Consider the following 57,671-nt stretch of genomic DNA (forward strand, 5'->3'; position numbering starts at 1 on the left):
GTCGCACCCGTGCCGTCCGCCGCGGGACCGAAGAGGGCGTCGATGCACGCGGGGAAGAACACCGCGACGGCGTCGTCGGGCCGGTCGGGCGCCGGGCGGCGCGGCCCCGGCCCGGGGAGGTCCGACCCGAGGGCAGGTATCCACTCGTCGCCCAGGACCGCACGCGCCGCGCGCGAGCCCGTCCCGAGGACCGCGTCGGGCAGGGCTGCGGCGACGCCCAGACCCGAGCGCAGCCCGGTCACCGTGGGCCCCCAGTGGTCGGCCACGAACCGCCCTGCACGCTGGGACGCGGGCCCACGCCGCGCGGCCCGGTGGCCCTTCATGACGGCGCCCGTGTCGATCCCGACGGGGCACGCGAGGGTGCACAGCGAGTCCGCGGCGCACGTGTCGACGGCGTCGTGCCCGAACCGCCCGCGCAGCGCGGCCGACCGCACCGCGTCACCAGCGGCGTCCGCCCCGGCGATCTCCCGCATGAGCACGATCCGCTGGCGGGGCGTCGTGGTGACGTCCCGCGACGGGCACACGGGCTCGCAGTAGCCGCACTCGACGCACGCGTCGACCGCAGGGTCGACCGACACCGACGGCTTGAGGTGGCGCAGGTGCGCGTCCGGGTCGTCCTCGAGGAGGACCCCGGGGGCCAGCACGCCGTGCGGGTCGCACAGGTCCTTGACGGTGCGCATGACCGCGTGGAGGGCGTCGCCGAACTGGCGGCGGACGTAGGGCGCCATGATCCGGCCGGTGCCGTGCTCGGCCTTGAGCGAGCCGTCGGCCGCCAGGACGAGGTCGACGAGGTCCTCCGTGAACGCCGCGTACCGGGCGACCTCTGCGGCGTCGTCGAGCCGCGGAGTGATCATGAAGTGGAGGTTGCCGTGCAGCGCGTGACCGAAGATCACCGCGTCGGCGTAGCCGTGCCGCTCGAGCGTCTCCACGAGTCGCCGCGTCGTGGTCGTGAGTGCCGCCGGGGGGACGACGACGTCCTCGAGGAGCGCGGTCGAGCCCTCGGGCCGCGTGCCCGCCACCGCCGTGTACAGGCCCTTGCGCAGGCGCCACAGGGCCGCGCGCTCGACCGGGTCGCTCGTGAACGCGGCGGGCACCGTCAGCGCGAGCGCCCCGAGGGCCGTCGACGCCCGGGCCCGGAGCTCCTCGAGCCCGGACGCCGTCGCCGACTGGAGCTCGACGAGGAGCGCGGTGTGCTGGTCGACCTCGAGGCGCGCGAGCTCGGGCAGGTCGTGCGCGAGGCCCTGGATGGTCCGCAGCGACGCCGGGTCCATGAGCTCGACGGTCTCCGCGCCAGCCGCCCGGAGGGGCTCGACGGCCGCGGTCGCCTCGGGCAGCGACCCGAGGACGAGGAGGGCCGTGGCGACGTGGGGCTGCACCGCCACGGTGCGCAGGACGACGTCGCCGACGAACGCGAGGGTGCCCTCGGACCCGACGAGCAGGTGGCTCAGGATCTCGACCGGCGTGTCGTGGTCGAGGAACGCGTTGAGGCCGTAGCCCATCGTGTTCTTCATCGAGTACTGGTGCCGGATGCGCTCGACGGCCTCGGCGTCGGCGCGCAGCGAGTCGCGCAGCTCGCCGAGCCCTGCCCACAGGCGTGGCTCGAGCGCGGCGAGGCGCGCGTCGGCGTCCGGCTCGGCCGTGTCGACGACCGTGCCCGACGGCAGGACGAACGTCAGCGACTCGAGCGTCCGGTACGCGTTGCGCTCGGTCCCGCACGTCATCCCGGACGAGTTGTTCGCGACGACGCCGCCCACGGTGCACGCGGCCTCGCTCGCCGGGTCCGGGCCCAGCCGGGTCCCGTGACGCCGCAGCGCCGCGTTGACGTGCCTGACGGTCGCCCCGGGCCCGGACCGCACCCTGGCGCCCCCGTCGAGGACCCGCACGTCCCGGAACGCGCGTCGGGTGTCGACGAGGAGACCCTCGCCGCCGGCCTGCCCCGACAGGCTCGTCCCGCCCGACCGGAAGGTCACGGGCACGCCGCGCCGGTGGGCGACCTGGAGGAGCCGGGCGACGTGCGCGGTGTCGCGTGCGACGACGCGCGCGGACGGCTGAAGCAGGTAGTGCGACGCGTCGTGCGCGATCGCCGCGAGGTCCCAGGGGTGGGTGCTCAGCTCGCCGTCGCGGCACTCGGCCTCGAACGCCGCGAGCGCGTCGGGAGGCAGCAGGGCGGTGACGGTTCCGGGGTTCGGCTGCATGGGTCTCCTGACGGGAGCGAGGTGCCGGGACGTCGGCGCGCTGCCCGGGCCTCCAGGTGCGGCGCGACGGCCTCGTCGGTCCGTGCGATTGAACCCGGCGAGCCGGCCGCAGTCCAGCCGTGCGCCACGCAGGTGCCCGACGTCGACCGCACCCTCCCGCCTGCCCGACGTCGACCGCCCCCTCCCGCCCGCCCCACGGTGCCCGCCGAGCCCGAGCCCGAGCCCGAGCCCGAGCCCGAGCCCGAGCCCGAGGCCGGTCGCGTGGCACGATCGCGGCATGAGCCACGAGACCAGCCGCCCGCAGCCGCCGGCCCAGGAAGATGCCGGGGCGCCGCCCGCACCCCGGCCCGACACGCGCCGGTCCGTCGAGATCGACCGGCTCGAGACGGGCGTGTACCTCGCCCGCAACGAGCGTGGGGGCGAGCTGCGGCTCGGGAGCGACGACGGCGACAGCTTCACGCCCGTCGAGCTGCTGCTCGTCGCGATCGCCGGCTGCACCGCGGTCGACGTCGACACGGTCACGGCGCGCCGCGCGGAGCCCACGCGGTTCACCGTCCGCGCCGAGGCGGACAAGGTGCGCGAGGCGGACGGCTCGATCCTGCGGGACATCGCCGTGACGTTCACCCTCCGGTTCGACGACGGTCCGCAGGGCGACGCGGCCCGGGCGATCCTGCCTCGCGCCGTGCAGGTCTCGCACGACCGCACGTGCACGGTGTCGCGAACGGTCGAGGGCGGGGTCGGCGTCGAGGTCCGTCTCGCGTAGGCGGCGTGCCCGCGCGAGCCGCGAGGTCGGCGAGCGGGACGTGGACCGGGAAAAGGGGTGTGCCCGACCAGGCCAGGGAGAGGACCATGGCTCGGTGACGACGTCCACCCCCCACCCCGCCTCTGACCGCCTCGAGCACCACGACGACGGCGGTGACGACGGCGCCGGCGGCGACGGCACGACCTCGCCGCAGCCGGACGGCGTCGAGGCGCGTCCGGGCTGGCGTCGGGACACGACGATCTTCCTCACGGGTCAGACGGTCTCGCTCTTCGGCTCCTCGCTCGTGCAGTACGCGATCATGTGGCACCTCACCCTCGAGACGAAGTCCGGCTCCGTCATGGCGCTCGCGGCGGTGTTCGGGTTCTTGCCGCAGGCGGTCGTCTCGGTGTTCGGCGGGGTGTGGGCCGACAGGCTCGACCGCAAGCGGCTGATCATCGGCGCGGACGCCGTCATCGCCCTCGTGACCCTGGCGCTCGCGCTCCTCATGCTCGCCGGCTCAGACGACCTGTGGCTCATCTACGGCGCGCTCGCGATCCGCTCGACCGGGGCGGGCATCCAGATGCCCGCCGTCAGCGCGCTCCTCCCGCAGATCGTCCCGACCGACCGGCTCATGCGGGTCAACGGGATCAACGCGACCATCCAGTCGGCGATGATGCTGGTCGCGCCGGCAGCTGCTGCCGCGGTGTACGCGAGCGCCACGATCGTCGCGGTCTTCTTCGTCGACGTGGTCACCGCGGTCATCGGCATCGCCATGATGCTCCTGCTCTCGGTGCCGCGGATCGTGCGCGAGCACACGGGGGACGGCGAGCGCCCCGGCTACCTCGACGACCTCGTCGGCGGCATCCGCTACGCCGCGACGCACACGTTCGTCCGGTGGGTCCTCGCGCTCTACGCCGTCGTCTTCGTGCTCGTCGTCGCGCCCTCGTACCTCACGCCCCTCATGGTCGTGCGCACGTTCGGCGACGAGGTGTGGAAGCTCACCGCCAACGAGATCTCGTTCAGCGTGGGCATGCTGCTGGGCGGCGCGCTCCTGGCGGCCTGGGGCGGTCTGCGCAACCGGGTCGCGATGATCGTCGGCTCCGCGGCGCTCTTCGGCGCCCTCTCCGTCGGGCTCGGCCTGTCGACGAACCTGTGGGTCTTCTTCGGCTTCATGTTCGTGCTCGGTCTCGCGGTGCCGTTCTTCTCGACGACGTCGATGACAGTGCTCCAGGAGACCGTGGAGCCGCAGATGCAGGGGCGCGTGTTCGGGTTCGTCGGCATCGTCATGGCGGTGGCGATGCCGCTCGGCATGGTCGCCTTCGGCCCGCTCGCCGACCGTTTCACGGTCGAGTCCCTGCTGGTGGTCTCAGGGGTCCTCATGTTCGCCGTCGTCGCGGTCGCGCTCGCGACGCCGTCGGGCCGCCGCGCGCTCACGACGGCGCACGGCCCGGCCGGGGGCTGACCCGGCCGAGCGCGCCTCCTGCTCAGCCCACGCGGATGAAGACCGGGTTCGACTGGTAGATCTCACGGATCTGGACGGTGCCGCCCGGCTGGGGCGAGTCGACCTGGAGGTTGCCCCCCGCGTAGATCGCGACGTGCCCGGGCGACCACACGAGGTCGCCCGGCAGCGCCTGGTCCGCGGGGACCTCGGTGCCCGCGTAGCGCTGGTCCGCCGACGTGCGGGGGAGCGTGATCCCTGCCTGGGCGAACACGTACGAGGTGAAGCCCGAGCAGTCGAACCCGTCCGGCGTGGTGCCGCCCCAGAGGTACGGGACACCCACGTAGCGCGAGGCGATCTCGACGATCGCGTTGCCGTCGGCGCTCGCGGGGGCCGCCGCGCCGATCGGTGCGCGCGCGGCGCTGCGCGACGACGAGGAGGGCGCGGGCGCGGGCGCGGGCGGCGGCGGGGGCGGGTCGGCGACGACCGTGATCGCGGGGACGTCGAACGCCCAGGTCGCCTCGGTCGGCACCGACACCACGGGAGAGACCGCCAACGCGTCACGCGCCGATGCGGCGAGGGCCGCCGTGTCCACGGTGGGCAGGGACGGGTGCTCCCCGGGCGCCGCGGACGCGGGCACGGCCAGCATCGACACGACGAGCCCCGAGGCGCCCGCGGCGACGGCCGTGCGCCGGCCGAGCGAGCCGAGCCCGTCGGTCGCCGCTGTGACGGCGTCGCTCAACGGGGTGCGGGCCGCACGGGGGGCGCGGTGACGTGGGGGAGCAGAACCTGCGGGCATGGCAACCTCTCCGGTCGCCTACGAGGTGAGCTGTCGGGTTCGGGCGGGAGTGCGCCCGGCCGGACGAGTCCGGCTTCACCCCGAGGACTCCTGGCGCTCTTCGGCGCCCGGTGCCCGTGGTCGTGGTTCCCCCGCTCCTGCCAGCGAGCTCTGCACGGACCCACGGCGGTGACAGGACTCGGCGTCCGCCTCGGGCCGCCCCAGGGGTACCGGGGCGGGCACATGGTAGGCAGACGGGAGCGGGAATGTCACGAACAGGTCACGACGTCTGCTCGTGGGACGCGTCGCGCGCCACCCCCGTGCCGGGACGGCGACCCGGTAGCCTCGGGCCATGTCCCCGGAGGAGCCCGGGTGGCCGGGCTGGGCGCCGGTGCGGGGGACGGCTGCGCGCCTGGCGACGGTGCCCCGTCGTCTCGAGCGGCTCGAGCCGCTCACGTGCCTCGCGCTGGCCGGCCACGGCCTCGCCGTCCAGCTCGTCGCCGCGGACCGGACCGCACCGCTCACGTGGGTGGTGCTCGGGCTCATCGCGGCGCTCGGCCTGGCCGGGATGCTCGGCGTCGGCGGCCAGGCGGGCGTGACGGCCCGGGTCGCCGCACTCGTCGTCTCCGGAGCCGTTCTGATGGCCCGGGGTCAGGACGGCAGCGGCTACTACCTCCTGTGGTCGTTCGTGGTCGTGGCCGTGTACCCGCTCGTGCTGACCCGGGCCGTGAGCCGGGTCGTCGTCCCCGGTGTGCCGCTCGCCTACCTCATGCTCGTCCCGCTCGACGCCGCGGACGGCCCGCTGCCCATCGCCCTGCTCAGGGCCGTGTGCCTGCTGCTGATCGGCGGCGTCGTGCACCTGGCCGCGACCTCGTACCGCGAGGCGGTCGCCGACCGCGACGCGGCCCTCGGGCTCCTCGACACCTTCGTCGACTCGACACCCGTCGGGCTCGGCTACTGGGACACCGGGCTGCGCTACCGGCGCCTCAACGCGGCGCTCGCCGAGCTGGGCGGCGTCGCCGTCGACGAGCACCTCGGCAGGGTCGTCGACGACCTCGCGGGCCTGTCCCCGGCGGTCGCGCTCAACGTCCGGCGGGTGCTCGCGCACGGCGTCGCGATCGAGGGCGTCGACCTCGTCGCGGGTGAACGCGTGTGGTCCACGAGCTTCTTCCCGGTCCGCGTCGGCGGCCGCCTCCTGGGCGTGGGCGGCGTCGCCGTCGAGGTGACCGAGCAGCGCGAGGCGACGCGGGCGCTGGCGCACTCCGCGATGCACGACGCGCTCACGGGCCTGCCCAACCGGGTCCTGTTCGCGGACCGCCTCGAGGTCGCCCTCGCGCAGGCCGTCCGCGCGGGCGAGACCGTCGCGGTGCTGTTCTGCGACGTCGACCGGTTCAAGCTCGTCAACGACTCGCTCGGCCATGCCGCGGGGGACGACGTCCTGCGTGAGGCGGCGCTGCGCCTCGCGGGCGTGGTCCGCACGGGTGACACGGTCGCGCGCCTGGGTGGCGACGAGTTCGGCGTGCTGTGCGTCGTGACCGGGGCCGAGGAGGCTCGCGCCCTCGGCGAGCGGCTGTGCGCGGTCGTGCGGCAGCCCATGCGGGTCGCCGGTCGCCTCGTGACCTCGACGGTCTCCGTCGGCGTGCGGGTCCAGTCGCACCGGTACGACGACGCCTCGGGCCTGCTGCGGGACGCCGACGTCGCGATGTACCAGGCGAAGGAGGGCGGGCGCGACCAGGTCGCCGTCTTCGACGCGCACGCCCGTTCAGGTGCACGCAGACGCCTCGAGCTCCACGGCGCGCTGCGGCGAGCCGTCGAGGCGGGGGAGATCGGTGTCGCGTACCAGCCCGTCCTGTCCCTGGCGCGCCTGACGCCGGCACCGGGACCGCACGCCCGGGGCGCGGAGGTGTCGGCCGGCCCGTCGGACGACGGGACGGCGCTCATGGGTGGTGCAGGCGCCGTGGACGGTTTCGAGGCGCTCGCGCGGTGGGCCCCACGGGGCCACGGACCCGTCTCGCCCGACGTGTTCATCGCCATCGCGGAGGACCTCGGACTCATCCACGCGCTCGGCGAGCAGGTGCTGCGCACCGCGTGCGCCGCGACACGTGAGTGGCGCCGGGAGACGGGCGCGCCGCTGTCGGTCGCCGTCAACCTCTCCGCCCGGCAGCTCGCCGACGCCGGCTGCGTGGACCTCGTGGCCCGCGCGCTCGCCGACGCAGACCTGCCCGCGCAGGCCCTGCAGCTGGAGATCACGGAGAGCGTCCTGATGCTCGACGTCGCGCACAGCGTGGTGCGCCTGCGTGAGCTGCGCGAGCTCGGCGTCAGCCTCGCCATCGACGACTTCGGCACCGGGTACAGCTCGCTCGCGTACCTGCGCGACCTGCCCGTCGACGTGCTGAAGATCGACCGGTCGTTCACGAGCCGCCTGCCCGAGGACGCGGCGCTCTTCGGGTTCGTGGTCGACCTCGCGCGGGCCATCGGTGCGACGACGGTCGCCGAGGGCATCGAGACCGCCGAGATCCTCGGGCACGTGGCGCGCGCAGGTTGCGACCGCGGCCAGGGCTTCTATCTGGCGCGGCCGATGACCGCCGACGCGGCGGCAGGCTACCTCGCCGAGGTGCCCGCCGCCCATCCGTGACGCGGGTGCCGCGGATGGCACGTGACGTGCACGTGACGTGCACGGACGGCCGCGAACGGGCGCGCACGGACGGGTGAGATCCCCGGCGCGCCCGCTGTGATGCGCTTAGGGTGGGCGGGCGAGAGGCAGGGTGGTCCGGTGAGCAGACGGCCGACGGTGTACGACGTGGCACAGGCCGCAGGGGTGTCGATCGCGACGGTGTCGTTCGCGTTCCGGCAGCCTGAGCGCGTCCGGGCCAGCACCCGTGAGGCGGTCCTCGAGGCGGCCCGACGCCTGAACTACGTGCCGAGCGCGAGCGCGCGCGGCCTCGCGGACGGTCGCACGGGAGCCCTGGGCCTGTACTCGTTCGACATGCTCCTCGAGGTCGTGGGCGCGGGTGGCACCCGTCGGGTGCGCGAGGACCCGGGCGCGTTCTTCGAGGACGACGTGCTCGAGCGTGCGTTCGCCGACGACGCCGACGCCGAGGACTTCCGTGCGTTCCCGCTCTACGTCGACGAGGTCCAGCGCGGCGTCGAGCTCGAGTGCGCGCGCAGGGGCCGCGCGCTCCTGATCGGGAAGGGGCCCGGCGGCGACGGTGCGGGGGTCATCGACATCGCGAGCAGGGTCGACGGCCTCGCCGTGTTCCCCGGCGACCGCTCGGCGGAGATCCTCGACCACCTGTCGCACCGGCTGCCGGTCGTCGCGTTCGCCATGCCGTTCGGCGAGGGCGCGCTGCACCACGTGCGGGTGGACAACCGGGCGGGCGTGCGGGCGCTCGTCGAGCACCTCGTGCAGGTGCACGGGCTGCGGGACCTCGCCTTCGTCGGGGCGACCGAGATCACCGACTACGCGGAGCGCTTCGAGGGCTTCCGGGATGCGCTCGGCGACCTGGGTCTGACCGTCCCTGAGGCCGTGCTGGACCCCACGGCGCTGACGGACGAGGACCCGTACCCGGTGGTCCGCGAGCTCGTCGAGCGCGGGGGCCTCCCCCCTGCCCTCGTGTGCGCGAGCGACCAGCACGCGCTCGCGCTCCTGGACGTGCTGGCCGCGGCCGGCGTCGACGTGCCGGGTGACGTGGTCGTCACGGGGTTCGACGGCGTGGCCGCGGGCCGGATCGCGACGCCGTCGCTCACGACGGTGCGCCAGCCGATGGAGGCGATGGGCCGGCTCGCCGTCGACATCCTCATGGCGTCGTTGGCCGATCCCGGCGCGCCGCCGGTGGACCGGACGCTGCCCGTCCGTGCCGTCTTCCGCCGCAGCTGCGGCTGCCCGCAGGCCTGACGGCACGCTCGCGTCGGGCCGTGGGTCCGTCGGGCCGGCCCGAGCGCCTGCACGGGCCGGCGCCGGCGCCGAGCCGGCTCGAGCCTTCGTGTTGCGCGGAAGCGTCTATGCGCTTAAGGTCGCCTCATTGCGGACGTTAAGCGCATAGATGCGCGCGCAGGGTGGCGGCGTCGCGGTACTCAACGAGGAGGACAGCTCACATGAACAGAACGGTGCGCGGGACCGTCGGGGTGGTGGCGCTCGTCACGCTCGGGCTGACGGGGTGCGGACGCGGCGACGCGGCCGACGGTGGGTCGGACGAGGCCGAGGCCGTCGCCGAGGGCGAGGCGAGCGGCTCCATCGAGGTCTGGGCGATGGGCACCGAGGGGGAGAAGCTCGGCGACTTCGCGGAGGCCTTCACGCAGGAGAACCCCGACGTCGAGGTCAACGTGACAGCGATCCCGTGGGACGCGGCGCACGACAAGATCGCGACGGCGATCGCGGGCGGCCAGACGCCCGACGTGTCGATGATCGGCACCACGTGGATGGGCGAGTTCGCCGCGACCGGCGCGCTCGACCCCACGCCCGACCTCATCGACTCCGCAAGCTTCTTCCCGGGCGCGTGGGAGACCACCGACGTCGGCGGCACCAACTACGGCATCCCCTGGTACGTCGAGACACGCGTCCTGTACTACCGCAGCGACCTCGTTCCCCAGGCGCCCACGGACTGGGCCGGGCTCACCGCGATGGCCCAGCAGGCGCAGGCCGGCGGCGCCGAGTGGGGCGTCAACCTCCAGCCCGGCCAGACCGGTGCCTGGCAGACCTTCATGCCGTTCGCCTGGCAGGCCGGCGCCGAGCTGGTCAACGAGGACAGCACCGAGTTCACGCTCGACTCGCCCGAGCTGGTCGAGGCGCTCACCTACTACCAGTCGGTCTTCACCGACGGGCTCGCCCCCACCGACCTCCCGCAGGGTTCGCTCGAGCCCGACTTCATGGCCGGCGACATCGCGTCGTTCGTCTCGGGCCCGTGGCACGTCGGGATCCTCGAGGAGCTCGACGCCGCGGGCATGGCTGACGTCGCCCTCGCACCGCTCCCGGCGGGCGAGAAGCAGGCGTCGTTCATCGGCGGTGCCAACCTCGCCGTGTTCAAGGACTCCGAGAACCGCGACGCCGCCTGGAAGTTCGTCGAGTGGCTGAGCCGCCCCGAGGTCCAGGTCGAGTGGTACGGCGCCGTCACGGACCTCCCGTCGGTCGCCAGCGCCTGGGAGGACCCCGCCATCGCGGACGACCCGTACCTCACGGTGTTCGGCGAGCAGCTCGAGACCGCCGTCGCGCCGCCGTCGATCCCCACGTGGGAAGAGGTCGCGAGCGTCATCGACACCGAGCTCGAGCGGCTCTGCAAGTCCGGCGCCGACCCCCAGGAGGTCGCGACAGCCATCCAGGAGCAGGCGGCCGCGATCGGCACCGGTCTCTGAGATGTCCACCGACACCGAGGCCCGACCCGGCGCGCAGGCGCCGGGTCGGGCGGGGACGCTGCGCAAGCACCCGCCGCTCTACCGCCGCCGCACGCGCGCAGCATGGGGCTTCGCGCTGCCGTTCGTCATCCTCTTCGTGACCTTCACGGCGGGGCCGGTGCTCATGTCGCTCGCCATGGCCGTGACGGACATCCGCAGCCGGGACCTGCGCAACCCGTTCGCCGTCGAGTTCATCGGGCTCGACAACTTCGTGGCGGTGCTCCAGGACCCGATGTTCCGCAAGGCCGCCGGCAACACCGCGTACTTCGTGCTCGTCGGCGTGCCGCTGACCCTCGCCGTCTCGCTCGGCATCGCGGTGCTGCTCAACGCCGGGATCACGCGCCTCAAGACGTTCTTCCGCGTCGGCTACTACATGCCGGTGGTCACGAGCATCGTCGCCGTCGCCGTCGTGTGGCGGTTCCTGCTCCACCCCGAGCAGGGCCTCATCAACGAGGTGCTCGGCTGGGTCGGCATCGAGGGCCCCAACTGGCTCGCGAGCACCACCTGGGCGATGCCCTCGATGATCGCGATGGCCACGTGGCGGTCCATGGGCACGCTCATCATCATCTTCCTGGCGGGCCTCCAGGGCGTGCCGACCGCGCTGCACGAGGCGGCCGCGCTCGACGGTGCCGGCGCCTGGCAGCGGTTCCGGCACATCACGGTGCCGACCATGCGCCCGACCCTCCTCTTCGGTGCGGTGATCACCGGCATCGGCTACGTCCAGTTCTTCGAGGAGCCGTTCGTCATGACCCAGGGCGGGCCCCTCAACAGCACGCTCTCCGTCGCGTTCCACACGTACAACCAGTTCGGGTTCGGCAACTACGGGTACGCGGCGGCGATGAGCTACGTGCTCTTCCTCGCCGTCGTGCTCCTCACGCTCGTCCAGTTCCGCCTCCTCGGTGAGCGGGACACCCCACGGCGTCGTCGCCGCAAGGCCGTCCCCGTCGCGAACAAGGAGGTCGGCCGATGAGCGCCGCGACCGATCGCAGACCGTCGCCCGTCGAGCCGTCCCCGGGCTCACCGGTCCTCCGGCGCACCCGTGAGCGCCCCATCGGCACGGCCCGGCCCAACGCCGTCGCCTACGCCGTGCTCGGCCTCGGCCTCGTCGTGGTCATGAGCCCGTTCCTGTGGATGGCCCTGAGCTCGATCAAGAGCGAGGGCGAGATCCGCCGCGTGCCCCCGACGTGGTGGCCGGAGGCGCCGACGCTCGACAACTTCCGCGAGCTGTTCGAGCGGCTCGACTTCCCGCAGTTCTTCACGAACTCCGCGCTCGTCGCGACGGCCGTGACCCTCGGGAACCTGCTGTTCTGCTCGATGCTCGGGTACGTCCTGGCCAAGTCCGACTTCGCGGGCAAGAAGCTCCTGTTCCGGGTCGTGCTGGGCACGCTGATGATCCCCGGCATGGTCACGCTCGTCCCGCTGTTCGTCCTCGTCGCCAACATGGGCCTCGTCAACACCTACGGCGGCCTGATCCTGCCGTTCCTCGCGGCGCCCTTCGGCGTCTTCCTCATGCGGCAGTTCTTCCTCGGGATCCCCGACGAGCTCATCGACGCGGCGCGCGTGGACGGCGCGAGCGAGGCGAGGATCTTCGTGCAGATCGTCATGCCGCTGGCCAAGCCCGCGCTCGCGACGCTCGCGATCCTCACGTTCCTGGGCTCGTGGAACAACTTCCTGTGGCCCCTCGTCGTCGCGACCACCGAGGACAAGTACACGCTGCCCGTCGCGCTCGCCCTGTACAGCACGGGCCAGAACCAGACCGACTACGGCCTCCTCCTCGCGGGTGCCGTCGTGGTCGTGGTCCCTGTCCTCGTGGTCTTCCTGCTGCTGCAGCGGTACTTCGTCCAGGGCGTCGCCATGACGGGGATCAAGTGACCGCCGCGCCCTGGGAGATCGTGTCCGACGGCGGGCTGCGCGCACTCGTCGCCGACGGCGGGGGACCGGCGTCGCTCGGCACCGCCGACCTCGAGCTCGTGCAGCACGCCGCCTCGGCGTTCGAGGCCGGGCTGCTGCAGATCTGGGTCCGTGACCGGGGGGCACGCACGACGACGGCGCTGCTCGGGGCGGGCTCGGCCGCTCACGTCGCCACGGCGGACGACGTCCTGACGCTGACCGGGCGCGTCGCCGGCCACGGCGGCACCGAGGGCCTCGGCTGGCAGGCGACCCTCGCGCTCGACCCGGCGACGACCGCCTGGGCCTGGCACGTCGAGGTCGAGAACCTCGGGCAGGGCGTCCGTGAGGTCGACCTCGTCCACACGCACGACGTGGCGCTCGCCGCACCGGGGGCGCTGCGCAGCAACGAGCTCTACGTGAGCCAGTACCTGGACGTCACACCCGTGCACGGCGAGCCCTTCGGGACCGCGCTCGCCGTCCGGCAGAACCTGCCGCAGGGTGGGCGCAGCCCGTGGTGCGTCCTGGCCGCGAGCCGGGCGGTCGTCGGCTGGGGGACCGACGCGCTCGACCTGCACGGCCGCACCGCACGCGTGCCCGCGGGGGGTCCGCTGGGCATCCCGTGGGACCTGCCCTCCCGGAGGCTCCAGCACGAGCACACCCTCGTGGCGCTCCAGGTCGCCCCGGCGGTCCTCGAACCTGGTGACCGCCTGCGCGTCTCGTTCGTGGGGCTGCTGCTGGCGCACCACCCGGGCGCGACCGGCCCGGACGACCTGGCCCACGTGGAGGCGGCGCTCGCGAGCGGCCGCCGCAGCGCCCCCTGGTCCGGCGGACCCGTGGGCGAGGACGGGCCGCGCGCCGCGGGTCCTGCGACGGACGCCGTAGCGCCGGCGCACGCCCGACCGGCTCGCCCGGCCCCCGCCGTGCCCGCGGGGACCACGCCCGCGCCGACCGGCCTGTACGAGCCCGGACGAGAGCTCGCCGCGCTCCCGCTCGACGAGGACCGCCTGCACGCGGAGTGGCCAGGGCCGTGGCGCGTCGTCGAGCGCGGCGGTGACGGCGCCGTCCACTCGTTCTTCACCGCCGGGGCCGAGCACGTCGTGACGCAGGCCAAGGAGCTCGCGGTGCTGCGGCCGCACGGCACGATCCTGCGCACCGGCGCGACCGCCGAGCCCGACCCGGCGTCGCTGACGGTCACCGCGTGGATGACCGGGTCGCCGCTGTCCTACCTGACGCGCGGGCACGCCACGACCGGCCGCGTCCTGACGACCGTGCGCGGCTACCTCAACCTGCACCGCGCGTACGGCCTGCGGCTGTTCGTCGAGGTCGGCGGACGCTGGCGGCTCCTCGACACACCCTCGGTGTTCGCGACGACGCCCGAGGGGGCGCGCTGGCTCTACGCGTTCGCCGATGCCGATGCCGATGCCGATGCCGAGCGCCCGGTGGGCGTCGTCGAGGTCACGACCGTCGCCCCGCCCGAGGAGCACCGCGTCGCGCTCACCGCCAGGGTGCTCGACGGTCCGCCGCGGCGGATCCTCGCCGCGCTGCACCTCGCGCTGCCCGGGGAGCCGCTGCCACCCGCAGCCGGGGCGTCGGGCATCGACGTCACCGTCCGGGGCGGCGACGGTGATGCCGCCGGACGCAGGATCGTGGTGAGCGGCGTGGGCCCGGACCGGGACGCCGCGCTGCACGTCGACACCGCCGGGCCGGTCACGGTCGGCGACGACGCCGTCCTGTTCGACGACGGGCGTGCACGCGTCCCCGGCGTCGTCACCCTGGTGACACCGCGCGTGCCGGCCGTCGGGTCACCGACGCCCACGGCGCTCGACCTGCGGGTGAGCGTCGCCCGGACCGAGGCCCCCGAGCACCCGCGTGCGTCGGCGCCCGAGCAGCAGCCGGACGCGGCCGACGCCCCGGCGTCGGTGGGCACGTGGTGGACCGACGTGACCCCCGTGCGTGTGGAGCACCCGTCAGCCGACGTCGAGGCGCTCGACGCCGCGCTCCCGTGGCTCGTGCGCGACGCGCTCGTGCACTTCCTCGCGCCCCGCGGCCTCGAGCAGTACACGGGCGGTGCCTGGGGCACGCGCGACGTGACGCAGGGGCCGCTCGAGCTGCTGCTCGCGCTCGACCGGCTCGACGACGCGCGGGCCCTCGTCCTGCGGGTCTTCGCGGCCCAGAACCCCGACGGGTCCTGGCCGCAGGCCTTCGGGTTCCTGCCCGGGGACGAGCACTTCCGCCACGAGCCGCCGCACGGCGACGTCGTGCACTGGCCCGTGCTCGCCCTCGGCCGGTACCTGCAGGCGTCGGGCGACCACGGCGTGCTGGACGAGGTCGTGCCCTGGTACGCGGCGCCGGGCCGCGACGCGCCCGCGCAGGCGCCGGTGCAGGCCCACGTCGACCGCGCGCTGGCGCTCGCCCGCGCCGGGTACCTGCCCGGCACCCACCTCGTCGCGTACGGCCACGGCGACTGGAACGACTCGCTTCAGCCTGCCGACCCCGCGATGGCCCGCACGATGGCCAGCGCGTGGACCGCGACGCTGCACCACGACGCGCTCCGCGCGCTCGCGGACGGCCTCGACCCCGAGCGGGGCGACGAGCTCGAGCCCGGCGCGGCGGCCCGGGTGGCCACGCTCGGCGGTGACGCGGCCACGCTCCGTGCGGACACGACCGCGCTCCGCGCCGGAGCGACCGCGCTCCGCGCCGGAGCGACCGCGCTCCGCGCGGAGGCCGACGCCGTCGCGGCCGACCTGCGCCGGCACCTGCTGGTCGACGGCGAGCTCGCCGGGTACGCGCTGCTCCAGCCGCCCGCCGGCTCAGCGGACGGCCGCGCGCACGTCGGCGGTCTGCTCGTGCACCCGCGTGACACCGAGAGCGGCCTGAGCCACGGGGCGCTCCAGATGATCCACGCCCTGGGCGGCGACCTCTTCACGCCCGACGAGGCCGCGCACCACGTGGCGCTCGTCCGCGAACACCTCATGGGCGTCGACGGCGTGCGCCTGTTCGACCGCCCACCGGGCTACCACGGCGGCGAGATGCGCCACTTCCAGCGCGCGGAGACCGCGACGTTCGTGGGCCGCGAGATCGGGCTCATGTACGTCCACGCCCACCTGCGGTGGTGCGAGGCGATGGCCCGCTGGGGAGACGCCGAGGCCCTGTGGGCGGGGCTCCGCCAGGTGCTGCCCACGACGTCGGCCGGGGTGCCCGGTGCGCGCCCGCGCCAGTCGAGCACGTACAGCTCGAGCTCGGACGCGGCGTGCCTGGACCGCGCCGACTTCGCCGCCCGGTACGCCGACGTGCTCTGCGGCGCGACAGGCCTCGAGGGCGGGTGGCGCATCTACTCCTCCGGGCCGGGGGTGCTGCTCCGCGTCCTGACGCAGTCCCTGCTCGGCGTGCGACGCCGCGCCGGGCACGTGGAGATCGACCCCGTGCTGCCCGCCGCGCTCGACGGGCTGCGTGCGGCGGTGCCGCTCGGCGACGGCCTCCTGCGCCTGCACGTCAGCGTCGGTCCGCAGGGCGCGGGCCCCGACGCCGTGGTCCTCGCCGGTCGGGAGCTCCCGACGACCCGCACACCCAACCCCTACCGACGCGGCGGGCTGCTGGTCCGCCTGGCCGACCTTGCGGGCGCGCTGCGCCCGGGTGGCCCCGAGCTGGAGGTCCGCCTGCCATGACCCGACCCTGGACCGACGCCGCCCGGCCGGTGGAGGACCGCGTGCGCGACCTCCTCGCGGCGATGACCCTCGAGGAGAAGGTCGGCCAGCTCGCGCAGGTGGCGAACCCCGAGCCGGAGCGGGACGCCGCCGCGCTCGCCGCGGGCGCATTCGGGACGTGCATCGTGGCGAGCGGCGAGCACGCGGGCAACGTGCGCGACGCGGGGACGCAGGCCGCCGCGGTCAACGCCCTCCAGCGCGCCGCCGTCGAGGGCTCGCGGCTGGGCATCCCGCTCCTCGTCGCGCGCGACGTCATCCACGGGCACCGCACCGTGTTCCCGATCCCGCTCGGCCAGGCCGCCTCGTTCGACCCCGAGCTCGTGCGGGAGTGCGCCCGCGCCGCGGCGCGTGAGGCGAGCGCCGACGGCGTCCGGTGGACGTTCGCGCCGATGCTCGACGTGTCCATGGACCCGCGGTGGGGGCGCGTCGCCGAGAGCTGGGGCGAGGACCCGTGGCTCTCCGCGGTGCTCGGCGCCGCGGCCGTCGAGGGGTTCCAGGGCGGGCCCGGCGGATCGGCCCTCGCCGACGCGGAGTCCCTCGCCGCGTGCGCCAAGCACTACGTCGGCTACGGCCTCGCGCAGGGCGGGCGGGACTACGCGGAGGTCGACGTCGGTCCCGTGACGCTCCACAACCGCCACCTGCGTCCCTTCCGTGCGGCGGTCGACGCGGGGGTCGCGACGGTCATGAGCGCCTTCCACACTCTGGACGGCCTGCCGATGACCGCGCACCGCCCGCTCGTGCGCGAGCACCTCAAGGGCGACCTGGGCTTCGCGGGGCCGGTCGTGAGCGACTGGGACGCCGTCGGCGAGCTCGTGCTCCACGGGGTCGCCGCGGACCGGCGGGACGCCGCGGCGCTCGCCCTGGGGGCCGGCGTCGACATCGACATGGTCACGGGTGCCTACGGGACGCACCTCGCAGAGCTCGTACGGGACGGACTCCTCGACCCGGCCCTCGTCGAGGACGCCGCCCGCCGCGTGCTCACGCTCAAGATGCGGCTCGGTCTCTTCGAGGCCCCGTACACGGACCCGGGACGCGCTGCCGCGGTCCAGCTCACGGCCGGTCACCGGGCGCTCGCGCGCCGGGCTGCGGCGTCGGCCGTCGTGGTGCTGCGCAACGAGGGGGCGCTGCCGCTCGACGCACCCGACCTCGGGCACGTCCACGTCACCGGACCGTTCGCGTCCGCGCGGGCCGAGCTGCTCGGCACCTGGACCCTGGACGGTCGGGCGGAGGACGTCGTGACGATCGCCGACGCCGTGCGCGAGCGCCTGGGCGGCGGCCCTGGCGGCCCTGGTGGCGCCACGGGCACCACGGTGACGGTCGACGACGCCCGGTTCCTCGACGAGACCCTGATCCAGGCGAGGGCCGCCGACGTCGTGGTCGCGTGCGTGGGGGAGCACCCGATGCGCTCGGGCGAGGCCAACTCGGTCACGTCCCTCGAGCTCCCGCCGGGGCAGACGGAGCTCCTCGAGGCGCTGGCCCGCGTGAGCCGCCGGCTCGTGGTGGTCGTCCTGACCGGGCGCCCGCTGGCGCTCGAACGCCTCGCGCACCTGGGGGACGCCGTCGTGCTCGCGTTCCACCCGGGGACCGAGGGCGGCCACGGGATCGTGGACGTGCTCACGGGCGACGTGCCGGCGAGCGGGCGGCTCCCGGTGAGCCTCCCCTGGACGACCGGCCAGGTCCCGCTGCACCACGACCACCTGCCCACGGGGCGTCCGCTGGACCCGGACGGACCGGCGGGCCGGTACCGCGACCACCGTGACACGCCGCAGCACCCGTTCGGCTTCGGCCTGGGCCACGGCGAGGTCACGTACGGCCCGCCGTCGCTCTCCGCCACGACTCTCGGCCCCGGCCAGGACGTCGAGGTCACGGCGACGGTCACGAATGCGGGCAGCCTGCCCGTCGTCGAGCGCGTCCAGCTGTACGTGCGCGTCCGGCTCGGCCGCGTGTCGCGTCCCGTGAGCGAGCTCGCCGGCGTACGGACGGTCGAGCTCGAGCCCGGTGCGTCTGCCGCGGTCACGTTCACGCTCGGGTACGCCGACCTCGGGTACCGGGACGCGCGGGGCGTGCTCGAGTGCGTGCCCGGCCCGGTCGACGTCCGCATCGCCCCCCACGCCGGGGCGGGCGCCGCGGTACGCCTCGAGCTCCTCGACGGCGACGCACCCGGTCCGTCCACGGGCACACGCCCGGCCGTGAGCGCCGGCACCGGCGCACGAGGGGGTGACGCCTGACCTCAGACCGGGTTCGACCGACGACGTTCGACGAAGGGACAGACGAGATGGGACAGCACCGCAAGCAACGCACGGTGGCAGCACTGGCGGTGGCCGCCACCACGGCCGGCGCCCTGGCGCTCACCGGTCCGGCAGCGGCCGGCACGCCCACGGCGGGCGGCGGGGTCGCCGACGCGACCGCGACCGGGCGCGGAGGTGGGCACGGGCAGGACCGCGTCCTGCGCGGCTACGCGGCGGACACGTGGGCCTCGTTCGTGGCCATGACCGACCCGGTCACGGGCCTGCCGGCGGACAACATCGAGGGTGACCTGGACCCGGCCACGCGCAGCGGCTACACGTCGCCGACCAACATCGGCGCCTATCTGTGGAGCACCGTCGTCGCGCGCGACCTCGGCCTCATCACGCGGCACGAGGCCCGCGAGCGGCTCACGACGACGCTCACGAGCGTCGCCGCGCTCGAGCGTCACGAGGACTCGGGCATGTTCTACAACTGGTACGACGAGGCGACCGGGGAGAAGCTCCGCGCGTGGCCGGGGACCGGTGACGTTGTCTACCCGTTCCTGTCGAGCGTCGACAACGCGTGGCTCGCGACCGCCCTCGTCCTCGTCAGCAACGCGGAGCCCCGGCTCCGGGCCCGGGCCGAGGCGGTCCGCTCGACCATGGACTTCGGCTTCTACTACGACCCGACGGTGCGCCAGCTGCGCGGCGGCTTCTGGGACGAGCCGCCGGCCGACCCGGCGGCGGTGCTCGACAACTACCGGGACCGTGGCCCGGACGTCTGGTACACCGGCCACCACTACGGGACGCTCAACACGGAGCCGCGCATGGCGAGCTACCTGGGCATCGCGTGGGGCCAGATCCCGCCCGAGCACTACTTCGCGATGTACCGGACGTTCCCGGACGCGTGCGACTGGAGCTGGCCCGAGCAGCGCCCCGTCGGTGAGTGGACCGAGCACCTCGGCGTGCAGGTGTTCGAGGGCGCCTACCGCTACCGCGACATGCAGATCGTGCCCACGTGGGGCGGCAGCATGTTCGAGGCGCTCATGGTCGACCTCTTCGTTCCCGAGGCGCAGTGGGGGCCGACGAGCTGGGGCGTCAACCACCCGCTGACGGTCCGCGCCCACATCGAGCACGGCATGGACGAGGCGGGCTACGGCTACTGGGGCTTCTCGCCCGCGAGCGACCCCGCGGGCGGCTACCGCGAGTACGGCGTCGACCCCATCGGGATGGAGCCGAACGGCTACACCTCGGACCAGGAGCGCACGACCGTCGACCCGGGGTGGGACGACCCGGCGTGCGCGCGCCCGGCGAGCGAGCCCGCGGCCTACGGTGACGGCGTCGTGACGCCTCACGCGTCGTTCCTCGCGCTGCCGTACGCGAAGGACGCGGCGCTCGACAACCTCGCGCGGATGCGCACCGAGCTGGGCGCGTACGGGCCCGGTGGGTTCTACGACTCCGTGGCGGTGCGCAGCGGCACGGTCGCCGAGCGGTACCTCTCGCTCGACCAGGGGATGATCATGGCCGCGCTCGGCAACGAGCTGCGCCACGACGCCGTGCAGCGCTACGTCACGCGCGGCGCCGTCGAGCGTGAGATCCGGCCGCTCCTGGGGATCGAGACGTTCAGCGCCGGAGGCTGACCGCTGACGGTACGACCGGACGGGCCGGGCACCGCGACGTGCGGCGCCCGGCCCGTCCCGCTTGCGCCCGCACCGGCCCCACGGGCGCCCGCCCGCGTGCGCACGTGGGCCCGGGCCACGCGGCTGCGTACGGTGGAAGCACGACGACGAAGGGAACCGGAACCGCATGCCTGCCCTGACCCACCACCTCGCCCTCGACCGCGTCGGGCCGGTGAGGCGGACCGCGCACGGCCTCGAGGCCGAGCTGGGCGCCGAGCGTCTGCGCGTCGACGTGGTGCGCCCCGACGTCGTGCGCGTCGCCGTGAGCAGGGGCGGGCGGTTCGAGGACGTCCCCACCCATGCGGTGTGCGTCGACCCGCTCGCGCTCGACGTGCCGTTCGAGCTCGAGGAGGCGGACGGCGTCGTGCGCCTGCGCACCGCCCAGGTGGTCGTGTCGGTGCACCTCGAGCCCTTCCGGCTCGACGTCCACCGGGGCGACGGCTCCCGCGTCGCGGAGACCTTCCAGGACGGCGACGGCCGGTGGTGGCCGTACGCGACCCTCAACGACGCGTTCGTGGTCCGCCGCCGGTGCGGCCTCCAGGACGCCATCTACGGGCTGGGGGAGAAGACCGGGCGGCAGAACCGACGCGGTCGCGACTTCACGCTGTGGAACACCGACGTCCTCGACCCCGACGCGTCGGGGGAGTTCGCGGCCCTGGCCGGCGAGGACGACCCTCGCGCGGACAACCGGAGCACCGAGTTCGACCCGTACTACGTCTCGATCCCGTTCTTCTACCACCAGGACCACGCAAGCGGGGCGATGTCCGCGTCGTTCCTGGACAACGGGTACCGCTCGCACTACGACTTCACGCCCGACGACGAGTACGTGATCCGGGCGGACGGCGGGCAGTACGTGGAGTACCTGTTCGCGGGCCCGACGATGGCGGGCATCCTCGAGGCCTACACGTGGCTGACGGGCCGCACCGGTCTGCCCCCGCTGTGGGCGCTCGGCTACCACCAGAGCAGGTGGGCGCGCTACACGCAGGCCGACGTCGAGGCCCTCGGGGCGCGCCACCGCAGCGAGCGGATCCCGTGCGACGCCCTGTGGCTCGACATCGACTACATGGACGGGTACCGCGTGTTCACGTGGGACCCCGAGCGCTACCCGGACCCCGCCGGCATGCTCGCCCGGCTCGCCGACCAGGGGCTCCGTGTCATCACCATCATCGACCCGGGGATCAAGCGGGAGCCGGGGTACCGGGTGTACGACCAGGCGGTCGAGCGCGACGTGCTGTGCCGCACCGAGGGCGGGGACACCTACGTCGGGCAGGTGTGGCCGGGGATCACGGCGTTCCCCGACTTCGCGACGCCCGAGGCCCGCGAGTGGTGGGGCGAGCTCAACGCGGCGCACGTCGCCACGGGGCTGGCGGGCATCTGGAACGACATGAACGAGCCGGCGACGGGCGTCATCGACGCCCGGGGGATGCGCTTCGGGCGCGGTGCGCTCTCGCACGAGCGCCTGCACAACCAGTACGGGCTGCTCATGGCGATGGCGACCACGCAGGGGCTCCTCGCCGCGCGGCCCGACCTGCGGCCCTTCGTGCTCACGCGGGCGGGGTTCGCGGGCATCCAGCGCTACGCGGCGAGCTGGATGGGCGACAACATGTCGCGCTGGGACCACCTGTGGATGAGCATCCCCATGGCGACGGGCTTCGGCGTCTCGGGCCAGTCGTTCGTGGGTGCCGACGTGGGCGGGTTCATGGGGCACTCGAACGCCGAGCTGTTCCTGCGCTGGCTCCAGCTCGGCGTCCTGACGCCGTTCTGCCGCAACCACTCCTCGATGGGCAACGTGGACCAGTACGCCTGGGCGTTCGGGGCCACGGTCCGCGACCTCGCGCGCGCCGCGATCGAGCTGCGCTACCGGCTGATGCCCTACCTGTACGCGGCGTTCGTCCAGGCCTCGGAGACCGGGATGCCCGTCCAGCGCCCCCTCGTGCTCGACCACCAGGACGACCCCCTGGTCCGGGACGTCGACGACGAGTACCTGCTGGGCCCCGACCTCCTGGTGGCGCCCGTGGTCGCCGCAGGGATGACGGCCCGCCAGGTCTACCTGCCCGCGGGGCGCTGGTACGACTGGTACACCGGCGAGACGCACGCGGGTGGGTCGTTCGTTCTCGTGCCGACGCCCATGGACCGGATCCCTCTCTTCGCACGCGGCGGCGCGGTCGTGCCGATGTGGCCCGTCGCGCCGCCGTCGACGGCGGGGTACCGGCCCTCGGTCGTCGACCTCCACCTCTTCGTGCCCGACGACGGGACGTCCCGCACCGCCCTGCTCCAGGAGGACGACGGCCTCACGTCCGCCGCGCTCGACGGGGCACGCGTGCGCACGACGTTCACCGTCGAGCGGTCGGGCGCCCTGGTGCGGCTGCGGGCCGACGTGGAGGGCGACGGCTTCCCCGAGTGGGCGCGGGACGCGTACCGGCTCGTGGTGCAGGGCGCCGCGCCGCGCGTCGTGCACCTCGACGGCGACGCGGTCGAGCCGACGGACGGCGCCTTCGTGCTGCCCGTCGGGGCACGAGCCTTCACGGTCGAGCTCTGCGTGTGACGGCGCGGGCTGTGCAGTCCTGCGCCGCGCCGCCGGCCGTCGGCTAGCCTCCACCGGTGCGCATCCTCCTGACCGGCTCGAACGGGTTCATCGGCGCGCGGATCGCCGCCGACGCCAAGGCGCGGGGCTGGGAGGTCGTCGGGCTCGGACGTTCCGCGGCGCCGGCGCGTCCCGCGGGGTCCGCGGGGCCCGACGCCTACGTGCGGCACGACCTCGGCGAGCGTCTCCCGGACGGCGCGGTGCCGGGGCCCGTCGACGCGGTGGTGCACTGCGCGGCCCTGGCCTCGCCGTGGGCGCCACCGTCGGCGTTCGTGCGGGCCAACGTCGAGGGCACCAGGACGGTCCTGCGGTGGGCCGCGGACCACGGCGCGCCCCCCGTGGTCTACGTGTCCAGCTCGAGCGTCCTCTACCGGGACGAGCACCAGCTCGGTCTCACGGAGGACTCACCCGTCCCGCCCGACGACGAGCAGATCAACGTGTACTCCCGCACCAAGCGGATCGGTGAGCGCATGGTCGCCCGGTACCCGGGCCCGTGGTCGGTCGTCCGGCCCCGTGCCGTGTTCGGCGCGGGCGACACGGTGCTGCTGCCCCGCATCGTCCGCGCGGCGCGGCGTGGGGTCCTGCCCGTCCTCGAGAGCGCCGACGGGCCGCGCATCGTGTGCGACCTCACCGAGGTCGACACGGTCGCGCACTACGTGACGCAGGCGCTCGAGCGTCGGGTGCAGGGCGTGTACAACGTGACCAACGCGGACCCCGTCGAGCTCTACCCGTTCCTGCTGACCCTCCTGAGCCGGCTCGGGGTGCGGCCCACGGTCCGGCGCGTGCCCCCGGCCGTCGCCCTCGCCCTCGCCGGTGCCGCGGAGCGGGTCTCGGCCGTCGCGCTCGGGTACGCCGAGCCGCCCGTGACGCGCTTCGGCGTGTCGGTCCTCGCACGGTCCAAGACGTTCGACGTCACGCGTGCCCTGCGTGACCTCGGCGAACCCGCGGTGAGCCTCGACGAGGGCGTGGAGCGCCTGGTTGCCACGCATGGCTGAGGCGGCGCTCGTGCTCGCCGGCGTGCTGGCCGTGCTGACCGCCGCGCGCGTGGGCCTCGCCGCCGCCGCGCTCCGGCGCGGGCCCGTCGTGCGCAGGCCCGGTGGGGCGCCGGGCGCGGCTGGCACCGGGCGCGCTGCGGCCGCCGCTGCCGGCCAGGGGCCGTCAGATGGTGCGGCCCCGGTGACCGTCCTGGTCGCGGTCCGCTCGGGGGACCCGCTCATGCCCGCGATGCTGCGCGAGAACGTCGCGAGCATCGGGCGGACGCCACACGCACGCCTCGTGCTCCTGGTCGACGAGGACGACGCCCCCGGGCGGGACGCGGCAGCGCAGGCGCTGGCGGTCGCGCCGGACCTCGTGACCGTGGTGCCGTGCGCCCCGCCCGAGCCGGGCCGCAACCCGAAGGTCGTCAAGCTCGTGGTGGGGCTCGAGCGGGCCGACGCGCTCGTCGCGGTCCTCGACGACGACACCGTGCTGCCCGACGGTGCCCTGGGGGTCGCTCGGGACGCGCTCGCCGCGGGCCACCTCGTCACCGGGCTGCCCGTGTACCGGGAGCAGGGCTCGCTCTGGTCGCGCCTCGTCGCGGCCTTCGTCAACGGCAGCGCCCTCGTGACGTACCTGCCGCTCGCGCGCGTGGCACCGCCCGTCACCGTCAACGGGATGTTCGTCCTCACGCGTCGGGACGTCCTCGAGGGCCTGGGCGGCTTCGCGGCGATCAGCGGTGAGGTCTGCGACGACTACGCGCTCGCGCGCCTCTACCGCGATGCCGGCCTGACCCTGGTGCAGACGACCGTGACGCACCCGCTGGCGACGACCGTGCCCGGTCCGCGCGCGTACGCCCGCATCCTGCGCCGCTGGATGGTGTTCAGCCAGGAGGTGCTGCGTCGCGACCTCACGCCCGCCATGGTCGCGCTCGTCGTCCTGCCTGCCGTCCTTCCCCTGCTCGCCCTCGCGCTCGCCGTCGCCTCGGGCCGACCGGCCGTCGTCGCGGCCGTCGTCGCCGTGCTCGTCTCGAAGGTGCTTGCCGTCGCGGCGCTGCGACGGCGCGTCCCGGGCGCACCACGGGGCGCGCTCGGCGTCGTCCTCGAGCTCGTGGCCGACCTCCTGACGCCGGTGCACGCCGTGGGCGCGCTCGTCGGGCCGCGCCGGGTCGCCTGGCGGGACCGGCAGATCCGCACCGGACCGGCGGGTCCCGTCATGGCCGGGGACGCGCCGTGACCCGCTGGTTCGCCGGCTACGACGTCGCCGACCACCTCACCGCGTCGTCCGTGCCCTCCACCCTGGCGGGCGGGGCCGGCACCGCCGGCGAAGAGGTGCCGTCCGGCCGGTGCGGCGCGCGTGCGGCGTGGCTCACGGGGCAGAGCTCCTGGCGCCACAGCCGGCTCTCGCCCGCGCAGGAGGACGTGCTCGCGGACCTCGCCGGGCTCGGGTACGTCCCCGTCCCCGGTGGCTTCCCGTACAACCGTGCGGCGATGCGCCTGCCGTACCGGCCCGAGCCGGTGCTCGCGGCCTCGGTGCGCAACACCGCCCAGTACGTCGCGGCGCGGACGAGCGCGCGCTTCGCCGACGACGTGGTGCGGCACCTCCAGCCGCTGGTCGACGCGACCGAGCACCACCTGCTCCTCCTGTGCGGCAGCACGGGTGCCCAGCTCCTGGCCACCGCGGCCCCGCGGCTGCGCGTGCGCGCCGGCCTGACGGTCACCGCCGTCGCGCTCGGTCCGGTGGGCGCACGCCCCGAGGCGGCTCCCGGGCTCCAGGTGCGCGTGCTCCAGGGTGACCGCGACCTCGTGAGCCGCTGGGGCTACCGGGGGACGCCTGACCTCGTCGTCCCCGGGCGCCACCTCGGCTACGCGACCTCGGCCCAGGTGCGCGCCGAGGTCCTGCGTGTCGCACGGGAGGTGCTCGCGTGAGCGGCCCCCGCCTGCTGCTCGTCGCGCCGCCGTTCAGCGGGCACCTGAACCCGTTGATCGGCCTCGCGACGGGTCTGCGCGCCCGGGGCATGGAACCCCGCTTCGCGACCGGTGCGGCCAAGGTGGACCTCCTGCGCGGGCTCGGCTTCGCCGTGGAGCCGCTCCTCGCGGACGACCCCGGTGCGCTCGAGCGGATCTCCGACACCCCCGGCCCGGTCCGCAGCAACCCCGTCCTCCTCCTGCGGCAGCTGTCGGCGAACCTCGCGCTCCTGCCGACCGTGCGCCGCGAGCTCGACGTGCTCGTGGACCGCGACCGTCCCGACGCGGTCCTGGCGGACTTCACGGCGCCCGTCGCGGGCCTCGTCGCGCTCGACCGCGGCATCCCGTGGCTCACGACCATGCCGACGCCGTTCGCGCTCGAGACCCGGACGGGCACGCCCTCGTACTGCGGCGGCTGGGGGCCGGCGCGGCACGCCGGGCACCGGGTGCGTGACGCGGCGGGCCGGGCGGCGACCCGGGCGACCAAACGGACGATGCAGCGCGTCCTCGCGTCGCGCTTCGCCGCCGCCGGGACGGGCGTGTACCGGGCCGACGGCTCGGAGGCCGCCTACTCGCCGCAGTCGATCCTCGGCCTCGGCATGCGCGAGCTCGAGCTCCCGCGCGACTGGCCCGACCAGCTCGAGCTCGTCGGCCCCGTGACGGCGACGCCGGAGCCGTGGCCCGAGCCACCCGTCCTGCCGCCGGGGCCGCTCGTGCTCGTGACCATGGGCACCCACCTGCCGTGGGTCAAGCGCGACCTGGTCGAGCGCGTCCGGGTGCTTGCGGACTCCTTCCGTGGACACCGGTTCGTCGTGAGCCTCGGCGACGCGTCACGTGCGGCGCCGCACCCGGTCGCGCAGGACGGGGACGTGCACGTCTACAGCCACCTGCCGTACGACGACGTGCTGCCGCGGTGCGCCGCCGTCGTGCACCACGGCGGGGCCGGGATCACCTACAGCGCCGTCCGCGCGGGCGTCCCGGCGCTCGTGTGCCCGCAGGACTACGACCAGTTCGACTTCGCGGCGCGTGTCGTGGCGGCCGGAGCGGGCGCCTCGGTGCGGCGGCTCGACTCGCCCGCCGCGGTGCGGGCGATGCGTGCCCTGCTCGACGCCGACCGCGGGCCGCTCGAGCGGCTCTCGCGCGCGGCCGCGACCTACGACCCGGTCGGCGCCACCGAGCGCGCGGTCCTGAGGCTCATCGCGCGTCGGTGAGGCCCACCGCCGGGCCGCCGGGCACGGACGGGTCCCGACGCACCCGGCGCAGCTTCTCGGTCGGGCCGAGCGGCGTGAAGTCGGCCCGCTCGACCGCGGGCTCGACGAGCCCCGCGCGTCGGACGGTGGCCCGCAGCGCGCTCGCGGCGCCGTCGTGCGCGGCCGGTGGCGTCACCGCGACGGTCACCGTTGCCGCACCCGTCTGCACGACGCGGAAGTCACGGACGCCCGGTGCGCCAAGGACGGCGCCCCGCACGAAGTCCGCGAACAGCGGTCCCCGGGTGCCCGGACGTTCCGCGGATGCGAGCCACAGGACGTCGTCCGCCCGGCCTGCGACCTCGTCCACGACGAGCGTGGGTGAGCCGCAGCCGCAGGCGTCGTCGGCCGCGAGCAGCACGTCGTCGAGCCGCAGCCGCAGCACGGCCTGGCTCGTCCGCACCAGGTCGGTGATGACGGGTGTGAACCGCCGGCCCGTCCGGTCGAGCGGGATCCGCTCGACCTTCACGAGGTCCTCGTTCAGGTGCAGCGCCCCGAGCCGGCAGCTGATCCCCAGGAACCCCTCGGTGGCCTGGTAGATCTGGTCCACCCGGCACCCGAGGCCGGCCTCGATCTCCCGCTCGTCGTGCGGGTCGAGGACCTCCGCGACGGACAGCACCCGCCCGGGGCTGATCGTCGAGCGGCCCTGCACCTTGGCCTGCGCGACGAGCCGGAGGATCGAGGGCGGGGCGGCGAGCACCGTCGGTCGGAAGTCCTCGAGCGCGGTCAGCTGCGCCTCGACCGGCAGTGCGAGGTCCACGAACCGGAAGCTGACCCGCCGCGTCCCGACGGACTCGTACAGGGGCCCGCCGGCGCGGAGCACGAGGGCGACGCGCGTGCCGGTGACGAGGCCGTCAGGGAGGGCCTTCGCGAGCACCTCGCCCGCCCAGCGGGCGCGCTCGCGCGGCGTCGTCAGGAAGACGCTCTGGCGGCCCGAGGTCCCGGACGACAGGCCGATCGACACCCCGCCGAGCGATGCGGTGAAGTCGCGTTCCCGTTCCGCGGTGCGGGCGGCGGCGAGGCACGCGTCGAGCGTCAGCCCGTGTTCGTTGAGGTCGGCGAACCGCTCCACGACGGTCGCCTTGTCGATCACGGGCAGGTCGGTCAGGCGGGTCGGGGCGAGCCCGCGGTAGTACGGGTAGCGGCGGGGCGCGGTGGCGAGCACCCGACGCAGCCGTGCGTCCTGCCACGCCTGGAGAGCCGCACGGTCGGCGAACCGCCGTCGCCGCGCACGCGCGTACGCCACGCCCACCTGGAGCTGCGTGAGGCCGGGCGGGCTCATCGGCGCGAGCTCACGGGCGGGCCGCCGCGAGGGCGAGACGGGCCCGGTCGATGGCCACGGGGCAGTGCGACGGGACGACCAGCAGGCCGGGGGAGGTGCGGTGGAGCCTGTGCAGGGCGCCGAGCGTCGCACGGTAGGCGCCCCACGAGTGGGTCACGAGCCTGACGACCGGGTGCGGCAGCTCGAGGTGCGTGATGGCGCGCAGGCTCCACGCCGCGTCGCCGACGAGCAGCACGTCGCCCGCCCGGCTCGCGACGAGGAGGCCCACCTGACCGTGCGCGTGGCCCGGCAGGCGCACGACGACGACGCTCCCGTCGCCGAGCAGGTCGTGGGCGGGTCCGAGGGTCGTGACGTCGGTCCGCGCGGACTGCGGCGCCTGCGGGTCACCGGCCCCGGCGGGGTCGCGCGGGGCGTCGGGCACCCAGCGGGGCAGCGTCGCGACGTCCACGACGCGGCGCTCGAGGTCGTCTGGCAGGAGCGCGGGCAGGAACCCACGCCGCAGCCGTCCGAGCGGGCCCCGCCGCACGTGCGAGGCGAGGGCGTCCGCGTCGAGGACGACACGGGCGGCGGGCAGGTCACGCAGGCCGGCGACGTGGTCCGCGTGCAGGTGCGAGACGACGACGGTGGCGACGTCCGCCGGGTCGATCCCGAGGGCCGGGAGCTGCTCGGCGAGCGACCTGCCACGACCCAGACGCATCGGCAGGAGGCGGCCGTAGACGGCACCCGGTCCGCGGCGCGTCGCCGTCGCGTAGCGCGGCGCGTAGCCGGTGTCGAGCAGCACGACCCCGTGGTCGGGGTGCCGGATCACGGCGACGAGGCTCGGGAACTCGACAGGACGCCAGGGCGCTCCCCGGCGCGCGACGGCGCCGGGGTGCTCGCAGGAGCCGACCGTGAGGAGGTCGACCAGGACGGGGCGCACCGCCACGTCAGTACCGCAGGAGCACGGCGCCGATGGACAGGCCCGCTCCGGTCCCGAGCAGCAGCGCGGTCTGACCGCGCCCGAGCCGGCCGGAGCTGATCGCGTGGTGCAGGGCCGTCGGCAAGGACGCCGAGACCTGGTTGCCGTGGTCCCCGATGATGTCCACCACGGCCTCGGGCGGCAGGCCCGTGCGCTGACGCAGGTAGCGCAGGCCGACGCCGCTCGCCTGGTGGGGGACCACGACGTCCACCTCGTCGAGCGCGGGGCCGCTGTCCTCGCGCAGACCCTCGAGGAACGCAGGCAGATGGACCGCGACCTGGCGCAGGAGCGCGCGACCGTCCATCCGGAACAGGTAGGCGGTCGGGTCCGGGGGCGGTGTCACGGCGTTCCACCGGGTGCCGCCCGCGTCGATCCGGCAGTGGTCCGACCCCTCGGGCCACGTCGCGAACCTGAGCGCGAGGACGGACGAGGCGTCCTCGGGCGCCGACCGTCCCACGACGATCGCGGCCGCGCCGTCGCCGAAGAGCGCGCTCGACTCGACCTCGGCGTGGTTGAGGCCCTTCGACGCGAGCTCGGTCGCCGCGACGGCGACGCGGTCCCAGCGGCCGGCCGCGATCCCGACGGTCGCCACCTGGAGCGCGGTGAGGAAGCCGATGCACGACGCGTTGATGTCGAACGCCTCCGTCCGTCCGCCCGCGAGGCCGAGCTCGCGCAGCGCGAGGACGCTCGTGGTCGGCATCGGCTGCTCGGGGAGCACGCTCGAGACGATGAGGGCGTCGAGGTCGGACAGGTCGGTCCCGGCCGCCTCCGCCGCGGCGCGCAGCGCTCCCGCGGCCATCCGGCTCGAGCTCTCGTCCGGCCCGGCCCACCGACGGCTCGCGACGCCTGAGCGCGCCTGGGTGGTGCCCGCGGGGCGCTCGTACCTCTCGTCGAGCTCCGTGGACGTCATGAGCACCGAGGGCTCGTGCACCCCCGAGCCGAGGATGCGCACGGGGTAGGCCGTCGCGCGTCTGCGTGCCTGGGCGCGCTCGGGTGCGGGGGCGGTCGTCGTCATGCCCGGAAGGATCCCACGCCGTCGACCCACCACCGGCATGCGCGGCCTGCCCTGGGGACGACGGTGACGCACGCGGGCCTGTGCGTCACCCGGTCGGCCGAGCCCACGTGCTGGCGTGCCCACGTGCTGGCGTGCCGGCGTGCCGCCAGGACGCTAAGGGGCCCTTAGGGGCCCGCCCGCCGCCTGACGCGTCCAGGACTGGGCACCCGGCCGATCCGGCGGCGCGTGACTCACGCGGAGGGTGGGGGCACGACGAACCGCCCGACGCAGGAGGAGACATGATGTTCTGGGGACCCGGGCTCGACGCCGAGATCAGCTACCGCCAGGAGCGCGTCGCCGAGGTGTTCGACGCGCGGCCGCGTGCGGGTCGCACCCACGGCACGTGGTGGCCGCGGCGCGGCGAGCGCTGACCGGGGGCAACGGACCGGCACGGGCGCCGCACCCGGCGCGGCAGGCGCGGCGTGCGCCCGACACCTCGCCGGCGCCGCGCCGACGCCGTGCGTCGTGGGCCGCGCGGACGGCAGGATGGGGGATCCGCGTCGAGCAGCGTGCGGGGCGCCGAGTCAGGATCGGGTGACACATGGTCGAGCACCGCCCGCGTGGGCACACCCGCGGGGCGGTCGTCGTCGGGGTCGACGGGTCGGACGTGTCGATGCGCGCCGCCGCTTTCGCTGCCGGCACCGCGCGCCGGCAGGGCGCCCGGCTCGTCGCGGTGTACGTCCGGGAGGGCTCAGGGGCCTGGTCGCCCGGCGTCGACATGGGCGGGCATCTCGCCGCCATGGCCGTCGAGGCACAGGACGGGATCGAGGCCGAGGTGCGCCGGGAGCTCCTGGACCCCCGCTTCGCCGACGGCCTCGCCGTCGAGCTGGTCGTGCGGCGAGGGGACCCGCTGCGGGAGATCGCCGCCGTCGCGGGCGAGGCGGGTGCGGACGCGGTCGTCGTCGGCGCGTCCACGACGCTGGCGCACCGCGTCGTCGGCTCCATCGCGGTGCGCCTCGTGCGCCTGGGCCGCTGGCCGGTGACCGTCGTCCCGTAGCCGTGCGCGCCCGCCCCTGCCCGGGGCGGCGCGCGCTAGCACGGTCGGGCTCCGCGCGGCCGGGGCGACGGTCGGCGGGGTGCGGCCTCCGGGGAGCGGTCCCGGGCGCGTGGCCACGGGTGCATGATCGGAGGGACCGCCGACGAGGAGGGCCCGACGATGACGGAGCCGACCGGACCGGGCCGTGCCGCCGGGCCGGGGGAACCCACCGGGCGCAGCGGACCGGCCCTGTCCGACCCGTCCCTCCTCGACCCCGACGTGGTCGCGGAGCTCCTGGGCACGAGCACGCGCGACGGGCTGTCGACCGGCGAGGCGGCGCGCCGCCTGCGCGACGCAGGCCCCAACGAGCTCGCCGGCGAGCCCCCCGTGCCGGCGTGGCGCACGCTCGTCGCGCAGCTCCGCGACCCGCTGATCTACCTGCTCTTCGGGGCCATCGCGATCTCGCTCGTCGCGTGGCTGGTCGAGGGTCGGGCCGGTGTGCCCGTCGACGCCGTGGTCATCGCCGTGATCGTCGTGCTCAACGCGGTGCTCGGCTACGCCCAGCAGGCGAAGGCGGAGCACGCCGTCGACGCCCTGCAGCGCATGACCGCGACGACGGCGACCGTCCTGCGTGGGGGCGTGCCTGCTCGGGTGCCGACGCGCGAGGTCGTGCTCGGGGACGTCCTGCTCCTCGCCGAGGGGGACACGGTCGGGGCGGACGCCCGGCTCGTGCAGGCCGCGACGCTGCGGGTGTCGGAGGCCTCCCTCACGGGCGAGAGCGAGCCCGTGGAGAAGGACGCCCGGACACTTGCGGAGGCGGCAGCCCTCGGCGACCGCCTCGACATGGTGTTCAGCGGGACGGCTGTCACGCAGGGCAGCGGCCGCGCGATCGTGACCGCGACGGGCATGGCGAGCCAGATGGGCGAGATCGCGCGGCTCCTGCACGCGACCCGCCAGGACCCGACGCCGTTGCAGCGCGAGATCGCGCACGTCGGGAAGATGCTCGGCATCGCTGTGGTCGTCATCGCGGTGGTCGTCATGGCGACGGTGTTCCTCGTCTTCGGCGTCGACGGTGCCGACGACGTGGTGACCGCCCTGCTCCTCGGCGTGTCCCTCGCCGTCGCCGCGGTGCCCGAGGGCCTGCCGACCATCCTGTCGGTCGTGCTCGCCCTCGGCGTGCAGCGCATGGCCGAGCACCACGCGATCGTGAAGAACCTCTCGTCGGTCGAGACCCTGGGCTCGGCGTCCGTCGTGTGCTCGGACAAGACGGGGACCCTGACCAGGGGCGAGATGACCATCGGGCGCGTCGTGACGGCGTCGGGCAGCGCCGTCGTCACGGGCGCGGGGTACCGGCCGGACGGCGAGGTGCTCCTCGACGGCGTGCCCCTCGAGGTCGGCAGCGGCGCATGGCAGGAGATGGCCGTGGTCCTCAGCGGCGGGAGCCTCGCGAACGACGCGACCCTGAGCCTGGACGACGACGGCACGTGGGTGATCCAGGGCGACCCGACGGAGGCGGCGTTCAAGGTCGCCGAGGTCAAGCTGGGCACGCGTGAGGCGAGGACGGGACGGTTCCAGCGGGTCGCGGTGATCCCGTTCACGTCCGCGCGCAAGATGATGACGAGCCTCGAGGCCGACGCCGACCGCGGGGGCCGGCTCGCGGTGGTCAGCAAGGGCGCCCCGGAGGTGCTGCTCGCGCGGTGCAGCCACGTGCGGGTCGGCGGCGACGTGCTGCCCCTCGGCGACGACGACCGCCGCCGCATCCTGGACGACGTCGAGGCGCTCTCGGGGGAGGCCTTCCGCACCCTGGGGGTGGCCTACCGGCCGCTGGAGGAGACGGTGGCGCCGACGCTCGACGACGCCCTCGAGAGCGAGCTGGTGTACGCGGGCATGGTCGGGATCATCGACCCGCCGCGTCCCGAGGCCGCCGTCGCGATCGCTGACGCCCACCGTGCGGGCGTGCGGGTCATGATGATCACGGGGGACCACCCGCGGACCGCGGCGCGGATCGCGCGCGACCTCGGCGTGGTCGCGCACGAGCCGGTCGCGGTGTCGGGCGTCGAGCTCGACCGGCTCGACGCGGAGGGATTCGCGCAGACGGTCCGGACCCGGTCGGTCTACGCGCGCGTGACGCCCGAGCACAAGCTACGCATCGTCGACGCGCTGCAGGCCGACGGGATGGTCGTCGCGATGACGGGCGACGGCGTCAACGACGCGCCGGCCCTGAAGTCCGCGGACATCGGCGTGGCGATGGGGCGCACGGGCACGGAGGTCACGAAGGAGGCGGCGAAGATGATCCTCGCCGACGACAACTTCGCGACAATCGTTCGCGCGATCCGCGAGGGCCGGGGCATCTTCCTCAACATCAAGAAGTTCCTGCGCTACCTCCTGTCCTCGAACATGGGCGAGGTGCTGACCGTCTTCCTCGGCGTGGTCCTCTCGGGCGTCATCGGCCTCTCCCACGGGGACGGCACGCTCGTCCTCCCGCTCCTCGCGACGCAGATCCTGTGGATCAACCTGCTGACCGACAGCGGGCCCGCGCTCGCGATGGGCGTGGACCCGGAGACCGAGGACGTCATGAGCCGGCCTCCGCGGGCCTTGACCGAGCGGGTCATCGACGCGCGCATGTGGGCCGGCGTGCTCCTGGTGGGGGCGGTCATGGCCGCGGCGACGCTCGCCACGATCGACCTGTACCTGCCCGGCGGCCTCCTGGCGGGGCAGGAGTCCCTCGGCACGGCGCGCACGGCGGGGTTCACCGTGCTGGTCCTCGCGCAGCTCTTCAACGCGCTCAACGCGCGCTCGGGCACCGCGACGGCGTTCCACCACCTCTTCGCCAACCGGTGGCTGTGGGGCGCGCTCGGGGTGTCGGCGCTGCTCCAGGTGATGGTGGTGCACGTCCCGTTCCTCAACGACGCGTTCAGCACCGTGCCGCTCACGCCGGCCCAGTGGGGCGTGTGCGTCGTGGCGGCGAGCTCGGTCCTGTGGGTGAGCGAGCTGAGCAAGCTCGTCCAGCGGGCCCTGGACCGCCGTCGCGCGTGACCGTGTATACCCCAGGGGGTACGCGACCTTCGTCCCGTGGGCACGCCGGACCGCCGACCTAGCGTGGAAGCACCTCATCACTGCTGGAGATCGGAACCCCATGAAGCTCGTCGTCGTCGGCGGAGTCGCGGCCGGCATGTCCATCGCGGCGAGGGCGCGCCGCCTCGACGAGCTCGCCGAGATCGTGGTGTTCGAGCGGGGCCGGCACGTCTCGTTCGCCAACTGCGGGCTCCCGTACCACATCGGCGGAGCCATCAAGGAGCGCGAGCGGCTCATGCTCCAGACGCCGCAGAGCCTGCGCGAGTCGCTCGACATCGACGTCCGCAACGGCGTCGAGGTGCTCTCGATCGACCGGGCCGCGAAGACCGTGCGCGTGCGTGTCGTCGGCACGGACGAGGTGTACGACGAGGCGTACGACGCCCTCGCCCTCGCACCGGGCTCCGTCCCGGTCCGGCCGGACCTGCCCGGCGTCGACCTGCCGGCGATCCACGTCCTGCGCCGCATCGGCGACATGGACGTGATCAAGAAGGCTGTCGACGGCTCCGGTGACGCGCGACGGACCGGCGGCGCCCAGCACGCCGTCGTCATCGGCGCCGGCTACGTCGGGCTCGAGATGGCGGAGAACCTCCACGACCGCGGGGTGCGCGTCGAGGTCGTCGAGATGGCCGAGCAGGTCATGCCGCCGCTCGACCGGGAGATGACGACGGCCGTCGAGAACCACCTGCGCGCCCACGGCGTGGGCCTCCACCTGGGCACCGCGGCCGCCGCGTTCTCCCAGCGGCCCGACGGCGGCGTCCGCGTGGAGCTCAAGGACTCCACCGTGATCGACACCGACCTCGTCGTGCTCGCGGCCGGTGTGCGGCCCGACGTCGCGCTCGCGCAGGCGGCAGGGCTCGAGCTCGGGCCGCGCGGGGGCATCCGCGTGGACCGGCACATGCGCACCTCCGACCCGTCGATCTGGGCCGCAGGCGACGCCGTCGAGGTCGCCCACACGGTGCTCCCGGACAGCTGGCTGATCCCGCTCGCCGGACCCGCGAACCGCCAGGGCCGTGTCGCGGCCGAGAACATCTGCGGTCGGGACACGGTCTTCGCCTCGGCGCAGGGCACCTCCGTGGTCAAGGTCTTCGACATGGTGGCGGGCGGCACGGGCGCCTCGGAGAAGCAGCTCGTGGCAGCCGGGATCGCGTACAGCACGGTCGCGACGCACCCCCACGGGCACGCCGGCTACTACCCGGGCACGGCGATGATGCACGTCAAGCTCCTGTTCGCGCCCGACGACGGCAGGATCCTCGGCGCGCAGGTGGTCGGCTTCGACGGTGTCGACAAGCGGCTCGACGTCCTCGCGACGGCGCTCCGGGCGGGCCTGACCGTGTTCGACCTCGAGGAGCTCGAGCTCGCGTACGCGCCACCGTTCGGCTCGGCGAAGGACCCCGTGAACATGGCGGGCTTCATGGCGTCGAACGTCGTGCGCGGCGACCTCGAGCTCTGGTACGCGGGTGACTACCCCGAGGCGACCGAGGGGGCCCGCCTCATCGACGTGCGCGGGTCCGACGAGTTCGCGATCTGGCACCTGCCGGGCGCCGAGAACGTCCCGCTCAAGGACCTCCGGGTCGCGCAGGTGGGCTGGGACCGGTCCACGCCCATCCGCCTCTACTGCGCGGTGGGCTTCCGCAGCTACCTCGCCTACCGGTCGCTGGTCCAACGTGGCTTCACGGACGTGCGGACCCTGTCCGGCGGGATGACGACGTTCCGCGCGTTCCACGACGTCGCGCCCACGGAGGTCGACTCCGTCGAGCCCGTCATCTCCTACGCCGAGGCGGCGCGCGAGGTCGCCGCGCACGGCTCGGGCGTCGTCGTCGACCTGGACTGCACGGGGCTCGCGTGCCCCGGACCGATCATGAAGCTTCAGGAGACGATCGGCCGCATGGACGTCGGCGACGAGGTCCTGGCCCACGTGTCGGACGCGGGCTTCCGGCTCGACGCGCCCGCGTGGGCGGCCAAGAACGGTCACCAGGTCCTGTCGATGACGCCCGAGGGTCCCGGCTTCGCCGCCCGGATCCGCAAGGGGGGCGTGATCGCGGCGCGCCCGGCCGGCCGGACCAAGGAGAAGAAGGCGTTCGTCGTCTTCTCCGGCGACCTCGACAAGGTGCTCGCGGCGTTCATCATCGCCAACGGGGCGGTCGCCATGGGTGAGGAGGTCTCGATGTTCTTCACGTTCTGGGGCCTCAACGCGCTGCGCCGCCAGGATCCGCCGAAGGTGCGACGCACGGTCATGAACCGGATGCTCGGCGCGCTGATGCCGTCGGGGCCGGACCAGATGACGCTCTCGACGATGAACCTGCTCGGCGGCGGGACGGCCATGATGAAGAAGGTCATGCGCGACAACAAGGTGCCGAGCCTGCCGGAGCTCATCGCGTCCGCCGAGGCCGGCGGCGTGCGGCTCGTCGGCTGCACGATGACGATGGAGCTGCTCGGCATCGCGCCCGAGGACCTGATCGACGGGGTGGAGCTCGGCGGCGTCGCGACGTTCCTCGGCGAGGCGGGGGAGTCGAACGGCACGCTGTTCATCTAGCCCGCTGTGGGCGCAAGCATACCCCCGGGGGTATGCTTGCGAACGGCGCCCTGATGCACGGCGCACCGGCGTGCCCGCGAGACCGGGCGCCGGAGCTCACGACACCGAGGAGAACCACCATGTGCAGTCCCGCCCGTTGCTTCACGTGCGGCAAGGTCACCTGGTCCGGCTGCGGCATGCACGTCGACGCCGTCATGGCGAACGTCGCGCCCGCCGACCGCTGCACCTGCGCGTGATCCTGCGCCCCGCGCGCCGCTCGCGGGGGTGAGATCGACCGACGGCCCGGGGTGGGTAGCCCCGGGCCGTCGGTGTCTGCGCGCCCGGTGGCGCCGGGGTCGCCCCGCACCGCGGTGCTCGCGCACCTGTAAGGGCGACCGTCGGGCCGATCGTCCTTGCGCCCCGTTGAACGCGCGTTTAGTCTTTGAACGTGCGTTCAACCGACCGGCCGTCCGACGCCGGGACCGACCCGCTCGACGGGGCCTCCGCGACGCGCGCACGCATCCGTGACGCGGCCGTCCTGCGCTTCGCCCGCGACGGGTTCACCGTCGGGCTGCGCCAGATCGCCGAGGACGCCGGCGTCACCGCGCCGCTGATCGTCCACTACTTCGGCTCCAAGGACGGCCTGCGTGCCGCATGCGACACGCACGTCCTCGCGATGATCCGCGAGGCGAAGGGCAAGGCGCTCGTCCCCAACGACACGAACGCCCTCCTGATGTCGCTCGCCTCGGTCGAGGAGTCCGCCCCGCTCGTCGGGTACGCGCTGCGCAGCCTCCAGGCCGGCGGCCGGCTCGCACGGGACTTCGTCGACCAGTTCGCGGCCGACGCCGAGGTGTACATCGCCGAGGCCGTCGCCGCGGGGGAGATGCGGCCGAGCCGGGACGAGAAGGCCCGCGCCAGGTACCTCACCGTGCAGGGCCTCGGCGCGCTGCTGCTCGACGTGACCCTGAACCCGCCGGCCGAGCCCACCGACCTCCTGGCCATGATCGACGGGTACATGCAGCGCATGGCTCTGCCGACGGTGGAGATCTTCACCGACGGTCTGCTGACCAACCGCAGGATGCTCGACGCGTACCTGCTCTACGTGGGGGACCCGCCGCCCGGTGGCGACGGCTCCGAGACACCCCAGTCCTGATCCTCGTAGAGAAGGTGCATCCCCATGAACCCTGTCATCGACGTGCGTGCCCTGACCAAGTCGTTCGGCTCCGTGCGGGCCCTCGACGCGCTCGACCTGGTGGTCGAGCCCGGCGAGGTGCACGGCTTCCTCGGCCCCAACGGAGCCGGCAAGTCGACCGCGATCCGTGTGCTCCTCGGGCTCCTGCGTGCCGACGCAGGGCAGGTCCGCCTGTTCGGCGGTGACCCGTGGGCCGACGCGGTCGACCTGCACCACCGCCTCGCATACGTGCCGGGCGACGTGAACCTGTGGCCCAAGCTCACGGGCGGCGAGGCGATCGACCTCTTCTGCAGCCTGCGCGGCAGCGTCGACCCGCGACGCAAGGCCGATCTGCTCGAGCGGTTCGACCTCGACCCGACCAAGAAGACGCGGACGTACTCCAAGGGGAACCGGCAGAAGGTCGCTCTCGTCGCCGCCCTCGCGAGCGACGTCGAGCTGCTCGTCCTCGACGAGCCGACCTCGGGCCTGGACCCGCTCATGGAGCTCGTCTTCCAGCAGTGCGTCACGGAGGCGGTCGCGTCCGGCACGACGGTGCTGCTCTCGAGCCACATCCTCGCCGAGGTCGAGAAGCTGTGCGACCGCGTGACGATCATCCGGGCGGGCACCGCGGTGCAGAGCGGCACCCTCGCGGAGCTGCGTCACCTGACGCGCAGCACGGTCGCCGTGAGCTGCACGGCCGACCCGACGTCCGTGGCCGGGATGCCGGGCGTGCACGACGCCGTGCGTGACGGTGCCGCCCTGCGCTTCACCGTCGACGAGGAGGCGATGCCGGCCGTCATGCGCGCCCTCGCGGCGCTCGACATCGTCAGCCTCACCGTGACGCCGCCGACGCTCGAGGAGCTCTTCGTGCACCACTACGGCGACGCGCTGCCCGCCGCACCGGCCGGGGGTGCACGGTGACCGCGGCGACGGCGACCGCCCCCCGCCCCGCCCCGCCCCGGGCCCCGGGCCACGCGGACGAGGCGCCGTTCACGGGAACCGTGCGCCTGGCCAGGCACGTGCTCCGCCGCGACCGCGTGCGCATCCCGGTGTGGGCCCTGTCGATCTCGGGCCTCATCGGCTACTTCAGCGCCGTCCTGCCGATCGCCTACCCGGACCCCGCGGCGCTCCAGGCGCGCGCGGCCATCATGAAGGACCCGTCCGGGGCGTTCATGACCGGACCGGGCTACGGGCTCGACGACTACACGTTCGGCCGGCTGCTCGCCAACGAGATGGTCGGGATGCTCGCCGTCGCGACGGCACTGATGTCGATCTTCCTCGTCGTGCGGCACACGCGCGCGGAGGAGGAGACGGGCCGCGCCGAGCTCGTGCGAGCCGGTGTCGTCGGCCGGCACGCACCACTCACGGCGGCGCTGCTCGACGTGCTCGTCGCCAACGTCGTCGTGACCGCGGCGTTCGCGGCCGTGATGGTCGCGAGCGACCTCGACGCCCCGGACTCGCTCGCGGTCTCCGTCGCCATCGGGGTCGTGGGCCTCGTCTTCGGTGCCGTGGCGGCCGTGACCGCCCAGCTCGCCGAGCACTCGCGCAGCGCCTCGGGCATGGCGGGTGCGGCGCTCGGGCTCGCCTACGTGCTGCGCGGCGTCGGGGACGCCCGGCAGCTCGGGGGCTCGGCACTCTCGTGGGCATCGCCCATCGGCTGGGCGCAGCAGACGCGCGCGTTCGTCGACCTGCGCTGGTGGCCGCTGCTGCTGTGCGTGGCGCTCGCCGTCGCGCTGACGGCGCTCGCCTACGTCCTGGCCGGACGCCGGGACGTCGGCGCAGGCCTGGTTCCCGCGCGCGCCGGCCGCGCCGACGCCCGACCGGGCCTCCTGGGCGTCGCGGGCCTGTCCGCGCGCATGGAGCGCGGGTCCGTCGTCGGCTGGGCGATCGGCCTCGTCGTCTTCGCCGTGCTCACGGGCTCCATGGGGCAGGGGATCGTCGAGAGCTTCGAGGACCAGCCGCAGCTCGCCGAGATCTTCGGCGGCGCCGGCGAGGGAGACATCCTGCGCGGCACGCTCGCGTCGTTCCTGGGCTTCTTCGCGATGGCCGTCGCCGTCTACGTGGTCATCGCCGTGAACCGGCTGCGGCGTGAGGAGGACGAGGGGCGCACCGCTGCCGTCCTCGCCACCGGCGTCAGCCGGGCACGGTGGCTCGGGGGCTCCCTCCTCGTGACCGGGGCGGCCGCGACGCTCCTCCTGGCGGTGTCGGGTCTCGCTCTGGGAGCGGGCGCGGGCGCGTCGGTCGGTGACTCCTCGCTCGCAGGCCAGTTCGCCCTCGCGGCGCTCGTCTACGTGCCCGTCGTGTGGTGCTTCATGGGCCTCGCGGTCCTCGCGCTGGGAGCCCGCGTCGCCCCCGGGTGGGTGTGGCTCGTCCTCATCGCGTCGATCATCGTCGGCATGTACGGCCCGATGATGGAGCTGCCCGACGCCGTGCTCGACGCCGCACCCTTCGGCCTCGTCCCGCTGGTCCCCAGCGAGGACCCCGCCGCGCTGCCGCTCATCCTCATGGTGGGCGTCGCGGCGGCGCTCGCCGGCCTGGCTGCGGCGGCGTTCAGGCGCCGGGACCTGACTGCGTGAGCGTCCGACGAGGCTGACCAGCCGTGCCGCCCTCCCGTCCCGCGGGCACCCGCAGGACGGGAGGGCCGGCGGACGGTCGGGGCTCCTGTCGCGCTCACCCGGCGACGTCGGTCGTCACCGCGAGGGGCCGGGACGCCTCGACGTCGGCCCGCAGGGCCTCGAGGCGCCCCTCGACGAGGCTCAGGGAGTCCGAGCCGAGGAGCTGGTGGAGCGGTGCGGTGCCCGACTCGACGACCCGGATGATCGCCGTGGCGGCGCGCGCCGGGTCGCCCAGCTGCGTGCCCGGCATGGCCTGGTGGGCCACGGTCATCTCGCGGATCGACTCGTATCCCTCGACCGTCGTGCCCGGCAGGGCCAGCGACCGCGGGGTGAGGAAGTCCGTCCGCATGTACCCGGGCTCGACGAGGTTCACGCGGATCCCGAACGCGGCGACCTCGGCCGCGAGCGCCTCGGTGAAGCCCTCGAGGGCGTACTTGCCCGCGACGTAGAGCCCCCAGCCCGGGAACGCGAGGAGGCCGAGGATCGAGGACACGTGGACGATGTGGCCCGACCGGGCGCCACGCATCGACGGAAGCACGGACCGCACGACGTTCCACGCGCCGAAGACCTGCACCTCGAACATGGCGCGGACCTCGTCCGCCGTGACCTCCTCGACGGCGCCGAGGTAGCCGTAGCCGGCGTTGTTGACGACCACGTCCAACGAGCCGAACGTCTCCAGGGTGTGGTCGACGGCGCCGCGAACCTGGTCCTCGGACGCGAGGTCGATCTCGAGAGGGAGCAGCCCGGCGGTGTCCGTCCCGTCGAGGCCGGCCGCCAGGCGTTCGGCGGAGCGGGTCGTGGCGGCGACGCGGTCACCTCGCTCGAGCAGCTGGCGGACGAGCTCGAGGCCCAGGCCTCGCGAGGCTCCGGTGACGAACCAGGTGGCGGGTCGGTCGGTGGGGTACGGCATGAGAGCGCTCCTCGGTAGGTGGGTGTCCCGTGCCAGGTCGGCCGGGTCCCTCACCACTCTTGGCGTCGCGGGGGGCCCGTGGGGCGTCACACCGGGCCCTGCGGGACCGGGGTCCGCGGTGACCAGGACTCGCAGACCCAGGCGCGCGTCGGCCCGGGCGGCGATGCTGGACCCATGAGCAACCCGACCAACCGGGAGCTGGCCGACTTCCTGCGTCGCGCGCGCGCCGACGTCGACGCGGACAGTGCGGGGCTCCCCGCCGACGGCCGCATCCGCCGCGTCAAGGGCCTGCGCCGCGAGGAGGTCGCCTTCCTCGCGGGCGTGTCCACCGACTACTACACGCGGCTCGAGCAGGGCCGACGCATCGTGCCGTCGGCAGGGGTGCTCGACGCCCTCGCCCGCGCGCTCCGGCTCGACGCCGCCGGGCGCGCGCACCTGGACGACCTGGTGGGGTCGACCGCGGCGCGGCCCCGACGCACCGCCCCGGTGCAGCGCGTGCGGCCCGGCCTGCGGCAGCTCGTCGAGGCGATGGACGGGCAGCCGGCACTCGTGCTCGGGCGCCGCACCGACGTGCTGGCGACCAACAGGTTGGCGCGGGCCCTCTTCGCGGACTTCGACGCGATGCCGGCGGCGCAGCGCAGCTACGCCCGGTGGGTCCTGCTCGACGACGCCGCCCGGGAGCTGTTCGTCGACTGGGAGGTCCAGGCGCGCGCCGCCGTCGAGAGCCTGCGCCTCGAGGTGGGGCGTGCGGGGCAGGACCGGGCGACCGACGCCCTGGTCGCGGAGCTCGCCGCACGCAGCCCCGAGTTCGCGGCCTGGTGGGAGGAGCACCGGGTCTTCCAGCGCACCTCGGGCTCCAAGCGCCTGCGCCACCGGGTCGTCGGCGACCTGACGGTCGAGTACGAGACCCTGACGCTGCCCGGCGACGTCGACCAGACGCTCTTCCTCTACAGCGCAGAGCCGGGCACGTCCTCGGACGAGGCCCTGCGGATGCTCGCGAGCTGGGTCGCCCCCGAGCCCGGCCGGGTGCGCGGCTGAGGCCGCGACGGGGCGAGCCCCGGTGCGGTGGGTGCGACCGCGCTCCGCTACGGTCGACGCGAGCCCAGGGAGACACATGGAACGCACGGTCGTCCTCACCGGTGCGAGCGACGGCATCGGTGCCGCGGCCGCCCGCCTCCTGCACGCGCGCGGAGCTCGCGTCGTCGTCGTCGGCCGCTCGGCCGCGAAGACCGCCGCGCTCGCCGCAGACCTCGGGGTGCCGCACCACGTCGCGGACTACTCGCGGCTCGAGGACGTCCGGCGCCTCGCGGCCGAGCTCCTGGAGCGCTACCCCCGCATCGACGTGCTCGCGCACAACGCCGGCGGCATCATGAGCGCCAGGGAGCTGACGGCCGACGGCTTCGAGAAGACGTTCCAGGTGAACCACCTCGCGCCGTTCCTGCTCAACCACCTCCTGCTGGGTCGGCTCGTCGAGAGCCGCGCGACAGTGGTCGCGACCTCGTCCGCCGGGGCGCGGCTCTTCGGTCACCTGGACCTGACCGACCTCGACAACCACCGGTCGTACTCGCCGCGCAAGGCGTACGGCGACGCGAAGCTCGCCAACATCCTGTTCGCACGCGAGCTCCAGCGCCGTCACGGCGGCGACGGCGTCAACGCGGCGTCGTTCCACCCGGGCGTCGTCGCGACGAGCTTCGCGGGCGAGTCGAGCAGCGCGATGCGGCTGATGTACACGACACCGCTGCGGCGGTTCCTGCTGACCCCGGAGCGTGGCGCCGACACGCTCGTGTGGCTCGCCGAGGGCACACCCGGCGTGGACTGGGTCGGCGGGGAGTTCTACACGAGGCGCACCGTCTCCCGGACGAACCCGCAGGCGGCCGACGCCGAGCTGGCGCGTGGTCTCTGGGACGCGAGCGAGCAGATGCTCGGGCTGGCGACGCGGACGGCCTGACCGGCCGGCGACGGCTCCGTCGTCCGTCGCCGTCCTCGGTCACTGTCCTGGGTCGCCTTCGGGCGCTTACTGGGCCGACCAGCCGCCGTCCGACGGCAGGATCGCGCCCGTGACGTTGGTGCCGTCGTCGCTCAGCAGGAACGTGATGGACGCGGCGAGCTGCGCGGCCTCGGCGACCGGCGGCAGGAGCGTCATCGCGGCCTGGATGCGCTCCGCGGCGAGCTCAGAGGCGAACGTCGCCTGGATGTTGGTCGCGACCGGGCCGGGGGCCACGGCGTTCACGCGGATGCCCGACGGCGCGTACAGGAACGCCGAGCTGCGGGTCATGCCGATCACCGCGTGCTTCGACGCCGTGTAGGCCAGGCCGGCTGCCGAGCCGCGCAGCGCTGCCTCGGACGCCACGTTGACGATCGAGCCGCGGCCCGCCGCGAGCATCAGGGGCAGGACGGCGCGGGTGAGGCGGAAGGTCCCGTCGACGTTGACGGCGAACACGCGTTCCCAGACGGCGTCCGACACCTCGTGCAGCGGTGTCATGTCGTCCATGATCCCCGCGACGTTGGCGAGGCCGTCGACACGGCCGTCCGCGGCGGCCACGATCGCGGCTACACCGCTCGGGTCGGTGATGTCGGCGGTGACGGTCACCAGGGCTGCGCCGGGCAACTCGGCGGCGAGCTGCGCGAGGCGCTCAGCGGAGACGTCGGCGGCCACGACGCGGCCGCCCTCACGCAGGATGCGGGACGCGGTCGCGCGGCCGATGCCGGATCCCGCGCCGGTGACGATCGTGGTCGTCCCCGCGAAGCGGCCCTCGACGACGCGCTCGGTCCATGGGTCCGTGCCGGACGCCGGGCTGTCGTCCTCGGGCTCGTCCGGGACCTGTCCGCCGTTGGCGCGCCGCACCAGGTCGTCGACCGTCTCCTGCGTGAGCCTGCCCTGGCTCAGCGCCACGAGGCGCTGGAGCGCGAACAGCCGCACGGGGGCGAGTGCGGACGCGTCCTGGCCGCCCTGCGCGAGCATCTCGCGCAGCAGCTGCCCACCGACGGGGTGCGCGAGCCACGTGCCGATCGAGCTCTTGCCGGTCAGCGGCTTGTCCTTGGCCATCGTGGACCTCTTCCACCCGTGGGGACATGGCGTGCCGGCGGCCACGGATCGGGCGACAGGACGCGACGCTGCGGCTGACGACACGACGATCGTCACCCCGTCCCCTCGCAAAGTCAATATTGTTGACATCGCAGGCCGGGACTATTCGCGGGACAATTGCGGGCGTGCTGCCGCACGCTCGACCGGCTCGACGACGGGGGACGACATGGGTGGGGAACGACGCACGGCGCGGGAGTCCGTCGCGGCGGCGGCCGCCGACCTGTTCGCCGAGCAGGGCTACGCGCGCACGACGATCCGTGAGATCGCGGCCCGCGCGTCGGTGGACCCGGCGCTCGTGATCAGGTATTCGGGCTCGAAGGAGGCTCTGTTCGTCGACGCGATGACGTCGCGTGCCGGCGCGGCGCTCGACCTCGACGGGCCCCTCGACGGGCTCGGCGAGCGGATCGTGCGGTACGTGCTCGAGGCGGACGACGGCCTGCGCAGCACCTACCTCGCGCTCGTCCGCGCGAGCGATGCGGACCGCGTGGGCTCGCTGCTGCGGACCTTCCACGACGAGGCGTTCGTGAGCCCGCTGCTGGCACGCCTGACCGGCCCCGACCGCGAGGTGCGCGCGCGCCTCGTCGCTGCCATGGTCGGTGGCCTCATGTACGCGCTCTGGACCGTCGGCGACGACGCCCTGCGCGCGGTGCCGACGGCGCAGGTCGTGGACGTCTACGCGCCGGGGATCCAGCGGCTGGTCACGCGCCGGGGCGATCGGCCCTGAGCCTTGCGTCGGGGCGCACGCCCCGCGTTGGGCCGCCTCGTGACGCGGCGGCCGGGGGAGTGTCAGACGAAGGCACTAGCGTCCGACGACGATGCGTGGCCGGGCGACGTCGGAGGCGCCCGCGTCCAGCCGGACCGGCTCGCGGGCCGCGCAGCCCGTCGTCCCCACGCCCCGAGGAGCTCCCGTGTCCCGCACCGTCTACTACGTCGCCGCGAGCCTCGACGGCTTCATCGCGACACCGGACCACTCGCTCGACTGGCTCCTGACGCGGCACATCGACGAGGCAGGGATGCTCGGGCCCGCCGCGTTCGTCGAGGGCGTGGGAGCCATCGCGATGGGCGCCGCGACGTACGAGTGGATCCGGCGCCACCAGGACACGTGGGACTACACCGTGCCGACCTGGGTCTTCACGCACCGTGACCTGGCCGGGGTCGACGGTGCGGAGATCACGTTCACGAGTGCCCCCGTCGCCGACGTGCACGCGGCGATGGTCGGCGTCGCGGACGGTCGGGACGTGTGGGTCATGGGTGGCGGCGAGCTCGCGGGCGCGTTCGCCGACGAGGGGCTCCTCGACGAGGTGGCCGTGGCGTACGCCCCTGTGACGCTCGGCTCGGGTGCTCCGTTGCTCCCGCGCCGGCTCGAGCTGCGTCTGACGGAGGCGGCGCGCAACGGCGAGTTCTCCTGCGTGCGGTACGACGTGGTGCACCCGGGCTGAGGCCCGAGCGCCGGCTCGTACGGGGGAGGGGGCTACGCAGGCCCGGCGTCGACGACCTCGGACTCGCCGGGCATCCATGCGTCCCCGCGGGCCGGTCGGCGGACGCCATCGGGAGGCCACGCGCGCTCGACCACCGGGTCGTGTCCGTGACCTGCACGTGGACGTGGGGCTGGGTGCTGTTGCCCGAGTTCCCGCAGGCGCCCAGGTGGTGCCCCGCGGACACCTCGTCGCCGACGGCGACCGCGACAGTCCCGCGCCGCAGGTGGGCGAGGAGGACGTACGGGCCGCGTGGCGCGAGCGCGAGCACCACGTGGTTGCCGGCGACGGCCGGGACCCCCGACCTGACCCGAGCGGCCTGACCCAGCACGTAGGGGAGGAGCGTGAGCTGCGACCGACGCGCCGTGTGGTCGGGCTCGCCGTCGTGCACGGCGACCACCGTCCCGCTCGCGGGTGCGAGGATCGGGGCGCCGAACCCGCGGAAGGCCTCGGGACGTTCCACCCAGAGTGCCGTCCGCCACGTGCGCGGCGCGGGCAGCCCTCGCTCGTCGACGGCCACGAAGTCGATCGCGTAGGTCACGCCGAAGGCATGGGTCCCGTGGCTCGGCACCCGGCGCGCGGGGCTGTTGCGCGCGAGCCAGAGGCCACGGAAGGGCAGGTCGAGCAGCACGGGCTCGGGTGCCATGGGGATCCCTCGGGTCGGTGGGTGGTGCGCCACCCTCGATCCTGCCTGACCCTGCAGGCTCGGCTGACCCTGCTGACGCCGGCGGGCCGCTCCCACCTCGCCCAGTGCGGGCGCGGCCGTGCCCGTTGGACGCGGGCCGGCCCTCGCGCTCAGTCGGTGACGAGGGCTCCGCCGTCGGCCTGCCAGGCGGTGACGCCGCCCTGGAGGTCGTAGACGGTCGTGAAGCCCAGCTCGGCCATCCGATCGGTCGCGACACCCGAGCGGTTGCCGGTGCGGCAGTACACGAGGTACGAGCCGTCCTTCGTCAGCGCGGCGACGTCGTCGTCGAACGTCGCCGACTGGACGTCGAGGTTGATCGCGCCCTCCAGGTGACCCTCGGCGTACTCCTGAGGGGTCCGCACGTCGATGACGGTCACATCCGGCTCGGCGAGCACGTCGGCGGACTCGGCGACGGTCACGTCCGTGACGGCGGAGGACGTGGCACCGGACCCGTCGGAGCATGCGGCGAGCCCGAGGGAGACGGCGACGGCGAGCGCGAGGACGGTGGCACGGGAGCGTCTCTGCATACCCCCCAGGGTATCACCTCAACTTCGCTCTCGTGGTACTCGTCGCCTGTGCTTCCCCACCCCTTCACCCGCGCGCAACCAACGGGCAGGATGGCCCGCGTAGCGTCCTGCCGACGTCACCGGTCCGACGTCGTGCCGGTCGGCGGGGCCCAGGGGGAGCAGTCGTGTCCATGACGTCGCAGGTGGACCCGGTCGTCCCGCCTACCTCACCCGTGAGGTACGCGGTCGGGATGTTCGGCACGTCGATCCCGATCAACATGATCAAGGGCTCGATGCTCCTGTACTACGTGGACATCCTGGGGCTCGACGCCCGGGTCTACGGCGCCGTCATGGTCGTGTACGCCGTGATCGACGCGGTCGACAACCCCGTGCTGGGTCACCTCTCCGACCGCACCCGGACCCGGTGGGGCAGGCGGCGTCCCTGGCTCGTCGTCGGCGCACCGCTGCTCGCGGCGTCGTTGATCGGCTTCTTCTCCGCGCCCGCCTCGCTCGAGGGCGTCGGCCTCGTGGTGTGGTTCGCGGTCTTCGCCATCCTGTGCGAGGCGTTCGACTCGATGCTCAACGCGAACTACGGCGCCCTGCTCCCGGAGCTCTTCAGGCAGGAGGGCCGCCGGGCGACGGCCAACTCGCTGCGGCAGGGCTTCCAGCTCGTCGCGATGGTCATCTCCCTCGCGGTCACACCCCTGCTGACGACCTCCGTCCTGGGCTCGGAGCGCAGCACCGAGGGGTTCACGCGCACCGCCGTCGTGTACGCGCTCGTCGCGGCCGTCGCCATCGTCTTCATGGCCGTCGGCATGCACGAGAACCCGCGGTACGGCGAGTCCGCCAGGCCGCGGTTCCTCGCGACGCTCGCGACGATCGTCCGCAACCCACGGTTCTGGCAGATCGGCGTCGCGAGCGCGTGCTACGGCGGCGCCATGGCGCTCGTCCTGGCCGGCCTCCAGCTCTACGTGCGCTACTCGCTCGGGCTGCCCGTGAGCAGCGCGCTCCCGCTCCAGGGCGTCGTGATCCTGTTCTCGTTCGGCGGCCTCGTGGTCTGGACGCGCGTCGTCCGCGCGCGCGGCGCGGCCTGGACGTGGCGGGTCGCGTTCGTCGTGCTCGCGGTGAGCTTCGTCCCGCTCTTCTTCGCCACGACCCTCCTCACGGCGATCCTCGCGGGCATCGTGGTCGGAGCCGGGTACTCCGGGATGCTCGCGACGAACGACCTGGTCGTGGCCCGGGTCCTGGACGAGGACGCGGAGCGCCACGGCGTCCATCGCGAGGGGCTGTTCCTCTCGGCGTTCGGCTTCTTCGGCCGGCTCAACGGGATCGTCGTGGGTGCCGCGCTCGCCTCGCTGACGCTGTTCTTCGACTACCGCTCGGGTGACGCGCCGGGGGACGAGCCGGGCCTGGCCTTCCGGTTCTACCTGTGCGTGTACCCCTTCGTGCTCGCCGTGCTGGGCGCGGTCATCGCGCGGCTCATCACCGTCCCGGGGGAGCCCGGCGCCTCCGCCGGGCCGCGGGGCGCGATGCCGCCCGGCGTCGCCGCTGTCGCCGCCGAGTGCGCCGTCGAGACCGATCCTGGCGTCCGCGCCGATCCCGCCGAGCCGGCAGATCACGGCGTTCCCGCCGTCGGCGCCGAGCCCGGTGAGCCGGCCGCCCGCCCCACGCCGTGACGAGGCGGCGCCTGGTCCTGACCGCGGACGACCTCGGGGTCGACGCGCGCACCGACGACGCGATCCTCGCGCTGCTCGCCGAGGGCCTCGTCACGGCGACGAGCCTGATCGCCGTGGCCCCGGCGGCCGCGCGCGCCGCCGGTCGGCTGGTGCGGGACCTCGGGCTGCGGGCGGACGGTCGTCGTGTGGAGCCCCGGCTGCACGCGACGCTGACGAGCCCGCGCGAGGGCCCTGCGTGGCGGCCCCTGGTGACAGGTGCCGCCTCCCTCGTGACCGCCGACGGCGTGCTGCCGGTCGATCCCGTCGTCGTCGGTGCCCGGGCGGAGCCGGTCGACGTGCTCGCCGAGCTCGCGGCGCAGCTGTCGTGGATGCGTGCGGCGGGCCTGGACCCGGCGGCGATGGACTCGCACTCGGGGACCCTGTACGGGCTGCACGGGCGCTCGTTCCTGACCCAGACGCTGGGCTTCTGCGCGGAGCACGGGCTCGCCCTGAGGCTCCCCCGGGACCCCGTGCTCTACGTCGGTGGCGAGCTGCCCGCCGACCTCGCCCGGGCGCACCGCGGCGCGGTCGAGCTCGCGGACTCCCTGGGGGTCCGGCTGCCCGCGGCGATCGTCACGAACCGTCGGTCGGCGGCGGACCTCGGCGGGTACGACGGGCTGCGCGACCACTACGTGCGTCAGCTCGCGGCGCTGCCGGAGGGCGTGAGCGAGCTCTTCATGCACCCCGCGCCCGAGGAGGTGGCCGCACGTCTCGACGGGCCGGACGGCGTCACCCGCGCGTGGGAGCTGCGGCTCCTGCGGGACCCGGTCTTCACGCGGGCGCTCGACCGGGAGGGCCTGACCCTCTCCGCGGCGTGGTGACGGCGCCTCGACGCCGGGACCCCTGTGTCGCCGGACGTGGGGAGCGCCGCGCGGCGCCCGGCGTCAGCGCCGGATCAGCGTCGTGTCGAAGGTGTAGCGCTGCGCCCGGTAGACGTGCGTGCCGTACTCGATCACGGCGTCCGAGTCGTCGAGCGCGATGCGCTCCATGGTCAGGAGCGCGGCGCGAGGGCGCTCCTGAAGCAGCCGTGCCTCGGCAGCGGTCGCGAGGCGCGCACCGATCGACTGGTGCGCCACGCGGATCTGCACGCCCTGCTCGCGCAGCGCGTCGTAGAGGCCGTGCTCCTCGAGCAGCTCCCGGCTCGGGGCGACCTCGACCCTCAGGTGGTTGGTCAGGATCGCGAGCGGCTGGTCGTCGGCGTACCGCAGGCGGCGCATGGTGACGATGCTCGCCCCCAGGGGGCACCGCAGCGCCTCGGCCACGGGGCCGTGCGCGGTGACGACGTCGTACGCCAGCACCTCCGTGCGTGGCGCGCGCCCGGCGGCGGCGAGGTCGTCCTGGAGGCTCGTGAGCTCCATGGGTCGCCGGATGACCTCGGAGGCGACCTGCGTCCCGACGCCGCGCCTGCGCACGAGGAGCCCGGTGTTCACGAGGTCCTGCAGCGCCTGCCGGGCCGTGGGCCGCGAGACGCCGAGGCGCGAGGCCATGGCGACCTCGTTCTCGAGCCGCGTGCCGGGAGGGAGCTCGCCCGAGGTGATGAGCTCACGGATCGCGGCGGCCATCTGGTGGTAGAGGGGGACCGGGCTCGACCGGTCGAGCAGCACCCTGGGCTGGTGAGCCGGCGTCTCGCGCATCGCTTCCTCGGGCTCAGGGCAGGTCCTCGTCGGGGCACATCCTGCCACCTGGCGCGGTGCGGGTCGAGGACTCCTGCCGTTCATCCTCTAGACGTCAGTATGTCAGGACAATTGCTTGACGTGCCATCGCCCGTTGGGCACAGTGGACCTGGCCACGCCGACGTGGCGCCGGCGTCGAGCCGGTCGGACCTCGAGACCACGGGAAGCGGGCGACGATGACACGCGCACCTCTCGACGTCCTGACCGTCGGGCGCAGCGGCGTCGACCTCTACCCGTTGCAGACGGGCGTCGCCCTCGAGGACGTGCAGACCTTCGGCAGGTTCCTCGGCGGGAGCCCCACGAACGTCGCCGTCGCCGCGGCCCGGCTGGGACGCCGCAGCGCCGTGCTGACCGGCGTGGGGGACGACCCGTTCGGCCGGTTCGTCCGCAGGGAGATGGTGCGCCTGGGTGTGCTCGACGACCACGTGGTGGTCGACGAGCACCTGGCGACCCCGCTGACCTTCTGCGAGGTGTTCCCGCCGGACGACTTCCCGCTCTACTTCTACCGGCGGCCGAGCGCTCCCGACCTGCAGATCCGCGCGGAGCACGTCCCGGTCGACGCCGTCCGGGGCGCGGGCGTCGTGTGGCTCTCGCTCACGGGGCTCAGCGAGGACCCGTCCCGCTCGGCGCACGCCCGGATCCTCGAGGTGCGGGCCCGACGGCCGCACACCGTCCTCGACCTCGACTACCGGCCCATGTTCTGGCAGTCGCCGCAGGCTGCGCGGGACCAGGCCCTGGAGGCCCTCCCGGGGGTCACGGTCGCCGTCGGCAACCGCGAGGAGTGCGCGGTGGCCGTCGGGGAGACCGACCCCGACCGCGCGGCGGACGCGCTCCTGGACCTCGGTGTCGAGCTCGCCGTCGTCAAGCAGGGTCCGGGCGGCACGCTCGCCAAGAGCCGGACGCAGCGCGTGCACGTGCCCGCCACACCGACCGACGTCGTCAACGGCCTGGGCGCGGGCGACGCGTTCGGCGGGGGTCTGTGCCACGGCCTGCTCGCCGGCTGGCCCCTCGAACGGACCCTCGCCCTGGCGAGCGCCGCGGGCGCGATCGTCGCCGCCCGCCTCGAGTGCTCGACGGCGATGCCGACGCCGGCGGAGGTGCTCGCCGTCGTGGACAGGGGCGTCGCGCCCCAGGACGTGGAGCGTGCCGCATGACCTCGATCGCCGACATCCCGCAGATCCGCGCCTACGCGCCCGAGCGCATCGCCGAGGCGCTCGGGCGACGGCCCCGGGGCCGCATGCCCGAGCCCGGGACCAAGCTGATGATCATCGCGGCGGACCACGCCGCACGCGGGGTCCTCGCGGCGGGACACGCGCCCATGGCGATGGCGGACCGGACGGAGCTGCTCGAGCGGTGCATGACGGCGCTCGCCCGGCCGGGCGTGCACGGGTTCCTCGGGACGAGCGACGTCGTCGAGGACCTCGCGCTGCTCGGCGCCCTGGACGGCATGCTCGTGCTCGGCTCCATGAACCGCGGTGGCCTCGCCGGGGCCTCCTTCGAGATGGACGACCGGTTCACGGGGTACGACGCCGAGGGCGTGCGCCTGGCCGGCCTCGACGGCGGCAAAATGCTCCTGCGGATCGACGACTCCGACCCCGGCTCCCTCGGCACGATCGAGGCCTGCGCCCGGGCCGTGGACGCTCTCGCGGAGCGACGGCTGACCGCGCTCGTCGAGCCGTTCATCTCCCGCCGTGTCGACGGGCGCGTGCGCAACGTCCTGACGACTGAGGACGTCGTGCGCTCCGTCGCGATCGCGTCGGGCCTCGGCCGGACCTCCGCGTACACCTGGCTCAAGGTGCCGATGGTGGACCAGATGGAACGTGTCGTCGCGGCGTCGACGATGCCCGCGCTCGTCCTGGGCGGCGAGGTCACGCAGGACACCGAGGCGACCCTCGAGGGGTGGGGGCGTGCGCTGGCGCTGCCCGGCGTCGCGGGCCTCGTGATCGGCCGCTCGCTGCTCTACCCGCCCGACGGCGACGTCGCGGCGGCCGTCGACCGGGCGGTGGGGCTCCTGTGAGCGGCACCCGCCTCCACCTGCCCGCCGGGACGGCCGCGAGCGGTCCCTACGGTGTCGAGGTCACGCCCCGCACCGCCGGCTGGCGCTACAGCGGGGTCAGGGTCATCGAGCTCGCGCCCGGTGCCTCGCACACGCTCTCGACGCACGAGGACGAGGTGGTGGTGCTGCCCCTGGCGGGGGGCGCGACCGTCGACGCCGCGGGCGTGCGGTACGAGCTCGCCGGACGGCCCGACGTCTTCACGGCGGTCACGGACGTCCTCCAGGTCCCGCCCGGCACCGAGCTCACGATCTCCTGCGCCGACGGCGGGCGGTTCGCGCTGCCGAGCGCGCGCTCTCGCTCGGGCGGCGACGTCGTGCACCACGCCGCGAGCAGCGTGCGCGTCGAGCTGCGCGGCGCGGGCCAGAGCTCGCGCCAGGTCAGCACCTACCTCCAGGGCGGCACGACCCGGACCGAGCGGCTCCAGGTGTGCGAGGTCCTGACCCCGGCAGGCAACTGGTCCTCCTACCCGCCCCACAAGCACGATGAGCACCACGAGACCGAGCGGGAGCTCGAGGAGATCTACCTCTTCGAGGTCCGCCGCGGACCGGACGGGCCCGGGTTCGCCGTGCACCACTCGCGCGGCACGGCGGACGGCGGCGCGGAGCTCACGGTCCGCGTGCGGTCCGGCGACGTCGTGCTGGTGCCGGACGGCTTCCACGGGCCGACGGCGGCCGCGCCTGGGTACGACCTCTACTACCTCAACGTCATGGCGGGTCCGGCCGACGACGGGCTCTGGCTCGTGACCGACGACCCCGACCACCACTGGGTCCGCGACACGTGGCGGACGCAGGCCGTCGACGCGCGGCTACCCATGACGCAGCCCGCCGCGGCCGAGGGGACCCGATGACCCAGAGACTCACGGTCGGCCAGGCCGTCGTGCGCTTCCTCGCCGCGCAGCACAGCGAGCGCGACGGCGTCGAGCGCCGACTCGTCACGGGTGCGTTCGCCATCCTCGGGCACGGAAACGTCGCGGGCGTCGGGCAGGCGCTCCTGCAGAACGCGCTGGCGCCGGCGGACGGCGAGGAGCCGCTGCCCCTCTACCAGGCCCGCAACGAGCAGAACATGGTGCACGCGGCGGTCGGCTACGCGCGGACCCTGAACCGGTTGCAGACCATGGTCTGCACGGCGTCGATCGGGCCCGGGTCGACGAACATGGTCACGGGCGCGGCGCTCGCCACGATCGACCGCATCCCGGTGCTCCTGCTGCCCTCGGACACGTTCGCGACGCGGCGTGCGGAGCCGGTGCTGCAGCAGCTCGAGACCGAGCAGGCGCTCGACGTGTCGGTCAACGACGCGTTCCGTCCCGTCTCGCGGTTCTTCGACCGCGTCCAGCGCCCCGAGCAGCTGCCGTCGAGCCTGCTCGCCGCGATGCGCGTGCTCACGGACCCGGCCGAGACCGGCGCCGTGACGATCTGCCTGCCCCAGGACGTCCAGGCGGAGGCGTTCGACTGGCCCGACGAGCTCTTCCGTCGCAGGGTGTGGCACGTCGCCCGGCAGGTGCCGGAGCCCGCAGCGCTGGACCGCGCGCTCGCCGCCGTACGGGGCGCGCGCCGGCCCCTCGTGGTCGCCGGTGGGGGCGTCGTCTACTCCGAGGCGAGCGCCGCGCTGACCGCCTTCGCCGACGCGACGGGCATCCCGGTCGCGGACACGCAGGCCGGCAAGGGCGCGATCGCCCACGACCACCCCTGCGCCGTCGGCGGCGTCGGCGCGACCGGCAGCGCCGCGGCCAACGCGCTGGCCGCGCAGGCCGACCTCGTCATCGGCATCGGCACGCGGTACAGCGACTTCACGACGGCGAGCCGGACCGTGTTCGCCGACCCCGGGGTCCGGTTCGTCAACGTCAACGTCAAGGCGTTCGACGCCGCGAAGCTCGGCGCCGAGATGGTCGTGGCCGACGCGCGCGAGGCGCTCACGGCCCTGACCGGCGCCCTGGCCGGCCACCACGTGGATGCGGCGTGGACCGCGACGGTGCGCCGGGAGACCGACGCGTGGTCGGTCGAGGTCGACAGGTGCTACCGCCCCGGCCCGGGTCCCGTGCCGCGGCAGACCGAGATCTTCGGCGTGCTCAACGAGCTCATGGGGCCGCAGGACGTGCTCGTCAACGCGGCCGGTTCCATGCCGGGCGACCTGCAGGCGCTGTGGCGTGCGAGCAGCCCCGACCAGTACCACCTCGAGTACGGGTACTCGTGCATGGGCTACGAGATCCCCGCGGCGATGGGCGTCGCGATGGCCCGCCCGGGCGGTCGCGTCGTCGCGCTCGTCGGCGACGGCTCCTACCAGATGGCCCCGCAGGAGATCGCGACCCTCGTGGCGGAGGGCCTCGCGGTCGTCGTCGTCGTGCTGCAGAACCACGGCTGGGCCTCGATCGGTGCGCTGTCGCAGTCGCACGGCTCCCAGGGGTTCGCCACGCGCTACCGGATGCGAGACCCGGCGAGCGGCCTCCTCGACGGGCCCGACGTCCCGCTGGACATCGCCGCCAACCTGCGCAGCCACGGGATCGAGGTCCTCGAGCCGCGCGGCACGGACGAGTTCCGCACCGCGTTCGTGCGGGCCGCGGCGGCCGGGCGCACCACCGCGATCGTCGTCGAGACGGACCTGCAAGGGGCAGGCCCGTCCGCGTCGGCGTGGTGGGACGTCCCGGTCGCCGAGGCCTCGCGCCTCGAGAGCACGCGAGCAGCACGCGAGGACTACGAGCGGGCCCGGCGCAACCAGCGGCACCACCTCTGAGCGGCACGACCCCTGAACGGCACCACCCCCAACCACTCACGGAGGACTGTCATGAGACGCACCACGTGGGGCGCCGTCGCCGGCGCCGCGGCAGCAACGCTCGTCCTGGCGGCGTGCACGGGCGGCGACCCGGAGGAGCCGGCCGACGCGTCGGAGGCCGCGGAGGGCCCGGTGACCCTGACGATCGTGACCAACGCGATCTCGGGCGGCAAGAACGCCGCGGAGGCCGACTGGATCGCCGACTGGCTCATCCCGGAGTTCGAGTCCGCGATGGAGGCCGAGGGGCGTGACGTGACCGTCGTCTTCGAGGCGCAAGGCGTCGACGACGAGGACTACAAGACGAAGATCGCGCTCGACCTCCAGGCGGGTGGCGGCGCGGACATCATCGGCATGGACGGCATCTGGGTCGGCGAGTTCGCCGAGGCCGGCTACATCGCCCCTCTCTCGGAGGTCGGCGGCAGCGCGGTCGACGAGTGGGACGGCTGGGAGCAGATCCCCGACGCCGTCCAGAACGCCCTGTCGTTCGACGGGGAGCGCTACGGCATCCCGCAGGGCGCCGACGGTCGCGTGCTCTTCTACAACAAGACCCTGTTCGCGCAGGCCGGGCTCGACGAGGACTGGGAGCCCACGAGCTGGGACGAGGTCCTCGACGCCGCCCGCGCGCTCAAGGAGATCGAGGGCGTGATCCCGATCCAGCTCAACGCCGGGACGGCGATGGGCGAGGCGACGACCATGCAGGGCGTCCTGCCGATGCTCGTCGGCACCGGCGCGCAGGTCTGGGACGAGGACGGCTGGCTCGGGGGCACCGAGGAGCTCGGTCAGGTGCTCGACCTGTACCGGACGATCTACGTCGACGAGGGCCTGGGTGACCCCGTGCTCCAGCAGGAGGCCGCCGGGCGTGACACGTCGTTCGCGCAGTTCGCCGCCGGTGAGATCGGGATCCTGCTCGAGGGCGACTACTTCTGGCGGTCCGTGATCAACCCCGCGGAGGGCGTCGGCACGGCGCCGATGGCCGACCGGGACGAGGTCGTCGGGTACACCCGGATCCCGGCGCGGGAGCCCGGAACGGGCGTCAACGGGCAGGACTTCGTCTCGATGTCCGGCGGCACCGGTCGGGTGCTCAACCCGGGGTCGGAGAACCCCGAGCTCGCGTGGGAGCTGCTGGCGTTCATGAACTCCGCCGAGGCGTTCGAGTCCCGCGTCGCCGGGACCGTCTCGATCACCCCGCGTGACGACGTCAACGCGACGGTCCTCGAGGGCGACCCGATGCTCACGTACATCAGCGAGGAGGTGCTGCCGCTGAGCTCGTACCGGCCCGGCCTCGCGGCCTACCCCGAGGTGTCGCTCGCGCTGCAGGACGCCACGGCGTCCGTCGTCGCGGGGGACCCCGTCGAGGACGTCCTCGCCGCCTACACCGACGCCGTCGCCGGGATCGTCGGCGACGAGAACGTCAACGACGGCTGAGCGGAGCCACGCGGTGAGTGCTCCTCCGACGTCCGTCCGCGCGTCCTGGTCCAGGGCGCGCGGACGGGCCGACGACGTCGCAGGTCTCGGCAGGCTCGGTGCCGGCGCGTTCATGGCGCCCGCCCTCGCCCTGATCGGCCTCTTCCTGATCTTCCCGGCGCTGTGGACCGTCTACCTCGGCATGACGGACTACCGGCTCACGGGCCTGGCAGCCGCGGACCCGACGGTGGTCGGGCTCGAGAACTACACGTCGATCCTCGGCGACCCCGGTTTCTGGCGGTCGCTGCGCCTGACGCTCGTCTTCGTGCTCGCGTCGGGCGTCCTCGGCCAGACCCTGCTCGGCTTCTCCATCGCCTGGGCGTTGCGTCGGCTCTCCGGCCCCGTGAAGTCGGTCGTGGAGACCCTCGTGCTCGCCGCGTGGGTCGTGCCGTCGTCCGTCGGCGCTTTCCTGTGGCTCGCGCTGCTCGACCGGCGCGCCGGGACGCTGAACGCGCTCCTGGGCACCGAGGGCACGGCGTGGCTCATCGAGCACCCGATGGCCGGGATCGTGGTCTTCAACATCTGGGTGGGCACGGCGTTCTCGATGCTGCTGTTCTCCTCGGCGCTCAACGGCGTCCCGCCCTCGCAGATGGAGAGCGCCCGGATGGCGGGCGCCACGGCATGGCAGCAGCTGCGCGACGTCGTCCTGCCGAACATCAGGGCGCACATCCTGACGAACACGCTCCTGATCACGCTGTGGACGTTCAACACCTTCACGCCCTACCTGCTCACCGCGGGCGGGCCCAACGACGAGTCGGCGATCCTCCCCGTGTACATCTACCGCACCGCCATCCCCGGCGGGCAGCTCGGCATGGGCGCCGCGATCTCCCTGATCATGCTGCTCATCAACCTCGTCATCGCCCTCGCGTCGATGCGCGTC

At 74.3% G+C, this 57,671-nt stretch carries 43 protein-coding genes, 1 pseudogene and 1 riboswitch (2 of these 45 cut by a window edge); of the genes and pseudogenes, 34 read left to right on the forward strand and 10 right to left on the reverse strand.

Annotated features, from left to right (window positions below; translation table 11 throughout):
- Positions 1 to 2,195, reverse strand: partial view of an FAD-binding and (Fe-S)-binding domain-containing protein gene (locus FZ988_RS05620; RefSeq protein WP_149202991.1) — the 5' portion only. 676 nt of this gene lie to the left of the window's left edge; the window shows 2,195 of its 2,871 coding nt (coding positions 1-2,195); the start codon lies at positions 2,193 to 2,195; its stop codon lies off the left edge, out of view.
- Between the two features lie 277 nt (positions 2,196 to 2,472).
- Between FZ988_RS05620 and FZ988_RS05625 the strand changes: the two genes are divergently transcribed.
- Together FZ988_RS05625 and FZ988_RS05630 are read left to right on the forward strand one after the other, a co-directional pair.
- Entirely contained in the window at positions 2,473 to 2,958 is a 486-nt protein-coding gene (locus FZ988_RS05625) for an OsmC family protein (protein WP_149202992.1), read from the forward strand.
- A 94-nt stretch (positions 2,959 to 3,052) separates the two neighbouring features.
- Positions 3,053 to 4,399 (forward strand): MFS transporter, encoded by a 1,347-nt coding sequence (locus FZ988_RS05630; protein ID WP_149202993.1) that lies wholly within the window; start codon positions 3,053 to 3,055, stop codon positions 4,397 to 4,399.
- Between the two features lie 22 nt (positions 4,400 to 4,421).
- Here the strand turns inward: FZ988_RS05630 and FZ988_RS05635 are convergent, their stop codons facing one another.
- Positions 4,422 to 5,117, reverse strand: coding sequence for a C40 family peptidase (locus FZ988_RS05635; protein WP_342781152.1), 696 nt, complete (start codon positions 5,115 to 5,117; stop codon positions 4,422 to 4,424).
- A 58-nt stretch (positions 5,118 to 5,175) separates the two neighbouring features.
- A riboswitch (cyclic di-AMP (ydaO/yuaA leader) is annotated at positions 5,176 to 5,352 on the reverse strand.
- 153 nt (positions 5,353 to 5,505) lie between these two features.
- On the opposite strand from FZ988_RS05635, the gene FZ988_RS05640 reads away from it, so the two are divergent.
- The 13 genes from FZ988_RS05640 (at position 5,506) to FZ988_RS05695 (ending at position 26,776) form a co-directional block, all read left to right on the forward strand.
- Positions 5,506 to 7,788 (forward strand): putative bifunctional diguanylate cyclase/phosphodiesterase, encoded by a 2,283-nt coding sequence (locus tag FZ988_RS05640; RefSeq protein WP_149202995.1) that lies wholly within the window; start codon positions 5,506 to 5,508, stop codon positions 7,786 to 7,788.
- A 138-nt stretch (positions 7,789 to 7,926) separates the two neighbouring features.
- A complete protein-coding gene (locus FZ988_RS05645; protein WP_149202996.1) occupies positions 7,927 to 9,048 on the forward strand; it encodes a LacI family DNA-binding transcriptional regulator in 1,122 nt (373 codons plus the stop codon).
- Between the two features lie 200 nt (positions 9,049 to 9,248).
- Entirely contained in the window at positions 9,249 to 10,502 is a 1,254-nt protein-coding gene (locus tag FZ988_RS05650) for a sugar ABC transporter substrate-binding protein (protein ID WP_149202997.1), read from the forward strand.
- Position 10,503: 1 nt separating this feature from the next.
- Positions 10,504 to 11,511: a carbohydrate ABC transporter permease gene (locus FZ988_RS05655; RefSeq protein ID WP_149202998.1), complete on the forward strand. Its 1,008-nt coding sequence runs from the start codon at positions 10,504 to 10,506 to the stop codon at positions 11,509 to 11,511.
- The gene (locus tag FZ988_RS05660) at positions 11,508 to 12,413 is read left to right on the forward strand and encodes a carbohydrate ABC transporter permease (RefSeq protein ID WP_149202999.1); all 906 of its coding nucleotides are present in this window, start codon (positions 11,508 to 11,510) and stop codon (positions 12,411 to 12,413) included. Before FZ988_RS05655 ends, FZ988_RS05660 begins: the two co-directional genes overlap by 4 nt.
- Positions 12,410 to 16,096, forward strand: coding sequence for a hypothetical protein (locus FZ988_RS18445; protein ID WP_188078977.1), 3,687 nt, complete (start codon positions 12,410 to 12,412; stop codon positions 16,094 to 16,096). Before FZ988_RS05660 ends, FZ988_RS18445 begins: the two co-directional genes overlap by 4 nt.
- On the forward strand, positions 16,093 to 18,363 hold the full coding sequence (locus FZ988_RS05665; RefSeq protein ID WP_149203000.1) for a glycoside hydrolase family 3 N-terminal domain-containing protein: 2,271 nt from the start codon (positions 16,093 to 16,095) through the stop codon (positions 18,361 to 18,363). Before FZ988_RS18445 ends, FZ988_RS05665 begins: the two co-directional genes overlap by 4 nt.
- 74 nt (positions 18,364 to 18,437) lie before the next feature.
- The gene (locus FZ988_RS05670; protein WP_246169235.1) at positions 18,438 to 20,000 is read left to right on the forward strand and encodes a glucoamylase family protein; all 1,563 of its coding nucleotides are present in this window, start codon (positions 18,438 to 18,440) and stop codon (positions 19,998 to 20,000) included.
- Between the two features lie 166 nt (positions 20,001 to 20,166).
- Positions 20,167 to 22,584 (forward strand): glycoside hydrolase family 31 protein, encoded by a 2,418-nt coding sequence (locus tag FZ988_RS05675; RefSeq protein ID WP_149203002.1) that lies wholly within the window; start codon positions 20,167 to 20,169, stop codon positions 22,582 to 22,584.
- A gap of 56 nt (positions 22,585 to 22,640) precedes the next feature.
- Positions 22,641 to 23,618, forward strand: coding sequence for an NAD-dependent epimerase/dehydratase family protein (locus FZ988_RS05680; RefSeq protein ID WP_149203003.1), 978 nt, complete (start codon positions 22,641 to 22,643; stop codon positions 23,616 to 23,618).
- Positions 23,611 to 24,834 carry a glycosyltransferase gene (locus tag FZ988_RS05685; protein ID WP_149203004.1) on the forward strand — a complete coding sequence of 408 codons (1,224 nt, stop codon included), beginning with the start codon at positions 23,611 to 23,613 and terminating at the stop codon, positions 24,832 to 24,834. Before FZ988_RS05680 ends, FZ988_RS05685 begins: the two co-directional genes overlap by 8 nt.
- Positions 24,831 to 25,526 carry a hypothetical protein gene (locus FZ988_RS05690; protein ID WP_149203005.1) on the forward strand — a complete coding sequence of 232 codons (696 nt, stop codon included), beginning with the start codon at positions 24,831 to 24,833 and terminating at the stop codon, positions 25,524 to 25,526. Before FZ988_RS05685 ends, FZ988_RS05690 begins: the two co-directional genes overlap by 4 nt.
- Positions 25,523 to 26,776, forward strand: a complete 1,254-nt coding sequence (locus tag FZ988_RS05695) for a glycosyltransferase (protein WP_149203006.1) — start codon at positions 25,523 to 25,525, stop codon at positions 26,774 to 26,776. The genes FZ988_RS05690 and FZ988_RS05695 overlap by 4 nt, the downstream gene beginning before the upstream one ends.
- Here the strand turns inward: FZ988_RS05695 and FZ988_RS05700 are convergent.
- From FZ988_RS05700 to FZ988_RS05710, 3 genes are read right to left on the reverse strand one after another with little or no spacing between them, the layout of a single operon-like run.
- Complete coding sequence (locus tag FZ988_RS05700; RefSeq protein ID WP_149203007.1) at positions 26,760 to 28,094, reverse strand: F390 synthetase-related protein; 1,335 nt, start codon at positions 28,092 to 28,094, stop codon at positions 26,760 to 26,762. The two genes, FZ988_RS05695 and FZ988_RS05700, sit on opposite strands and share 17 nt — an antisense overlap.
- 10 nt (positions 28,095 to 28,104) lie before the next feature.
- A complete protein-coding gene (locus tag FZ988_RS05705; protein ID WP_188078978.1) occupies positions 28,105 to 29,013 on the reverse strand; it encodes an MBL fold metallo-hydrolase in 909 nt (302 codons plus the stop codon).
- Between the two features lie 7 nt (positions 29,014 to 29,020).
- On the reverse strand, positions 29,021 to 30,067 hold the full coding sequence (locus FZ988_RS05710; protein WP_188078979.1) for a 3-oxoacyl-[acyl-carrier-protein] synthase III C-terminal domain-containing protein: 1,047 nt from the start codon (positions 30,065 to 30,067) through the stop codon (positions 29,021 to 29,023).
- 278 nt (positions 30,068 to 30,345) lie between these two features.
- On the opposite strand from FZ988_RS05710, the gene FZ988_RS19130 reads away from it, so the two are divergent.
- The 7 genes from FZ988_RS19130 to FZ988_RS05740 all read left to right on the forward strand — a co-directional run bounded on the left by FZ988_RS19130 (position 30,346) and on the right by FZ988_RS05740 (position 40,416).
- Positions 30,346 to 30,477, forward strand: a complete 132-nt coding sequence (locus tag FZ988_RS19130; protein WP_281287156.1) for a hypothetical protein — start codon at positions 30,346 to 30,348, stop codon at positions 30,475 to 30,477.
- A 170-nt stretch (positions 30,478 to 30,647) separates the two neighbouring features.
- Positions 30,648 to 31,103, forward strand: coding sequence for a universal stress protein (locus tag FZ988_RS05715; RefSeq protein ID WP_149203010.1), 456 nt, complete (start codon positions 30,648 to 30,650; stop codon positions 31,101 to 31,103).
- Positions 31,104 to 31,262: 159 nt separating this feature from the next.
- Complete coding sequence (locus FZ988_RS05720) at positions 31,263 to 34,118, forward strand: cation-translocating P-type ATPase (protein ID WP_149203011.1); 2,856 nt, start codon at positions 31,263 to 31,265, stop codon at positions 34,116 to 34,118.
- A gap of 100 nt (positions 34,119 to 34,218) precedes the next feature.
- Positions 34,219 to 36,690 (forward strand): FAD-dependent oxidoreductase, encoded by a 2,472-nt coding sequence (locus FZ988_RS05725; protein WP_149203012.1) that lies wholly within the window; start codon positions 34,219 to 34,221, stop codon positions 36,688 to 36,690.
- A 427-nt stretch (positions 36,691 to 37,117) separates the two neighbouring features.
- A complete protein-coding gene (locus tag FZ988_RS05730) occupies positions 37,118 to 37,822 on the forward strand; it encodes a TetR/AcrR family transcriptional regulator (protein WP_149203013.1) in 705 nt (234 codons plus the stop codon).
- 24 nt (positions 37,823 to 37,846) lie between these two features.
- Positions 37,847 to 38,761, forward strand: coding sequence for an ABC transporter ATP-binding protein (locus FZ988_RS05735; RefSeq protein ID WP_149203014.1), 915 nt, complete (start codon positions 37,847 to 37,849; stop codon positions 38,759 to 38,761).
- Entirely contained in the window at positions 38,758 to 40,416 is a 1,659-nt protein-coding gene (locus FZ988_RS05740; RefSeq protein ID WP_149203015.1) for an ABC transporter permease, read from the forward strand. The genes FZ988_RS05735 and FZ988_RS05740 overlap by 4 nt, the downstream gene beginning before the upstream one ends.
- A 94-nt stretch (positions 40,417 to 40,510) precedes the next feature.
- On the opposite strand, the gene FZ988_RS05745 is transcribed toward FZ988_RS05740, so the two are convergent.
- Entirely contained in the window at positions 40,511 to 41,365 is an 855-nt protein-coding gene (locus FZ988_RS05745; RefSeq protein ID WP_149203016.1) for an SDR family NAD(P)-dependent oxidoreductase, read from the reverse strand.
- Positions 41,366 to 41,539: 174 nt separating this feature from the next.
- Here FZ988_RS05745 and FZ988_RS05750 point away from each other — a divergent pair, with 174 nt between their 5' ends.
- The gene (locus FZ988_RS05750) at positions 41,540 to 42,403 is read left to right on the forward strand and encodes a helix-turn-helix domain-containing protein (RefSeq protein WP_149203017.1); all 864 of its coding nucleotides are present in this window, start codon (positions 41,540 to 41,542) and stop codon (positions 42,401 to 42,403) included.
- Positions 42,404 to 42,479: 76 nt separating this feature from the next.
- Positions 42,480 to 43,313 (forward strand): SDR family NAD(P)-dependent oxidoreductase, encoded by an 834-nt coding sequence (locus FZ988_RS05755; RefSeq protein ID WP_149203018.1) that lies wholly within the window; start codon positions 42,480 to 42,482, stop codon positions 43,311 to 43,313.
- A gap of 66 nt (positions 43,314 to 43,379) precedes the next feature.
- Here FZ988_RS05755 and FZ988_RS05760 read toward each other — a convergent pair whose 3' ends face one another.
- The gene (locus tag FZ988_RS05760; RefSeq protein WP_149203019.1) at positions 43,380 to 44,411 is read right to left on the reverse strand and encodes an SDR family NAD(P)-dependent oxidoreductase; all 1,032 of its coding nucleotides are present in this window, start codon (positions 44,409 to 44,411) and stop codon (positions 43,380 to 43,382) included.
- A 205-nt stretch (positions 44,412 to 44,616) separates the two neighbouring features.
- On the opposite strand from FZ988_RS05760, the gene FZ988_RS05765 reads away from it, so the two are divergent.
- On the forward strand, positions 44,617 to 45,174 hold the full coding sequence (locus tag FZ988_RS05765) for a TetR/AcrR family transcriptional regulator (RefSeq protein ID WP_149203020.1): 558 nt from the start codon (positions 44,617 to 44,619) through the stop codon (positions 45,172 to 45,174).
- Positions 45,175 to 45,358: 184 nt separating this feature from the next.
- Complete coding sequence (locus FZ988_RS05770; RefSeq protein WP_149203021.1) at positions 45,359 to 45,889, forward strand: dihydrofolate reductase family protein; 531 nt, start codon at positions 45,359 to 45,361, stop codon at positions 45,887 to 45,889.
- 202 nt (positions 45,890 to 46,091) lie between these two features.
- Here FZ988_RS05770 and FZ988_RS05775 read toward each other — a convergent pair.
- Together FZ988_RS05775 and FZ988_RS05780 are read right to left on the reverse strand one after the other, a co-directional pair.
- A pseudogene (locus FZ988_RS05775) lies at positions 46,092 to 46,571 on the reverse strand (M23 family peptidase); the annotation flags it as partial.
- 149 nt (positions 46,572 to 46,720) lie between these two features.
- Positions 46,721 to 47,137, reverse strand: coding sequence for a rhodanese-like domain-containing protein (locus FZ988_RS05780; protein WP_149203022.1), 417 nt, complete (start codon positions 47,135 to 47,137; stop codon positions 46,721 to 46,723).
- Positions 47,138 to 47,307: 170 nt separating this feature from the next.
- Between FZ988_RS05780 and FZ988_RS05785 the strand changes: the two genes are divergently transcribed.
- Both FZ988_RS05785 and FZ988_RS05790 read left to right on the forward strand, forming a co-directional pair.
- Positions 47,308 to 48,792 (forward strand): MFS transporter, encoded by a 1,485-nt coding sequence (locus FZ988_RS05785; RefSeq protein ID WP_149203023.1) that lies wholly within the window; start codon positions 47,308 to 47,310, stop codon positions 48,790 to 48,792.
- The gene (locus tag FZ988_RS05790; protein WP_149203024.1) at positions 48,789 to 49,652 is read left to right on the forward strand and encodes a ChbG/HpnK family deacetylase; all 864 of its coding nucleotides are present in this window, start codon (positions 48,789 to 48,791) and stop codon (positions 49,650 to 49,652) included. The genes FZ988_RS05785 and FZ988_RS05790 overlap by 4 nt, the downstream gene beginning before the upstream one ends.
- Before the next feature lie 63 nt (positions 49,653 to 49,715).
- On the opposite strand, the gene FZ988_RS05795 is transcribed toward FZ988_RS05790, so the two are convergent.
- On the reverse strand, positions 49,716 to 50,465 hold the full coding sequence (locus FZ988_RS05795) for a GntR family transcriptional regulator (RefSeq protein WP_149203025.1): 750 nt from the start codon (positions 50,463 to 50,465) through the stop codon (positions 49,716 to 49,718).
- 215 nt (positions 50,466 to 50,680) lie between these two features.
- Here FZ988_RS05795 and iolC point away from each other — a divergent pair, with 215 nt between their 5' ends.
- The 6 genes in view from iolC to FZ988_RS05825 are tightly spaced (at most 51 nt apart) and all read left to right on the forward strand, a layout consistent with a single transcriptional unit that may run on beyond the window.
- A complete protein-coding gene (gene iolC, locus FZ988_RS05800) occupies positions 50,681 to 51,658 on the forward strand; it encodes a 5-dehydro-2-deoxygluconokinase (RefSeq protein ID WP_149203026.1) in 978 nt (325 codons plus the stop codon).
- Complete coding sequence (locus tag FZ988_RS05805) at positions 51,655 to 52,521, forward strand: Cgl0159 family (beta/alpha)8-fold protein (protein WP_149203027.1); 867 nt, start codon at positions 51,655 to 51,657, stop codon at positions 52,519 to 52,521. Before iolC ends, FZ988_RS05805 begins: the two co-directional genes overlap by 4 nt.
- Positions 52,518 to 53,408: a 5-deoxy-glucuronate isomerase gene (gene iolB, locus FZ988_RS05810; protein ID WP_149203028.1), complete on the forward strand. Its 891-nt coding sequence runs from the start codon at positions 52,518 to 52,520 to the stop codon at positions 53,406 to 53,408. The genes FZ988_RS05805 and iolB overlap by 4 nt, the downstream gene beginning before the upstream one ends.
- Positions 53,405 to 55,288 carry a 3D-(3,5/4)-trihydroxycyclohexane-1,2-dione acylhydrolase (decyclizing) gene (gene iolD / locus FZ988_RS05815; RefSeq protein ID WP_149203029.1) on the forward strand — a complete coding sequence of 628 codons (1,884 nt, stop codon included), beginning with the start codon at positions 53,405 to 53,407 and terminating at the stop codon, positions 55,286 to 55,288. Before iolB ends, iolD begins: the two co-directional genes overlap by 4 nt.
- A 51-nt stretch (positions 55,289 to 55,339) precedes the next feature.
- Positions 55,340 to 56,752: an extracellular solute-binding protein gene (locus tag FZ988_RS05820; RefSeq protein ID WP_149203030.1), complete on the forward strand. Its 1,413-nt coding sequence runs from the start codon at positions 55,340 to 55,342 to the stop codon at positions 56,750 to 56,752.
- Between the two features lie 13 nt (positions 56,753 to 56,765).
- Positions 56,766 to 57,671 carry the 5' portion of a carbohydrate ABC transporter permease gene (locus FZ988_RS05825; RefSeq protein WP_246169236.1) on the forward strand. The gene runs 27 nt beyond the window's last position, so the window shows 906 of its 933 coding nt (coding positions 1-906); the start codon lies at positions 56,766 to 56,768; its stop codon lies off the right edge, out of view.

Source organism: Actinotalea subterranea, assembly GCF_008364845.1.
Classification (GTDB): domain Bacteria; phylum Actinomycetota; class Actinomycetes; order Actinomycetales; family Cellulomonadaceae; genus Actinotalea; species Actinotalea subterranea.

Coding starts and splice junctions, on each gene's coding strand:
- FZ988_RS05700 (WP_149203007.1), bottom strand. CDS start 28,094: ATGAGCCCGCCCGGCCTCACGCAGCTCCAGGTGGGCGTGGCGTACGCG.
- FZ988_RS05640 (WP_149202995.1), top strand. CDS start 5,506: ATGTCCCCGGAGGAGCCCGGGTGGCCGGGCTGGGCGCCGGTGCGGGGG.
- FZ988_RS05735 (WP_149203014.1), top strand. CDS start 37,847: ATGAACCCTGTCATCGACGTGCGTGCCCTGACCAAGTCGTTCGGCTCC.
- FZ988_RS05785 (WP_149203023.1), top strand. CDS start 47,308: ATGACGTCGCAGGTGGACCCGGTCGTCCCGCCTACCTCACCCGTGAGG.
- FZ988_RS05780 (WP_149203022.1), bottom strand. CDS start 47,137: ATGCAGAGACGCTCCCGTGCCACCGTCCTCGCGCTCGCCGTCGCCGTC.
- FZ988_RS05715 (WP_149203010.1), top strand. CDS start 30,648: ATGGTCGAGCACCGCCCGCGTGGGCACACCCGCGGGGCGGTCGTCGTC.
- FZ988_RS05660 (WP_149202999.1), top strand. CDS start 11,508: ATGAGCGCCGCGACCGATCGCAGACCGTCGCCCGTCGAGCCGTCCCCG.
- FZ988_RS05720 (WP_149203011.1), top strand. CDS start 31,263: ATGACGGAGCCGACCGGACCGGGCCGTGCCGCCGGGCCGGGGGAACCC.
- iolC (WP_149203026.1), top strand. CDS start 50,681: ATGACACGCGCACCTCTCGACGTCCTGACCGTCGGGCGCAGCGGCGTC.
- FZ988_RS05665 (WP_149203000.1), top strand. CDS start 16,093: ATGACCCGACCCTGGACCGACGCCGCCCGGCCGGTGGAGGACCGCGTG.
- FZ988_RS05685 (WP_149203004.1), top strand. CDS start 23,611: ATGGCTGAGGCGGCGCTCGTGCTCGCCGGCGTGCTGGCCGTGCTGACC.
- FZ988_RS05725 (WP_149203012.1), top strand. CDS start 34,219: ATGAAGCTCGTCGTCGTCGGCGGAGTCGCGGCCGGCATGTCCATCGCG.
- FZ988_RS05745 (WP_149203016.1), bottom strand. CDS start 41,365: ATGCCGTACCCCACCGACCGACCCGCCACCTGGTTCGTCACCGGAGCC.
- FZ988_RS05750 (WP_149203017.1), top strand. CDS start 41,540: ATGAGCAACCCGACCAACCGGGAGCTGGCCGACTTCCTGCGTCGCGCG.
- FZ988_RS05755 (WP_149203018.1), top strand. CDS start 42,480: ATGGAACGCACGGTCGTCCTCACCGGTGCGAGCGACGGCATCGGTGCC.
- FZ988_RS05765 (WP_149203020.1), top strand. CDS start 44,617: ATGGGTGGGGAACGACGCACGGCGCGGGAGTCCGTCGCGGCGGCGGCC.
- FZ988_RS05795 (WP_149203025.1), bottom strand. CDS start 50,465: ATGCGCGAGACGCCGGCTCACCAGCCCAGGGTGCTGCTCGACCGGTCG.
- FZ988_RS05820 (WP_149203030.1), top strand. CDS start 55,340: ATGAGACGCACCACGTGGGGCGCCGTCGCCGGCGCCGCGGCAGCAACG.
- FZ988_RS05805 (WP_149203027.1), top strand. CDS start 51,655: ATGACCTCGATCGCCGACATCCCGCAGATCCGCGCCTACGCGCCCGAG.
- FZ988_RS05650 (WP_149202997.1), top strand. CDS start 9,249: ATGAACAGAACGGTGCGCGGGACCGTCGGGGTGGTGGCGCTCGTCACG.
- FZ988_RS05675 (WP_149203002.1), top strand. CDS start 20,167: ATGCCTGCCCTGACCCACCACCTCGCCCTCGACCGCGTCGGGCCGGTG.
- FZ988_RS05710 (WP_188078979.1), bottom strand. CDS start 30,067: ATGACGACGACCGCCCCCGCACCCGAGCGCGCCCAGGCACGCAGACGC.
- FZ988_RS05625 (WP_149202992.1), top strand. CDS start 2,473: ATGAGCCACGAGACCAGCCGCCCGCAGCCGCCGGCCCAGGAAGATGCC.
- FZ988_RS05760 (WP_149203019.1), bottom strand. CDS start 44,411: ATGGCCAAGGACAAGCCGCTGACCGGCAAGAGCTCGATCGGCACGTGG.
- FZ988_RS19130 (WP_281287156.1), top strand. CDS start 30,346: ATGATGTTCTGGGGACCCGGGCTCGACGCCGAGATCAGCTACCGCCAG.
- iolD (WP_149203029.1), top strand. CDS start 53,405: ATGACCCAGAGACTCACGGTCGGCCAGGCCGTCGTGCGCTTCCTCGCC.
- FZ988_RS05655 (WP_149202998.1), top strand. CDS start 10,504: ATGTCCACCGACACCGAGGCCCGACCCGGCGCGCAGGCGCCGGGTCGG.